Genomic DNA, 56,549 nt, shown 5'->3' on the forward strand with positions numbered 1-56,549 from the left:
AACTGGCCGCCAAGGTCGGCGTCAACGGCATGCGCAACGGTTGGCTGATGGCGGTCGCGCCGAACATGTCGACCGCGCAGATCGCGGGCTCCACCGCGTCGATCGACCCGATCTACTCGGCGTTCTACTACGAGGAGAAGAAGGATTACCGGCGTCCGGTTGCCGCCCCCGGCCTGTCGCTCGAGACCTGGCCGTTCTACGAGAAGGGCGCCTACAAGGTCGACCAGTTCGCGTCCGTGCGCCAGAACGCGCGTCGCCAGCGCCACGTCGACCAGGCGATCAGCTTCAACCTGTACGTGCCCAGCACCATCCGCGCCAGCACCCTGCTCGAGCTGCACATGACCGCCTGGCGCGAAGGCATCAAGACCACGTACTACGTGCGCTCCAACGACATCGACATCGCCGAATGCGAGTGGTGCAGTAGCTAAAGGGAACGCGATAGCGCATTCGCGCTGTCGCTCCCCACGGTTCGCCTCGCGAACCGCGGGCCCCGTTTCATTGGCTTCCACACCTCCGCGCCTTCGGCGCGCCTCCTGACTTAAACCGGGGTCAGAGTGCATTTATCCACTGACCCCGGTTCGAGAGTGCAACGAAAAAATGCACTCTGACCCCGGTTCTGCTGATCGCACGCGACACGAAACACGAGAAACGCAATCATGGCCACGACTTCTACGCCGCTCGATCGCATCAAGATCCTCGAGCCACGCCATCCCAACCGCTCGACCGGCATCATCAACGGGCGCACGTCCGGCATCCTCAACTGGAACGACATCCCGTACCCGTCGTTCTATCGCGCCTACAAGGAGCTCTCGACCAACTTCTGGATTCCAGACGAGGTCGACATGAAGAGCGACGCCAAACAGTACGGTGAGCTCTCGGCGCGCGAGAAGAACGCCTACGATTCGATCATCGGCCTGCTGGCCACGCTCGACTCGCCGCAGACGCGCTTCATCTACAACGTCGCCGAGTACATCACCGACCCGGCCGCGCACGCCAACGCCGCGATCATCGGCCAGCAGGAAGTGATCCACAACGAGAGCTACAGCTACGTCCTGGCCTCGATCACCGACCTGTCGAACCAGAACCGCGTCTTCGAAATCGCGCGCACGCATCCCACGATCCAGAAGCGCAACGCGCCGATCATGGAGTCGTACGACGACTTCATGCGCGAGAAGACCGCCGAGACGCTGCTGCGCTCGCTGATCCAGTCCTCGATCCTCGAAGGCATCAACTTCTATTCGGGCTTCGCGTACTTCTACAACCTGGTCCGCCAGAACCGGATGACCGGCACCGGCAAGATCATCAGCTTCATCAACCGAGACGAACTGGCCCATACCAAGTTCATCAGCGAGGTGATCCGCGCCATCGTCGGCGAGAACCCGGAGCTGCAGACCAACGAGCTCACCGACTACGTGCACAAGGCCTTCGCCCACGCGATCGACCTGGAAGTGCAGTGGACAGGCGAAGTGCTCGACGGCATCGACGGCATCGACGTCGACGAGATGATCCGCTACGTGAAGTACCGCGCCAACAAGATGTCCGGCATGCTCGGCATCGAGAAGCTCTACACCGAGACCACCGACAACGTCATGCCGTGGATCAAGGCCTACGCCGACAACTTCACCGAAACCAAGACCGACTTCTTCGAGATGCGCAACGCGTCGTACAAGAAGACGAATTCGGACAACGGCTTCGACGATCTTTGAGGCATCGCAAAACCGGGGTCAGAGTCGATGTTCGTCCGGCGGCCTCGCCGCCACCTGACGATCCGATGATCGGAAATCGACTCTGACCCCGGTTTCTGGAACATCGAGTCTGACCCGTGCGCATCCTCCTCGCCTACTGTTCGCTCAGCGGCAACACCCGCGACGTCGCACGGATGGTGCGGGCGCGCTGTGAGGCGCTGGGGCACGAGGTGACCTGGATTGAGACCGACATCCAGACCCTCGCGTCTGTCTGCCCCGATGGCGCCGCGCACGATCTGTATGTGCTCGGCGCCTGGACCGACAACGCCGGCCGTACGCCCAGCGAGATGAAGCGTTTCATCGCCGACCTGGTCGACGCGGTCGGCAAGCCCGAACGCGTCGCGGTGTTCGGCACCGGCGAGACGCAGTGGGGCGCGGAGTACTACTGCGGCGCGGTGCATCGCATCGCGACGTTCTTCGGCACCGACTACCCGACGCTGGAGATCGAACAGATGCCGCACGGCGAACGCGACGCGCTGAAGATCGAACGCTGGACCGATACCATAGTCGCCCGTACCGAGACCCCGTCCCATGCAGACCCTGCACGCCTCCACGCCTGACGACTACGCTGCCGCCCTGGCCGCGCATCCGCGCCTGCTCGTGGACTACTACAAGGACGACTGCCCGGGCTGCAAGATGCTCGACATGTCGCTGGCCAAGTTCGCCGCGACCGACGCTGCGAACGGCCTGGTCCTGCTGAAAGTGAAGCTGGAGATCGTCGGCGAGGACTTCTTCCGCGGCCTGGGCCTGCGGCAGACGCCGACGCTGGCGCTGTTTCGCGACGGCGAGGAAGCCGCGCGTCTGGCCGGGTTCCAGAGCCCGCCGCAGATCATCCAGGCTGTCGCACGCCATCTCGCGCCGATCGACGCCTGAGTCACCGGGCGTCGCGCCCTCTCCCCCGCACGAGTTCCGCATGCCCCCCATTCCCGATGCACCAGCCACCGAAGCCCGGATGCTGGAGATCGTCTTCCCCGATCACACCAACCACCTGGGCACGCTATTCGGCGGCCAGGCGTTGGCGTGGATGGACAAGGCCGCGTTCATCGCCGCCTCGCGCTATGCGCGGCTGACCGTGGTCACCGCGCGTTCGGAGCAGGTGGATTTCAAGCTGCCGATCCGCCAAGGGCAGCTGGTGGAGACGATCGCGCGCGTGGTCGAGGTCGGGCGCACCTCGATGCAGGTGGAGGTCGAGGTGATCGCCGAGGACCTGATCAGCGGCGAGCGCGAGCTGTGCACGCGCGGGCGCTTTGTGATGATCGCGCTCGACTCGCGCGGCCGGCCGGCGCAGGTCCGCGCCTTGCCCAAGGACGCCTGAGGCTGCGAAATGCGCGGCCCAGGCCTGCAGCACTGGCTGCAAGCCGAGGTAGCGCCGCCCGTCCCAGCCGCTGGCGAGCACGCGTCCCTCGCGGTCGACCAGCACCAGATTCGGCGGCGCGATCCCGCCCAGCGCGCGCACCGGGTCGAGCATGCGCAACCGCCGCGGTTCGATCGCCGGCCACGGCATCGCCCGCAGGCGCATCGTGCGACGCATCTGCGCTGCCGATTCGTCGAGGCTGGCGTAGACCACCTCGGTGTCGGCGCCGGCCGCGCGCAGCGCGTCGCGCACCTCGCGCAGCGTCGGCGAGAACGCGTGGCACGGCGCGCACCAGTCGGCGCCGAAGTACAGCGCGACGATTTCCGGCGGCCGGTCCCAGCGATACGCCGGCAGGTCCACGCCGTCGGGACGCACGAGCGCGGCGTCGATCGCCGCGCGCAGCGCGGGATCGGCACGGCTGGCATCGTCGCCCGATGCCGGCGCCGACAGCGGCGCGATGAGCGACAGCAACGCGGCGAGCGCCGACACCCGCACAGCGCGCCACTCAGAAGTTGAAGCGGGCGCTCGCATACGCCGACCGCGCGAAGCGGGGTCCGTAGACGTAGTCGCTGTCGCGGCCGGCACCGGTCTCCAGGTCTCGCTGCCGCTGGTCGAGCAAGTTGCGCAGCCCCAGCGCCAGGTCCCAGTGACGCGCGCCCCGTCCCAGGTGCCAGGTCGTACCGACGTCGACGACCCAGAAGTCGCGCGTGCGTACCAGCGCGGCGGCGTTGTGGTGCAAGGCCTGCATCCGTCCGGTGTACTTCACGCCGACGAAGGCGTCGATCAGCGGCGATGGCGACCACACCAGTTGCGCCTGCCCGCCCCAGCGCGGCGACTTGAGCGCCTCGCGCGTCGCCAACACGGTGCTGCCGCCCGCGTCGCGGTCGTCGAACACCACCTGCGCGTCGTCGTAGCGATTGCGGTACCACGCCACCCCCGCGCTCAGGCTCAGGTCGTCCGAGGCCTGCCAGCCCAGGTTGCTCTCGAAGCCGGCGACCCGCGAGCCGCTGGCGTTGCTGCGCAGCTGGTACAGGCCGTCGGCGTCCTCGCGGATCTCGCCGAGCACGAAGGTGTCGCGCAGCCGCGTTGCCGAGACCGTCGCGTCCCAGCTCAAACGCCCGTTGGCCGCGACCGGCCGCCAGTCGATGCCCAGCATCGCGGTCGTCGCGCGTTCCTCGTCGAGGCCTTCGGCATTGCGGATACGGACCGGCTCGGCGCCGAGCGTGTCGACGTGCAGGTCCTCACTGAACACTTCCGGCGCGCGAAAACCGGTCGAGACGCCGGCGCGTAGTTTCACCGCATCGCGCGCCTGCCAGGCCAACGCGATGCGCGGCGAGAGGATCGGGTCGTCGAGCGCCGAATGCCGGTCCAGGCGCGCGCCCAGCACCAGGTCCACGTCCTCGGCGATCGTCCACTCGTCCTGCACGAACGCGCCGAGGTTGGAAAACGTCTCGCGCTCGCCGCGGCGCAACGTGGTGCCGGTCGCATCGCGCTGGTCGTCGCGCACCGATTCGCGCCGGTACTGCAGCCCGAACGCGAGCGCGTGCGCGCCGTGGCGCAGCGTGTACTGACCATCGAGGTAGTGCAGTGGGTTGACGGTGTAGCCGTACTGGTCGAAGGCGGTCGCGGCCGGGCTGCCGGGCACGTCCGGATCGAGCGCACCGGCCTCGAAGCCGGGCGCCGCGGGATCGGTCTCCACATCCCCCAGGCCACCGTAGAAGCTGTGGCGCCGGATAAAGGCGAACGCGTAGCCGAGCGTGAGATCCGCGGTCTCGTCGACGATCCGTTCCCAGTGCACGCCGCCGCGGTGGTACTCGGTCTCGAGCGACTCGGCGATGTTGGCCTGCCACTCGGGCCTGTCGAAGCGATTGCCGCCGCGGCGGTCCTCGCGGGTGAGCAGGTAGTGCGCGCGCAGCGTGTCGGCCTCTCCCAGCGCGCGCCAGGCCTGCACGCCGGCGACGCGCTGGTCCTTGCCGGCGATCTCGCTGTAACCGTCGTCGTTGAAGTCGATCGGGTCGTGCTTGGCCCACTGGCCCACGACAGACAGTCCGCCTCGGCCGTCGGCCGCCACCCGGTCCACACGGCCATCCACGGTGCGCATCGGCTCGCCCTGCTGCAGCTCGATGCCGGCCTGCACGAAGCCGCCGCTGCGAGCAGGGCGGGGCGGGATCAGATTGATGACGCCGGCCACCGCCCCGGGTCCGTAGAGCGCCGATCCACCGCCCTTGACGACCTCGACACGATCGATGAACGCGGCCGGGATCTGCTCAAGCCCGTACACGCTGCCCAGCGTCGACAACAGCGGCGCGCCATCGAACAGCAGCTGGCTGTAGGCGCCGCCCATCCCCAGCAGCTGGACCTCGGAGGTATTGCAGTTCTGACAGTTGCTCTCCACGCGCAGACCGTTGATCAGCTCGGCGACGCGCGAGAAATCGGTCACCCCGCGCAACGCGATGTCCTCGCCGCGCAGCAGTTCGGTGCGCACCGGCACGTCGGAGAGCAAGCGCTCGCTGCGCGTGGCGGTGCTGACCACCGCCTCGACGCGCTGCAACTCGACCGGGCCGCGCTCCTGCGCGGCGATGGTGCCCGGGCCTGCGGCACTGAACGCGAGCAGCAGCGATGCGCAGGCCGGCGATCGCCGGAGGCAGGCGCGCGGCATCAGGGCCGGCGCGAGGCGAGAGGATCGGAACGGGGGAACAGGCGTCATAGTACCGCCTTTATAGCCATTGCTATATTAATTAGCAAACAATCTGTTACTGACTCTACGCTTAAATTTCCGCGTTTCGATGCCGGCGATTGGCGACAATAGCGGTATCGCATCGTTTTTCCGGACCCGCGACCGCATGGTCAGAACGCCGCCAGACCGCCGTACACCGGGCCGTCCCGGGCCCCTGCTCGATGCCGACGTCCAGGTCGAGAGCTTCCGCCAGGTCCGCAACGCGCACCGCTCCGAACTCACCGAGGACTACGTCGAGCTGATCTCCGATCTGCTCGCCGATGCTGGCGAGGCCCGCCAGGTCGACATCGCCGCGCGGCTGGGCGTGGCACAGCCCACGGTCGCGCGCACGCTCAAGCGGTTGGTCCGAGACGGCCTGGTGATCCAGCGGCCCTACCGCGGCGTGTTCCTGACCGACGCCGGCGAGGCGCTGGCGACGGCCAGCCGCGAGCGCCACCACATCGTCGAGGCCTTCCTGATCGCGCTCGGCGTGCCAGAGGACATCGCACGTCGCGATTCGGAGGGCATCGAGCATCACGTCAGCCCGGAAACGCTGGCGATCTTCGCCGAATTCACGCGAAATCACGGGAACTGACGCCTAAGAAATGGGATGTCGAATGTGGGTCAAACCGCATGGACAGGCTCGGGTCCGGCTTCAGTAATGTTATTTTATAACATTAGTATATTGAGGGCCCCAATGTCCGCTTCTCCCGTGTCTGCCGTTCACCGCTACTGGGCGACCGGCGGCAGGAACTGGCGATCATCGGTCTCGACCTTGACCTGGCCGTGGTGCGCGCACGACTCGACGCCTACCTGGTCGACGACATCGCGGCGGGCGCCTGGTCCGAGGCCTGGACCGACCTGGAGGATCCGTTTCCGGCATGGCGGCTGGGCTTGAGCGGCCGCGCCATCGCCGCGGCGCCCGCGGCCTGCTAGCCTGCACGCCGGTTCTTGCGCAGCGCAGCACGTGATCCGTTTCGAAGGCATCCACAAGTCCTACCCGGTGCACGGGCGCGAGGTCATCGCGCTGCATCCGCTCGACCTCACGATCCAGGCCGGCGAGGTGTTCGGCATCGTCGGGCATTCGGGCGCCGGCAAGTCGACACTCTTGCGGCTGATCAACGGCCTGGAGACACCCAGCGGCGGCTCGCTGACGGTCGACGGCCAGGCGCTTGGCACGCTCGACGGCGACGGCCTGCGGCACTTGCGCCGGCGCGTGGGCATGATCTTCCAGCACTTCAACCTGCTCTCTGCCCGGACCGTGCTGGACAACATCGCCTTCCCGCTGCGCCTGGCCGGCGTGCCGAAGGCGCAGGCGCGCGCCCGAGCGCAGGACCTGCTGGTGCGCGTCGGCCTGGAGGCGCACCGCGACAAGTACCCCGCGCAGCTGTCGGGCGGGCAGAAGCAGCGCGTCGGCGTGGCGCGCGCGCTGGCGACCGAGCCCAAGATCCTGCTGTGCGACGAGGCGACCAGCGCCCTCGACCCGCAGACCACCGCCTCGGTGCTGCAGCTGCTCGACGGCATCAACCGCGAGCTGGGCCTGACGATCGTGCTGATCACCCACGAGATGGATGTCGTGCGCCGGGTCTGCGACCGCGTCGCGGTGCTCGACGCCGGGCACCTGGTGGAGAGCGGTCCGGTCGCCGAGGTGTTCCTGCACCCCCAGCACCCGACCACGCGCCGCTTCGTCGCCGAATCCGAGGCGATCGACGAAGGCGCGCTGCAGGAGGACATCGCGCACGTGGACGGGCGCCTGCTCCGACTCACGTTCACCGGCGAGGAGACCTGGCAGCCGCTGCTGGGCCGTGTCGCGCGCGAGACCGGCATCGACTACACGATCCTGGCCGGGCGTATCGACCGCATCAAGCGCCTGCCCTACGGCCAGCTGACGCTGGCGGTGACCGGCGCCCAATCCGACGAGGCGCTGCGCCGGTTCGCGCAGGCCGGCGTGCACGTCGAGGAGCTACCGCGATGAGCACCCCGCTGCTGCCCAATGTCGATGCCGCCAAGTGGGGCGAGATCGGCCAGGCGACGGTCGACACCTTGCTGATGCTCGCCGGCTCGCTGCCGCTGACGCTGCTGATCGGCCTGCCGCTGGGCGTATTGCTGTTCCTCACCGGCCCGCGCCAGCTGCATGCGCGCCCGGCTCTCTATGGCGGCCTGGCGCTGGTGGTGAACCTGCTGCGCTCGGTGCCCTTCATCATCCTGATGATCGTGCTGATCCCGATCACGCTCAAAGCGATGGGCACGTCGCTGGGCGTGCGCGGCGCGATCCTGCCGCTGGTGGTCGGTGCGGCGCCGTTCTATGCGCGGCTGGTGGAGACCGCGCTGCGCGAGGTCGAGCGCGGGGTCATCGAGGCCAGCCTGGCGATGGGCGCCACGACCCGGCAGCTGGTGCTGCGGGTGTTGCTGCCCGAGGCGCTGCCGGGGCTGATCGCCGGCGCGACGGTGACCACGATCGCGCTGATCGGCTTCACCGCGATGGGCGGCGCGATCGGCTCGGGTGGCCTGGGCGATCTGGCCTACCGCGACGGCTACCTGCGCTCGCGCACCGATGTGGCGGTGGTGACCGTGGTCGCGCTGCTGGTCATGGTGCAGCTACTGCAGATGCTTGGCGACCGGCTGGTGGCGCGCTTCAGCCGCCGCTGATCGCGTCGCACACTGATTTCCACGCGTGGACTCGATCCGCACGCGTGCCGCCCGATACTGGGCGACCCACGTCGCGCCGGAATGTCCATGTCCCCTCTGTTGCCCCGCCTCGCTACTGCCGTCCTGCTGCTGGCCGGCCTCGCCGCGTGCGGCAGTGCCGACAACGGCGCCGCCGTGGGCCGCGAGCGGCTGACCGTCGCTGCGACCGCGGTGCCGCACGCCGAGATCCTCGAGGTCGTCAAGCCGCTGCTCGCCGAGCAGGGCGTGGACCTGCAGGTGCGCGTGTTCAACGACTACGTGCAGCCCAACGACCAGGTCGTGCAGGGCCAGATCGACGTCAACTACTTCCAGACCGAGCCCTATCTCGACGCCTACAACCGCGACCGCGGCACGGACCTGGTGACCCTGGCCGGCATCCACATCGAGCCCTTCGGCGCGTATTCGCGGCGCTACGACAGCCTCGATGCGGTGCCCGCGGGGGCCGAGGTGGTGATCCCCAACGACCCGAGCAACAACAGCCGCGCGCTGATCCTGCTGCACCACGCCGGCGTGATCACGCTCGACGACCCGACCAACGCGCTGGCCACGCTGCGCAACATCACCGCCAACCCCCGGCAGCTGAAGTTCCGCGAGCTCGACGCGGCGATGCTGCCGCGTGTGCTCGACCAGGTGGACCTGGCGCTGATCAACACCAACTACGCACTCGATGCCGGCCTCAACCCGGCGCGCGACGCGCTGGCGATCGAGGGCAAGGATTCGCCGTACGTGAACTTCCTGGTCGGGCTGCCGGACAAGCGCGAGGATCCGCGCGTGCGCAAGCTGATCGACGCACTGACCGGCGAGCAGGTCCGCGCGTTCATCGCGCAGCGCTACCAGGAGGCGGTGCTCCCGGCGTTCTGATCCTTGGGCGCAGCCCCTGGGAACGCCCTCATGACGTCGCCTGCGCCACCGATCGCAGGCGGTCGTGAAGGCCGGCAAGGTCGGCCACCGCGCCCAGTGCGCGCCGCGATGCCTGCTGAATAGGCGAAATCGCGTGCACCCTAGGGTGCGCACCAGCTGTCGCGGCGCCGCTGCGTGCCTATGGTCGGGGTATCCGACTGCGAGGTGCGCGTCATGAGCCTGTCCCCGGTATCCGGCAACAGCCACCCGATCGACCCCTGGCGCGACCACGCGCTCGATCCTGCCCTGCGCGCGCAGTGCAGCCCGCCGGCCGATTCACCGCGCAATCACGTCGACACCAGTGCCGGATTCCCGCGCGGAGACGGCAGCTTCGCTACCGAGGTCAAGGGCACCGCGCCGCAACCCGAGCGCGACCTGCAGTTCTCGCTGATGGCCAACGACAGCTACACGCTGAGCGGGCCAGGCGGCGTCACCGGCACTGCGGCCGAAGCCGAGCTGAAGGAGGCCGGCTGGACCCGCCTGGTGCCCAGCAAGGACGGCAGCCATCTCCTCGATGCCCAAGGCAACCAGATCCCGATCCCCGCCGACAAACTGCACGACGCGCAGACCGGCTTCGACGCGGCGATCTATCAGAACGCCGATGGCCAGTACGTCGTCGCCTATCGCGGCACCGACAACTGGGGCCTGGGCGAGGGCGGCGATTCGCGCGCCAATGGCGGCCAGGGTCTGGGCATGGAGACCGCGCAGTACTCGAAGGCCATGGAGCTGGCGAACCTTGCGATGGACACCTTCGACGACGGCAACGTCGCGATCACCGGCCATTCTCTGGGCGGCGGCCTGGCGTCGGCCGCGATGCTCGCCACCGGCGCGCCGGGCGTGACCTTCAACGCCTCGGGCCTGAGCAACAACACGCTCGCTTCGCTGGGCTTCAATCCCAACGGCGCGCGCAGCGAGCTGGCCGACAGCGGCCAGATCCGCCGCTACGTGGTCGACGGCGATCCGTTGACGGCGGCCCAGCAGGATCTCCCCTCGCTGCCGATCCTGGGCGTGTCGCCGCCCAACGCGGTCGGCCACGAATTGCGCATCGATCCGCCGGCCGGCATCGGTCGATTCGACCTGGCCGGCCTGCATGGCGGTGGCGCCGATCATCCGTCCTATGTCGAGGCATTGCGCGAGAACACCGCGCGCCCGCCGGTCGACCGGTCGGGGACCGATCTCGGCCTGGCACTGAGCACGGTCGAGAACATCGGCGAGCACAGCCTGAACCAGCTCGGCGCACTGGCCGATGGGGTCGGCGGCCTGTATCGCGACGGCAGTGCGACGGTGTCCGAAACGATCGACGGCATCAGCGAGACGGTCCGCACCGACTTCAGCGAAGGGCGCTATGTCGCCGGCGGCCTGTCGATCGCCGGCGATGTGGTCGACGGCGTGGTCGGGCTCGGTGGCGACGTGGTCGCCAACACGCTCGATACCGCGGGCGACGTGGTCGAGAACGTCACCAATCTCGGTGGCAGCGTGCTGCGCGATGTCGGCGACCGCGTCGGCTTCGACGCACCGTTCGACGCCGTGGCCACCGGCATCGAATGGACCGGACGCGCGGTCGACGATGTTGCCGACGCCGCCGGTGGCGGCGTGCAGTGGGGCCTGGACAAGGTCGGCGACGGGGCCAACTGGCTGCTGGACAAAGCCGGCGACGGCGCGCAATGGGCGACCGACCGGGCCGTGGACGGCGCGACGTGGCTGGGCGAGCGTGCCGTTGACGGCGCGACCTGGCTGGGCGAGCGCGCCGTCGATGGAGCGCTGGCCGTGCGCGATGCGGCGGTGTGGACCGGCGAGCGTGTGGCCGACGGCGCCCGCGCGGTGGGCGATGCCGCGGCCTGGACCGGCGATCGCCTCGCCGAGGGCGGACGCTGGGTGGCCGAGAAGGCCAACCCGTTCAACTGGTTCCGCTGATCGGCGTGCGCATGGCGGAGATGCGTTGACGATGACGCTGTCACGCACCGTTCGTGTCCGCGGCGCTAGGCTGTGCGCTTGTACCGCCAACGGGGCGCCGTCATGATCGAGCCGCTTTCGCCGTTGACCGCGACCCGAGCGCGCGCCTGCGTGTGCGCGCTGCTGCTGGTCGCCGCCCAGAGTGCCTGCGCCCGACAAGGACCGAATATGTCCCACGATCCGTCCACCGATCCCGGCACCGCCGCGCTGGCGCGCGCCGCCCACAGCGGCGATCTGGCCGATGCGAAGCGGCTGATTGCCGATGGTGCCAACCCCGATGCGACCGATGCAGACGGCACGCCGCTGCTGCAGGCCGCGATCCTGCGCGGCGACCGCCGCGGGTTCGAGACCCTGCTGGAGGCCGGCGCCGATCCTGCCGCCGCGGCCGCCAACGGCAACACCGCATTGCACGTCGCCGCGATGCAGGACGATCCGACGTTTCTCAAGACGCTGCTGGCGCGCGGGCTGTCGCCAGATACGCCCAATGCGCGCAGCGGCGAGACACCGCTGTTCAATGCGCTCGAAGCGCGCAATGACGACGCCATCGGCACGCTGCTCACGGCCGGCGCCAAGGTCGATGCCACCGACCGCTACGGCGCGACGCTGCTGCACAAGGCCGCGCGCATCAATGCGACCGGCTGGGTGGTCCGCTTTCTCGAGGCCGGTGCCGATCCGACCGCGCGCGACCGCGTCGGCGCGACCTTCCAGCCGTCGTTCTTCCGTCCACGCGACGCAGTGTTGACGCCGCAGGCGCGCAGCGACCGCGAGAAGGTCCGCGCCTGGCTGGTGCAGCGCCGCATTCCTGTCGAAGACAAGCACTGACGTCCACTGCCGAGCGCGTCGCGCAGGTGCCGCCAGTGCCGCATCGCGGCTTGGCGGCGCTCCTGTGACTAACGCCGCCAGACCACACAGCGGTTGTGCGCCGGCATCGCGATGTCGTCGACACGGCGCAGGCCGATCCCGGCAGCCAGCGCATCGACCGCTTCGAGATCGCGCAGTCCCGAGGCGGGATCGCGTGCCTTGAGCCAGGCATCGAACGCCGCGTTGCTGTCGCTGGTGAAGCGGCCATCGCTGTTGAACGGGCCGTAGACCACCAGCGTCGCGTTGGAGGCGAGCACGCGGTCGAGCCCGGCGAAGCAGGCCTCCACCGCCGGCCAGGCCATGATGTGCAACGTGTTGGCGGTGAACGCCGCATCGAAGCGGCCGTCGGCCGCCGCCGACACGGGCCACGGCCCGGTGGTCACATCGAGTTGGATCGGCGGTGGCGTATTCGGCAGGTCGGCGTCGTCCAGCCACTGCGCAATCCCCGGCAGTTGCTCGGCGCGGTCGGAGCACTGCCAGCGCAGGCCGGACAGTGCGGCCGCGACGTGCACCGCGTGCTGACCGGTCCCGCTGCCGATCTCGAGCACATGGGTCCGCATCGCGAACGCGTCGCGCAACACCGCGAGGATCGGATCGCGGTTGCGCTCGCAGGCGGACGAGAATGGCTTGTCGGTCGACGGCATGGGCGGCGTGATCGCAGGGCGCCCCATCGTAGGGCGCTCAGCCCGTCGTCGGCCAGCGTGGTCCGCGCCGCACACGCACCGGCCCTGGCGGCGGCGCGTCGGCATCGACGATGGCGCCGTGCTGGGTGACCAAGACCACGCCGTCACGGGCCAATGCGGCGGCCACTTCGCGGATGCCCGACATCAGCACGCGCCAGTCGCCGCCCGGCCGCAACGCACGCGCGACTTCCGACGGGCAGATCGACGCGTCGGCCGCACGTTCGCTCAACAGCGCAAGCATGCGCTCGCGCAGCACCGTGGCCTCTGCGTCGGGCATCGCGTCAGACCGGCTGCAGCAGCCGCAGACCGAACCAGTCCTGGGGATCGTTCCAGCCATGCGTCACGCGAAGACCGGCCGCACGCGCGAGCGCGGCGAACGAGACGTCGGTGTACTTCTGGCTGACCTCCACGTCCATCGCCTCGCCGGCCTCGAATGCGAACGCCTGGCCGCCGACGTGCACCGTCTGCGCACGCGCGCTGACCAGCGCGGTCTCGATGCGCAGGCGCTCGCGCACGTAGACCGCGCGATGGTGGAAAGCGGAGAGGTTGAAGTCGCTGCCGATCTCGCGGTTGAGCCGCGCCAACAGGTTCAGCGTGAACGCCGCAGTGACACCGGCCTGGTCGTTGTACGCCGCCTCGATCACCCTCGGGTCCTTGTCCAGGTCGATGCCGATCAGCGCACGGCCGTCTTCGCCCATCGTGCGGCGCATCGACGCCAGCAGCCGCACCGCCTCGTCGTCGCCGAAGTTGCCGAGCGTGGAGCCGGGGAAGAACACCAACGTGCGGCTGGCGGCGCGCGCGGCAGCCGGCAACGGCACCGGCACGGTGAAGTCGGCGCACACGGGCAGCATCTCGACGTCGGGATGGTGCTGGGACAGCCGCGTAACGCTGTCCATCAGTGCGGTCCGCGAGATCTCGATCGGGGTATAGGCGACCGGATCGTCCAACCCGTCGAGCAGCAGTTCGGTCTTGCGCCCGCTGCCGCTGCCGAACTCGACCACGTGCACGCCCGTGCCGATCGCCTGGGCGATCGTGTCCATACGCGCCTCGAGCAGCGCCAGTTCGGTGCGCGTGAGGTAGTACTCGGGCTGGCGGGTGATCGCCTCGAACAGGCGCGAGCCTTCGGCGTCGTAGAAATACTTGGACGACAACCGCTTGGGCGTACGCGACAGACCGGCGACGGCGTCGGCGGCGATGTCGTCGGGACGCGGACGCAGGTCGGTCAACGCGGCCTGCACGCGGGCGCGTGCGTTGGCGGCGTTCATGGAGAATCCTTGGCCAGGCGCAGACCGGCGAACTGCCAACGCGCGTCGGAGGGGAAAAAATTGCGATAGCTGCCACGCATGTGATCGGCCGGGGTGGCGCAACTTCCGCCGCGCAGCACCCACTGCGCATCCATGAACTTGCCGTTGTACTCACCCAGCGCGCCCGGCCATGGCCGGTAACCGGGATAGGCGGTGTAGGCGCTGTGGGTCCACTCCCAGACATCGCCGAACAGCTGCTGCAGCCCGGTATCGGCGGCATCCGGCGCGCAGGGATGCAGGCGGTCGGCGTCGACGAAATTGCCTTCGACCGGCACGCCGGCGGCCGCCTGCTCCCACTCGAACTCGGTCGGCAAGCGCGCACCGGCCCAACGCGCGAACGCATCGGCCTCGTAGTAGCTCAGGTGACACACCGGCGCACCGGGGTCGAGCGTGCGCCAACCGCCGAGCGTGAACTCGCGCGCCAGCGCCTGATCCCAGTACAGCGGCCGCTGCCAGCCCTCGGCCTGTACGCGCGCCCAGCCGGCGCTCAGCCACAGGCCGACGGTGCGATAGCCGCCGTCCTCGACGAACGCCAGGTACTCGGCGTTGCTGACCGGCCGGCTGGCCAGCGCATGCGCCGGCACCAGCACGCGGTGCCGCGGCGACTCATTGTCGTAGGCAAAGCCGGCCGTGCCCGGCCAGCCAGCGTGGCCGATCTCGACCACGCGCTCCTCGCGCGTCATCCAGCGCAGCGGTGCCGCCGTGCCGCACGCGGCCGGCAGGTCGCTGCGATAGGCCGGTGCGATCGGGTTGGACCAGAACGCGTGCTTGATATCGGTCAGCAACAGCTCCTGGTGTTGCTGCTCGTGCTGCAGGCCCAGTTCGAGGATGTCGAGCCGGGTGTTGTCGAGATCGCCCGAGGCCAGCCGCACACGCAGGCGTGTGTCGACCGTCTCGCGGTAGTCGCGCACCTGCGCGAGCGTCGGCCGCGACAGCAGCCCGCGGTGCGGACGCGCATGCATCGGCCCGACGCTCTGGTAGTAGCTGTTGAACAGGAAGTCCCAGGCCGGGTCGACCTCGCGATAGCCCACGTCGGCGGCCAGCACGAAGCGCTCGAAGAACCAGGTCGTATGCGCCAGATGCCACTTGGTCGGGCTGGCGTCGTCCATGCTCTGGACCATCGCATCCTCCGGCCCGATCGGCGCGGCGAGCACGGCGGTGCGGGCGCGCACCCGGTCGAATCGGACGCGCAAGCGCGCGGCGCGCTCGCCGGCCGGCATGCGGGTGGACAGCGCTTGCGAGAGCGGCGGCGACATCCGCACAGCTTAGGCACCGGCCGTGACGGCGCCGTTGAGCCGTGTGCGGACCGCCGCGTCTCGCATGCTGCGAACCCGCTGCGGCAAGATGGCGCGATGACCGCAGCGCCTGCCGACTTCCGCCTCTACCCGTCCAATGCACTGGAGGTGCTGGCTGGGCTGCTGGCCGCCGAGTTGCGACAGCCGGTGGCAGGCGGGTCGATCCTCACGCCCGAGGTCGTGTTGATCCCGCAGGTCGCCATGCGCCGCTGGCTGCAGGCCACCTTGGCCGCCGAGCACGGTGTGGCCGCGAACCTCGAGTTCCTGACGCCCGGCGAGTTCGTTGCCCGCGCGCTCACGGTCAATCTCGGCCCGGCGCAGGACGAACTCGACGCCGCCAGTCTGCGCTGGCGCCTGTACGCCGCGCTCGTCGATCCCGACGTGCTGGCGCAGCCGGCGCTCGCGCCGCTGGCCGCGTATCTGGCCGGCGACGACGCGCTGCGGCCGTGGGCGCTCGCTGGCGAACTGGCCGGCGTGTTCGAGAAGTACCAGGCCTGGCGCCGCGATTGGCTGCTGCGTTGGGAGGCCGGCGCCGACCCCGGCGACGCGCAGGCCGCGCTGTGGCGGCACGTGGCCACCGGCCATGCCACCCGTGCGCGCCGCATCCAGACCTATCTGGATCGCTTCGCGGGCGAGCACGCGGCGTTGCCGCAGGGCCTGCCGCCCCGGATGTTCGCGTTCGCCACGCTCAACGTGTCACCCGACGTGCTGCGCGTGCTGGCGACTCAGGCGCGCGTGGGCACGCTGCACTTCTATCTGCCCACGCCTGCACGCGGCTATTGGGGCGATCTGCAGGCGCTGGCCCCGCATCGGCGCGCACGCACCGACGAATCCTTCGACGCCGCGCTGCTGGCGGGCAACACCGACGACAACCACCTGCTGCGCGCCTGGGGCGCAGCCGGCCGGGACTTCATGGCGCTGCTGGGCAGCTACGAGGTCGTGCACCCGCGCGCCGAAATCGAGGTCTACGCCGATCCGCTCGAATCGGGCCAGCGCCCGCTCGACGCCGGCGGCCTGGGCGACACCTTGCTGCGACGGATGCAGAGCGACCTGTTCCGCCGCGCCCCGCCGCCGGTGCCCGCGCCGCGCGCCGCGCCCGAGCTGCGCGACCCCAGCCTGCAGGTCCATGCCTGCCATACCCGCCTGCGCGAACTCCAGGTGCTGCACGACCAGGTGCGCGGCCTGCTGGAAGACCCGCGCTTCGACCCACCGCTGCAGCCGCGCGAGATCGCGGTGCTCGCCCCGGACATCGACCCCTACGTCCCGTACCTGGAAGCCGTCTTCGGCGACTCGACACCGGGGTCAGCGTCGGATTCTCACAGGAAATCCGACGCTGACCCCGGTTTTGGGAGGATGCGGATTCCGTATGCGCTCGCCGACACCAGTCCGCTGGCGGGCGAGCCCTTGGCCGAGGTGTTCGTGCGCCTGCTCGGCCTGCCGGTGTCACGCTTCGGGCTCAACGAGGTGCTCGATCTGCTCGCGAGCCCGCCGTTGGCGCAGGCCGCGGGGCTGGACGCGGCGGCCTTCGAACGCCTGCACGGCTGGCTGCAGGCCGCCGGCGCGCGCTGGGGGCTCGACGGCGCGCATCGCGCCGCGCACGGCGCGCCCGACGACGCGGCCTACACCTGGGCGTTCGCGCTCGATCGCCTGCTGCTGGGCCACGCCAGCGGCAGCGACGACACGATCGCAGACGTCGCCCCGTGGTCGGCGCTCGAAGGTAGCGCGCTCGATGCGCTCGACACCCTGATCCGGCTGCTGCACGTACTCGGCAGCGCGCAGCGCGACCTGGGCGAGGCGCTCACCGCCGCGGCCTGGCGCGAACGCCTGCTTGCCCTGCTCGACGCGCTGCTGCCCGGGACGCCGGCCGCGCCGGCCACCCAGCGCGCGCTCGAACGGCTGCGACGGCTGATCGACGCCTTCGCCACCGACGCCGCGCGCGCGGGCGTCGAGACGCCGGTCCCGGCCGAGGTCGTGCGTGCACACTTTTCGCAGTTGCTGGCCGAGGCCGATACCCGCGCGCCACTGCTGACCGGCGGCATCAGCGTCGGCCGCATGGTGCCGATGCGCCTGCTGCCGTTCCGGGTGATCTGCCTGCTGGGCATGAACGATGGCGACTTCCCGCGCCGCGACGCCGCGGCCAGCCTCAACCGGCTCACGGCGGAGCTGGGTACGACGCGGCGTCGCCACGGCGACCGGTCCACGCGCGAGGACGACCGTTTCCTGTTCCTGCAGCTGTTCGCCTCAGCGCAGGACGTGTTCTACGTCAGCTATCTGGGCGCGGACGCACGCGACGGCAGCGTGCGCGAGCCTTCGCCGCTGGTTGCCGAGTTGCTCGCCACCGCCGCGACCTATCACACCGATCCGCAGGCCGCCTCGGCGGCGCTGACGGTGCGCCATGCGCTGCAGCCGTTCGCGCCAACGGCCTTCGGCGCCGATGGCGACCCGCGTCGCTTCAGCTATCGCGCGCAATGGCAGCCGGCGGCAGCACGCATCGGCGGCGCGCGGACGGCGCTGGCGCCGTGGTGCGCGACGCCGCTGCCGCCGCGCGCCGATGCCGCCGCGCGCTCGCCAGCAGATGCCCCGCAGTCGCTCGATGCACTGCGCCGATTCCTGGTGGCCCCGGCCGCGCAATTTCTGCGCGAGCGTCTGGATCTGCGCCTGGCCGACGAGGCCGAGGTCGGCGAGGACGTGGAGCCGCTGCTGGTCGCCGGGGGGGGCCTCGAGCGTGCGGCGCTGCACCAGCAGGTCTTCGAGGCTCTGCTCGCCGGGCGCGAGGCCGGGCTCTACGAACACCTGCGCGCGCGCGCGCTGCTGCCGTCCGGCCCGCTGGGCCGTCGCCAGCTCGATGCGCTGGTGACGTCGCTGCGGCCCTATGCGCAAGGCTTCGCCGATTGGCGCGGCGGCGCCACGCCGGGCACGCGGCAGGTCGACATCGCGCTCGACGGCCTGCGCCTCCAGGGGCGCCTCGACAATGTGTATCCGGCAGGCATCGCGCACGTGCGCCTGGGGGCGCTCAACGGCCCGGCCGCGATCCGGCAGGGCCTGGATTGGCTGCTCGCGAGCGCCGCCGGCCTCGACCTGCCGCTGGTGCGCTTCCACGACACCCAGGATCTGGGCATCGGGCCCTTCGTGCGCGCGCCGCTGCCGCCGGACGCGGCGCGCGATGCGCTGCAGGCGCTGCTCACGTTGCGGACCGACGGCCTGCAGGCGCCGTTGCCGTTCGGCCCTTACAGCGGCTGGGCGTACTTCAGCGCCGCCGATGCCGACAAAGCAGCGAAGGCCGCGACCGCGACATGGCGCGGCGGCGACCGGCAGTGGGGTGAGGGGCGCGGCGATGCCTACCGCCTCGCGCTGCGCGGCCGCGACCCGTTCGCCGATCCCGCCCTGTTCCGGCAGTTCGCGCAGATCGCCTTCACCGTGTTCTCGGCCGTCGAGCATGGCCGTGTGCATGCCGGCTTCGAGGACGGTCGCCGCTTCGAGGTCGAGACCGACGCGGAGATCGAGGCATGAGCGCGCCCGTCCCCCCTGCGGTCGATCCGTTCCTGACGTTGCCGCTGGGTGGCACGCAGCTGATCGAGGCCAGCGCCGGCACCGGCAAGACCTTCACGCTGGCCACGCTGGTCACCCGGCTGGTGGTCGAGTGCGGCCTGCGCATCGGCCAGATTCTCGCCGTGACCTTCACCGAGGCTGCAACGCAGGAACTGCGCAAGCGCATCCGCGAACGCCTGGTGCTGGCCGCGCGGCTGGTCGACGCCCCGCCAGACGACGACACCGCACCCGACGTCGCGCTCAGCCAGGCGGTGATCGCCGCGCATCTGGCGACCGGCGACGAGTCCGCCGCCGCTTTGCAGCGTCGGCTGCAGCAGGCCGCCGACGAGATCGACCTCGCCGCGATCTTCACCATCCACGGCTTCTGCGCCCGCGTGCTGCGCGAGCACGCGCTTGAGAGCGGACAGAGCTTCGCCGCGCCCGAACTGCTGGCCAGCGACCGCGCACTGCGCGAGGAACTGGCCGCCGATCTGTGGCGCAGCACGGCCGCCGATGCAGACGACGCCGCTTTACTGATGGGGCTGTGGAATGGCGGACCCGACGAGATGGCGCGCGACCTGGGCCCGTTGATCCGCGAGCCGGTGCTGCGACCAGCCGCCACCCCGCCGCAACCCGATCCGCGCCCGGCGCGCGATGCCGCAGCGCAAGTCCTGATCGCTGCGATCGATGCCCACATCGAGGATGCGCAGACCGCGATTGCAGCGGCGTTCGACGGCAAGGTCTTCGACGGCCGTCGCGCGCGACGGCCCAGTTTCGACAAGGCCTTCCAGACACTGCGCAACGGTCGCGCCCTTTCGCACTGGGTGCTGGACGACAAGAGCCATCTCGACAAACTGCTGCCGGCGCGGCTGTTGGACTTCTGCAAGGACGACACGCAGTCCAAGGTGCCGTGCTCGCCGTTGTTCGACGCCGTGCACGCGTGGGCGGACGCCGATCGTGCTGCACAGGACTGGCTCGAACAGGCGAGGACGCACCTGCTTCACCGCCTGCGCGACGAGGCCCGCAGGCGCCTTGCCCAGCGCAAACAGCAACTGCGCGTGCAGACCTACGACGATCTGATCGACGGCGTTGCCGATGCGCTGCACGGGCCGCATGCACACGCGCTGGTACAGCGTCTGCGTGCGCAGTACGCGGTCGCGCTGGTCGACGAATTCCAGGACACCGACACGCGTCAGTGGGACATCTTCCGCACCGTATTCGGCGATTCCGAGGCGACGCGCGCGGCCGGACTCGACGCGGCACTGTTCCTGATCGGCGACCCCAAACAGGCCATCTACGGCTTTCGCGGCGGCGATGTGCAGACCTATCTGCTCGCGGCACGTGACGCCGTTGGCGCGCCACCGTTGGATCGCAACTTTCGCTCGCGCCCGTCGCTGCTCGCCGCGATGGACGCGCTGTATGCGCAAGCCGGCGATGCCGCGTTCGTCGATCGGCATATCCGCTTCCATCGCGTGCGGCCAGGCACGACACGCACGGATGCCGATTTCCAGCGCGACGGCGCCAATGCACCCGCCCTGACGCTGTGGCAGGCACCGGCCCCAAAGGCCGACGCCGCGGGCAAACGCAAGCCCCACAGCGCCGGTCGCGCGCGCGAACTCGCCACCCAGGCCTGCGTCGCCGCGATCCACGCGGTGCTGAGTAAAGCGCGCGCCGGCACCGCCACGCTCGACGGCGCCCCGGTGCAGCCGGGCGACATTGCCGTGCTCGTGCGCAAGCACAGCGAGGCCACGCGGATCCAGCAGGCGCTGGCGGCGGTTGGCATTCCCGCGGTCGCCGCCGGCAAGCAGAGCCTGTTCGCCACGCCCGAGGCGCATGAGCTCCTCACACTGCTGCTCGCGCTGCTGCACACCGCCGACGACAGCCGCCTGCGCGCGGCACTGGCAACGGTGCTGCTGGGCGTGGACGCGGCCGGCATCGCTGCGCTCGACGACGATGCGGACACGCACCGCGGCTGGCAGTTGCGTGCGCTGGCCTGGCGCGAGCGCTGGCAGCGTGGTGGCCCGCTGGCGCTGGTCGCCGACCTGTGCGCCGGCAACGGCCCGCGCCTGCTCGGCCTGCTCGATGGCGAACGCCGGCTGACCAACTACCTGCAACTGGGCGAACTGCTGCAGCAGGCCGACGCGCGCGCATTGGGACTGCAAGGCCTGGTCGACTGGCTGGGCCAGCAGATCGCTCGCGCCGATGCGGACGACGAGACCCAGCTGCTGCGCCTGGAATCGGACGCGCGCCGGGTGCAGATCGTCACCCTGCACAAGAGCAAGGGCCTGGAGTATCCGCTGGTGTTCCTGCCATTCGTCGGCATCGGCAGCCGCGCACCCGATCCCGGCCGCGCCTGCGTGGTCGCCGACGCCACGGGTGGCCGTGCGCTGCACTGGAAGCTGCAGGCCGACACATCCGGCTGGGACGCCGCACGCAACGCGTGGATCGAAGCGCAACGCGCCGAGGACGCGCGCTTGCTCTATGTCGGCCTGACCCGCGCCGAGCACGCGTTGTGGATCGCGACCGGCGATTTCTACAATGCGCACCAGACCGCACTGGCACCGATGCTCGACGGTCTGCCCGACACGCCCGGCATCGTGCGCGACGCCACCGTGCCGCCCGCGCTGCCGTGGTTGCCGCCGGTCGAGGCCGGCGACCGCCCCGCCGCGCGGACCGCCGCGCGCGCGATCGCGCCCGACTGGTGGGTCTACAGCTTCACCCAGCTCGCCAATGCCGACAGCGGCGCGCAGGACGCCTCCACGCGCGCGACCGTCGCCGCGGCCGGCGGCCACGACGAGCCCGAGGGCGAGCCCGCGCCCGAGTCCCCACGCGCGGACGACCACGACCCGCGCTTTGCCGGCAACCGTTTCGGCGTGGTGCTGCACGAGGCGCTGGAGCTCGGCGACTTCGCCGCCTGGCGCGATTGGCGTGCGGGCGACCCGGCGCCGGCCGGGCAGCGCGCGGTCATCGAGGCGGCATTGCGCGGCGGCGGCTATGCGGCCGAAGACATCGACGACGGCGTCGCGGTGCTGACTGCGTTGATCGGCCCCACGCTCACCGTCGTGCTGCCCGAGGGCGTGCGGCTGTGCGACGTGCCCGTCGATGCGCGCCGTGCGGAAATCGAGTTCCAGTTCGCCCTGCAGCCCACTGCGGTCGAGGCGATGCTCGCGTTGCTGCATGCCCACGGGGTGTCGACCGGCCGCAGCGGCTTCGGCCTGCGGCGCACACTCGAAGGCCTGATGACCGGCCTGATCGACCTGACCTACACCGTGGACGGCCGCTGGTACGTGCTCGATTACAAGTCCAATCGCCTGCCCGGCTACGACGCGTCCGCGCTGCAGCGCGCGATGGCGCACAGCGAGTACGACCTGCAGGCGCTGATCTACACGCTCGCCCTGCATCGCTGGTTGCGCTTCCGCCTCGGCGACGGCTACGACTACGCCCGCGATTTCGGCGGCGTGCGCTACCTGTTCTGCCGGGGTCTGGACCCCGAGCGCGATGCGTCGGCCGGCGTGCACGCGCAGCGGTTTTCCCCGGCGCTGGTGGATGCGCTCGACGCGCTGTTCTCCGGCACGCCGCCCGTCGGCACCGCGCGCCACCCGGTCGCCCACTCGGGTGCGTCCAGATGACCGCCAGCACCGAGTCCACCGCATCCGCGCCCGCAAGAGCGCGCACGCCCGATCTGCTCGTCGCGTTGCAGCGCAGTGGCGCCTTGCGCACGCTGGATTTCGAGCTGGCGCAGCGCCTGCGGCGGCTCGCCCCCGAGACACCCGACGCGGTGCTCGCGGCCGCGGCGCTGGCCTCGCTGGCGGTCGCCAACGGCCATGCCGGCTTCGATCCCGCGCGCCCGCAGTTGCTGGTCGATGCCAACCTGGACTGGCCCGCGCCCGCTGCCTGGCACGCGCTGCTGCGCGACTCGCGGTGGGTGGGACGTCCCACCGATCCGCTCGCGCCGTCGACAACCGATGTTCCGCTGGTGCTCGAGCCGGCCGATACCGCGGGCGGCCTGCTGTACCTGCGTCGCTATCGCGAGTATGAGGCGGGCCTGGCGGCCGGGCTGCGGCGCATCGCAGCGCACCCGCTCGATGCCGTCGGCCCCGAGACCGTCGCCGACACGTTCGCCGCGCTGTTTCCTGACGCGCAGGCCGGCGAGGACCGCCAGGCGCGCGCTGCCGCGCTGGCGCTGCGCCGTGCCCTGCTGCTGGTCACCGGCGGGCCCGGCACCGGCAAGACCACCACCATCGCCCGGCTATTGGTGCTGCGCATCGCCCACGCCTTGCGCAGCGGACGGCCACCGCCGCGCATCGCGCTGGCGGCGCCCACCGGCCGCGCCGCCGAGCGCATGGCCGAGAGCCTGCGCCGGGCTGTGCAAGGATTCGTCGACGCGCTCGATCCGGAGCTGCGCGCCGCGCTTCCCGGTGCCTTGCCCGACACCGCCAGCACGCTCCACCGTTTGCTCGGCACGGTGCCCGACAGTCCCGCGTTCCGCCACCACGCCGGCCATCCGCTGCCGTTGGACGTGCTGGTGGTCGACGAAGCCTCGATGGTCGATCTGCCGCTGATGGCCAAGCTGGTCGACGCCGTCGCCGACGGCACCCAACTGATCCTGCTCGGCGATGCCGACCAGTTGCCGTCGGTGGAGGCCGGCGACGTGCTGGCCGCGATCCTCGCCACCGCGGGCCCCGGTCACGCGGTGCAGGCCGACGATGCGCGCGCATTGCAGCCGCTGCTCGGTCCTGCCACGCCCGTCGATCCCACAACCGGCGGCCTGCACGGCCATCGCGTGCAGTTGCAGCGCGGCTACCGCCAGGACGCCGATTTCGACCTGGCGCCGCTGGCCGATGCCGCGCGCGAAGGCGATGCCGAGTCCGTACTGTCGCGATTGCGCGGCGGCCGGTTGCGCGGCGTGCACTTCCACGAGGACGTGACCGACGCGCTCGACGCGCATCAGGACACGCTGCTCGCGCACTGGCGCAGTCTTGCCGAGGCCTCCGATCCTGGGGCAGCGCTCGCGCTGTCGCAGCGCTTGCGCCTGCTGACCGCAGTGCGCGAAGGCCCGCAAGGTGCACGCGGCCTCAATGCCCGTATCGAAGCATTGCTGTCGGGGCGCCGCATCGGGCCGGCCCCGGCCTGGTTCCACGGCCGCCTGCTGCTGATCACCGAGAACAGCTATCGCCATCGCCTGTTCAACGGCGACATCGGCATCTGCTGGCGCGACGGCGCCGACACGCCGATGGCTTGGTTCGCGGGCGACGCCCCCGGCGAGGTGCGCGCGTTTCATCCTGCCGCGTTACCCGCGCACGAGAGCGCGTTCGCGATGACCGTGCACAAAGCCCAGGGCAGCGAGTTCGATGAGGTCTGGCTGCAGTTGCCGCGCCACGACAGCCGCGTGCTCTCGCGCGAACTGATCTATACCGCGATCACCCGCGCACGCAGCCGCCTGCACGTCGCCGGCAGCGCACAGGTGCTGCGCGACGCACTTGCGCGGCATGCGGTGCGGATGTCCGGGCTGGCGTGGCGGTTGGGGGGCGCTGTCGCCTCGCCAGACCCGGCGCCAGCGCACGTCCCGGGTCACGATGCCGATGTCCCGCCGTCCCAGGGCGTGCTGTTCTAGCGCGCCAGCGCGCCTGCCATCGCATTCACCCAGTGCGCCGGCCCAAGGGTCTGCCCCAGCTTGTCGGCGTCCACGACGCCGGTGAACCTGCACAGGTCCAGACACGGGTGCGCACCATGAGCATCGACTCCATCGGCGGCGGCGCTGCCGCCGCCATCAGCGCTGCAGCCCCGACCCAGGCACGCGACGACCCGCGCTACTTACAGGTCGTCGACACGTTGGTGTCACCCGATGCCACGCCGACGCAGCGCGAGCACGCCTACGATCTCGTCGCCGGCCTCGAAAGCGCGGACGACACGCCGTTGACCGACACAGTGCTGACCGAGCGCGCCGCGCAGGCGATCGCCGACGACCGCACGATCCCGGTCGTCGTCTCCGCGGTCGCGCCGCTGGTGCCGCCGGGCACCACGCTCGGCCCATTCCCCTCGAGTGATGCGGCCGCCATCGAGATGATGACGTACTCCAATCCGCTGTCGATCGAGGCCAACCTGGAGAATGGCGGGCTGATCTTCCGCGATTCCGATGGCAACCACTTCTTCGTGACCACGCCGATGGGCGGCACGCTCGATGGATTCAATCCCGGCCAGGTGCCGCAGCCCGACGACCTGACGCTGGTGGCGTGCTACCACGGCCACGCCGACTATTCGAAGGCCGACGGCTCGCGGACCGACAAGGCGGGCGACGAGTTCAACAGCGACCACTTCTCGGCCCAGGACAAGAGCCTGGCCGACCGCGGCGTCTGGGGATCGGTGATCTACGTGTCGACGCCGAGCGGCGATTTCCGCAAGTATGATGCGGCCACGCGTCAGGACACGGTCATCAACTGACGGCGCGACGCGGGCCCTCGGGCGCCGCCACCCGACTGCCGGAGGTCGTCCCATGGTCTTCAACAGGATCCTGCTCATGAGCACGCTCGCGTTCGCTTCTCTTGCCCACGCCGGCGCCCCCGGCGGCGGCCCCACCGAGGTCGTTCTGGACGGCGCCCGCGCCGCCGCGCTGGCCGCGGCCATCCCGGTGTTCCGCGACAAGCAGCCGGAGGCCGACCTGACCAAGTTCCGGGTCCACGTCCATCCCGCGGACCAGGGCACATTCCAGGTGGTGTTCGAACCGCAGCAGGCCGACGAAGGCGCGCCCACGCTCGGCGGGCGGACCGTGCACGGCCGCGAACTGAACGTGTGGATCAACGCGGCCGACAACAGCCTCGACCGGATCGCGTTCGCGCGCTGAGCCCCCGCCAAGCGGAGAGTGGCGAGGCCTGACGGCACCGCAACCGACGGCGTATCGCGCGGTCTCGACCTGACGCGATCGCCTTAACCGGGCACCTCGCGTCCTTGACCTTCCCACGATGGGAAGGCTTAGGCTGACCGCAACTGTCAGCCTTTGCGGAAGTTCCCATGGCCTCTCCCGGTTCCCGGACATCCCCGGACGCGACGATCGATCTGCCGATCGCCGGCATGACCTGTGCGAGCTGTGTCGGTCGAGTGGAAAAGGCCTTGGCCAAGGTGCCCGGCGTTGCGCGTGTGTCGGTCAACCTGGCGACCGAGCGCGCGCAGGTCGTGCCGGCCGGGCCACTCGACCGCGCGGCGCTGGTACGGGCGGTCGAGGGGGTCGGCTATGCGGTGCCCGCCGCCACGCTGACGCTTGCGATCGAGGGCATGACCTGCGCCTCGTGCGTGGGCCGCGTCGAGAAGGCGCTGGCGGCGGTGCCCGGCGTCGAGTCGGCATCGGTGAACCTGGCGACCGAGCGCGCCACCGTGCGCGGCACGGCAGGCGTCGATGCATTGCTCGCGGCGGTCGACCGGGTCGGCTACACGGCCCGGCCGGTCGGACAGGAACGCGACGACGACGCCAACGCCGCGCGTCAGGATGACGAACGCACCGCCCTGCGGCGCGATTTCCTGCTGGCAGTCGCGCTCGCGCTGCCGGTGTTCGTGTTGGAGATGGGTTCGCACATGATTTCCGGCATGCACGCCTGGGTCATGACCCATCTCGGCATGCGGACGAGCTGGTATCTGCAGTTTGCACTGACGCTGCTGGTGCTGGCGGTACCGGGCCGGCGCTTCTATCGCCATGGCATTCCCGCGCTGCTGCGACTGGCGCCGGACATGAACTCGCTGGTCGCGGTCGGCACGGCGGCCGCCTTCGGCTACTCGGTGGTCGCCACGTTCGCCCCCGGCCTGCTGCCCGCCGGCACGGTCAACGTCTACTACGAGGCCGCGGCGGTGATCGTCGCGCTGGTCCTGCTCGGCCGCTTCCTGGAGGCGCGGGCCAAAGGCCGCACGTCGGAGGCAATCGGGCGCCTGGTCGGCCTGCAGGCGCGCGTCGCGCACGTGCAGCGCGCGGGCGCGGTGCACGACATCGCGGTCGAGGACGTGACGCTTGGCGACGTGCTCGAGGTGCGGCCCGGCGAACGGATTCCGGTCGACGGCGAGATTGTCGAAGGCCGCAGCTACGTCGACGAATCGATGATCACCGGCGAGCCGGTGCCGGTCGAAAAGACCATCGGCAGCGCGGTGGTCGGCGGCACCGTCAATCAGCAGGGCGGGTTGACGCTGCGCGCGACCGCGGTCGGCGCCGACACCACGCTCGCGCAGATCATTCGCCTCGTCGAACAGGCGCAGGGCGCCAAGCTGCCGATCCAGGCGGTCGTCGACCGGGTGACGCTGTGGTTCGTGCCGGCGGTGATGCTTGCGGCGCTGCTGACCTTTCTGACCTGGCTGTGGCTGGGTCCAACGCCTTCGCTGGGCTTCGCACTGGTCAACGCCGTGGCCGTGCTGATCATCGCCTGTCCCTGCGCGATGGGCCTGGCGACGCCGACCTCGATCATGGTCGGCACCGGCCGCGGCGCCGAACTCGGTGTGCTGTTCCGCAAGGGCGAAGCGCTGCAACTACTTAAGGACGCCCGCGTGGTGGCCGTCGACAAGACCGGCACGCTGACCGAAGGCCGTCCTGTATTGACCGATCTCGTCGTCGCCGACGGCTTCGACCGCGACCACGTGCTCGCCCAGGTCGCCGCGGTCGAAGCGCGCTCCGAGCATCCGATCGCGCGCGCGATCGTCGATGCGGCGACCGGGCGCGGCCTCGCGGTGGCCACCGCCGACCGATTCGAGTCGATCACCGGCATGGGCGTGCGTGCACAGGTGGACGGCGCCCGCGTCGAGGTCGGCGCCGACCGCTTCATGCGCACGCTCGGCCTGGACGTCGCCGTGTTCGCCGACACCGCGCAGCGCCTGGGCGACGAAGGCAAGTCGCCGCTGTACGCCGCCATCGACGGGCGGCTCGCGGCCATCGTCGCTGTCGGCGATCCGATCAAGGCCAGCACGCCTGCGGCGATCGCCGCGCTGCACGCGCTCGGCCTGCAGGTGGCGATGATCACCGGCGACAACGCGCGCACCGCGCAGGCCATCGCCCGGCAACTGGGCATCGACGCAGTCGTGGCCGAAGTGCTGCCCGCGGGCAAGGTCGAGGCCGTGCGCCGGCTGCGGGCGCAGCACGGCCGCATCGCCTTCGTCGGCGACGGCATCAACGACGCGCCCGCGCTGGCCGAGGCCGACGTGGGCCTGGCAATCGGCACTGGCACCGATGTGGCGATGGAGTCGGCCGACGTGGTGCTGATGTCGGGCAACCTGCAGGGCGTGCCCAACGCGATCGCGCTGTCACGAGCGACACTGGGCAATATCCGCCAGAACCTATTCTGGGCCTTCGGCTACAACACCGCGCTGATCCCGGTCGCTGCCGGCGTGCTTTATCCGGCCTACGGCGTGCTGCTGTCGCCGATCTTCGCCGCTGGCGCGATGGCGCTGTCGAGCGTATTCGTACTCGGCAATGCGCTGCGGCTGCGCCGCTTCCAACCACCACAGATCACGACCACCGCATCCGCAGGCGCGGCGCCATGAACATCGGCGATGCCGCCCGCGTGTCAGGGGTCTCGGCCAAGATGATCCGGTACTACGAGCAGACCGGCCTGATTCCCGCGCCCGCCCGCACCGCCGCCGGCTATCGCGCCTACGGCCAGGATGATGTCCATCGCCTGCAGTTCGTCCGCCGTGCGCGTGACCTCGGGTTTTCGGTCGCCGAGATCGCCGACCTGCTGGGCCTGTGGCACGACACCGCGCGCCACAGCGCCGACGTCAAACGCCTGGCGCAGGATCGTATCGCCGAACTCGAACGGCGCATGCGCGACCTGCAGCAGATGACCGACACACTTCGCACGCTCGTCGACCGCTGCGCCGGCGACGACCGGCCCGATTGCCCGATCCTCGAGGAACTGCAACAACCGGTTTCCGGACCGGCGGACGATGCCCCGCGCACCGGCGCCGTGGTCCGGCGCACGCGCGCACGGTGACGAGGACACCCGGCGCGAAGCGCACGCGGGCGCGATAGACGCCCGATCGCCGCAGCGCCCTCGCGCGTGCGCGTGCGCGGTAGACCGAGGTGCGGCCTGGCCATGCGGGCCGCGCCGCGGAAGACGCATCAGCGCTCGCGCGGCGGGAACCCGGCCTCGCGCAGCGCCGCGACGACCGCCTCACGCGAGGCCGAGGTCTGCACGACCACCGTGCGATTCGGCGGATCGGCCTCCACGCTCGCCTGCGCATCGACCGCCTGGATCGCCTTGGTCACCGAGCGCACACAGCCGCCGCAGGTCATGTCGTCGAGATGGAATTGCATGGTGGGCTCCTGTGGTCCGTGGCCCGGCAGTGTGCGGCTTGCCACAGTGGGAAGGTCAAGGCCGTGGCCCTGTCTTGCGACGTGCATCCGGCTGACCGGTCTCCGTGCTCCGCTGAAGACGCCGGCTTTCCGGGCGCCCCCCCTTGCCGCTATCGTGCGCAGCAGGAAGGGGGAATGCGCATGGGACGCGGACGACGCAGCACATTCGATGACCTGGCCGCGTTGCCATGGCCGGTCGCGCTCGCAATCGGCGTGCTCGGTCACGCCGCCATCCGGCATGGCGTGCCGGCCTATTTCGCGCGACTCGACGGTCCGTTCGCCCAGGCATTGGCGATGCAAGCCGATGCGTTCGCCCCAATCGCTTGGCTGTGGCTCGCGGCCTGCAGCCTCGCCTCGCTGGCCGCGTTCGTCCGCGCCCGCCGACGCCGTCGCCTGCTCGACAGCTGCACGCAGCTCGACAGCGTGGCCGCGCTGGGCTGGCGCGACTTCGAGCGCCTCGTTGGCGAGGCTTTCCGCCACCAGGGCTACGGCATCGAGGAGACCGGCCTGGGCGGCGCGGATGGCGGGATCGACCTGATCCTGCGCAAGGGTGGCCAGCGCACCCTCGTGCAATGCAAGCAATGGCGCAACCGCCAGGTACCAGTCGGCGTCGTCCGGGAGATGTTCGGCCTGCTCACGCACCACGGCGCGCACGCAATCCGCATCGCCGCGCTGGGTGGATTCACCCGGGACGCCGCACGGTTCGCGCAAGGCAAGCCGATCGAACTGATCGACGGGCCGACGCTGTGGAGGATGATCCGCAGCGTGCAGTCGGGCGACGGCGCGGCCGAAGGCATCCCCCGCACGCAGGCACCGCCAGCATCCGTGCCTACAGGCCCCGAGGCCGACGCAACGCCGGCCTGTCCGAGTTGCGGTGCCAAGATGGTGACACGGACCAACCGGCGGACCGGACGGTCGTTCTGGGGCTGCGCGGCGTATCCGGCGTGCCGGGGAACGCGCTGAGCGCGTACCCCGGCGCTGCGACTGCCGGCCTTCAGAATGTGTACTTGACCGTCGTATGCAGGCGACGCAGTTCGCCGCTCTCGCCATTGGACAGCGTGCGTTCGCCCCAGCTCAGTTCGGCGCCCACGTCCAGACGCGGGAACGGCGAATAGATCAGGTTGTAGCGCCAGGATTGGGTCTTCTTCGTCGCCAGCGGGCCGACGGCCGCGCTGTCGGTGTCGATGTGCGCAGCCGAATAGGCGAGCGTGCTGCGCAGGCGGTCGTTCCAGTCATGCCGCCAGCCGGCGAATCCGGCCACCAGATCCTGCGCTTCCAGAGCGCCGTCGGTATCGATGTAGGCATCGGGCGCCAAGCCGAAGCCGATATAGCGGCCCAGGCCCGGGCCACCGCTGACGGTGTACTGCAGTGTGTCGCGGTCGCCCAGTTTGAAACTGCCCGCCAGACTCAACGCCGCGCCGGTCGTGCGGTCGGTCTGCGTGCGCAGCTGGCGCGCAATGCCGGCGACGCTGAAATGACCCCAGTCGCCCTTGGTCTGCCAGCGTGCGGTGACATCGGGCACGTTGTTCTGACCGGACTGGACGTGCGCCGGGCTGCCGGCCTGGTACCAGGTCTGCGGGTTTTCCAGCGAGAACGACCAGTTCCCCGTGGTGTAGCGGATCTGGGCCTGCCGCGCGAACAGGGTGCCGTCGACGATGCCGACGAAATCCACGCTCTCGGGAAGCGACCCCAGGTCGACCGCATTGCTCCAGGTCTGGCCGGCCAGCCACTTGTTCCACTGCACATAGGCGTGGCGCAGCGTCGGCGGATAGCCATTGGAGAACTTCTCGTTGCCGACATTGCTGTTGCCGCCGCCGAAGAAGTCCATCTCGACATAGGCCTTGAACGTGTCGCCCGCATCGGTCACCCGGTCCACGCCGAACCACAGGCGCGAGAACTGCGCGTGGAAGTCGGTGTAGCTTTCGCCGGGGCCCTGGCCGACCGGCGTCGCGGTCGGGAAATAGAACATGCGTCCCGGCGTGCCGTCGGGGATGGGACCGTCGCTGGTCCAGGTGGACAGCGCATCGAGCTTGATGAAGCCACCGAAGCTGAAGCGGCTATCGCTGTTGACGATCGAGGTCGCCTGGATCGGCGGCTTGCCGGCCGGCGCCGACGCGGTCGGAGCAGCGGCCGATGCGCCGGCAGGCGACCCGGGCGTGGCGGCCCCGGCCGTCAGCGGTGTCGCGTCGGGAGTTCGTTCGACCCGTGCGCCGGTGAGCTGGGCCTGTTGCGCCTGCACGATCTCCTTCAGGGCGAGCAGTTCGGATTCGAGTTGCTGGATGCGCGCGTCCTGCTCCGACTCCTTCGGCGTCTGCGCGGACGTGGCGGGCGCGTACAGCGCGGCGGTGATCGCGCACGCGAGTGTGGCGCGGCGAAGTGCGGCGGCGGGTGATGCCATGCTTCCCTCCCAGGAACATGAAATGGCGCGTGGATGGACGACGCCGGTGGGTGACGCTTGGATCGGATCAGGACAGGAAATCGCGCAATGCTGCGTTGAAGGCGTCGGACGACTCGACGTTGACCAAGTGCCGGCCGGGCAACGAGACATGCTGGCCGCCGGTGGCATCGGCGATGGCCTGCAGATCGGACGGCGGACAGACCGGGTCGTCGTCGCCGGAGATGGTCAGCAGTGGTCGCGTGATACGGGGGAGGTCTCCACGCAGATCGGCGTCGGCGAGTGCGGCGCAGCAGCTGGCGTATCCGTCCACCGATGTCGCGACGAAGCGGCCCAGGATGTGGCGCACCTGCCCGGCGTGCGCGGCACGGAAGCCGTCACCGAACCAGCGCTCGGCGGTGGCGTCGGTCATCCACGACAGGCCCCGGGCCTGCACGTCGGCGATGCGGCTGGTCCAGCCGTCGGCCGTGCCGATCTTCGCGGCGCTGGCGCAGACCACGACGCGGTCGATGCGTTGCGGCGCATGCACGGCCAGCCACTGCGCGACAAGCCCGCCGATCGACAGACCGCAGTAATGCGTGCGCTTGATCGCCAGCGCATCCAGCAGCGCCAGCGCATCGGCGCCGAGATCGGCCAGCGTGCAGGGACCGGGCGGTGCACTCGAAGCGCCGTGGCCACGGCGGTCGTAGCGCAACACGCGGAAGCCGTCGGACAGCGCCGCGGCCTGCGCGTTCCACATCGACAGATCGGTGCCCAGCGAGTTGCACAGCATCAGCCACGGCGCGTCGGCCGGGCCTTCGACGCGGTAATGCAGGCGGTGGGACGGCAGCGCGAGGATGGCGTCGCTCATGCCGCAATCCCTTCTCGCAGCACCGCGACCGCCTTGATCTCGACGATGTCGCCGGGGCTGCCGCACAGCGTGTGCGCGCCGATGGCGGTCCATACCGGGCGGGACCTGACGAAGTAGCGGTCACGCACCTGCAGGAACAGCGGCAGGTCGCGCTGCATGCCCGGCGGCACGATCATGCGCCGGTCGTCGTACAACATCGCGGACTTAGACACGTTCCACCGCCAGGGCCAGGCCCATGCCCACGCCGATGCACAATGTCGCCAGGCCGCGACGGCCGCCGCCTGCCTGCAGCTGGTGGGCCAGCGTCAGCGCGAGGCGGGCGCCGCTCATGCCGAGCGGATGGCCGAGCGCGATCGCGCCGCCGTTGGGGTTCACGTGCGCGGCATCGTCGGCGAGACCGAGCGCGCGCAGCGTCGCCAGACCCTGGCTGGCGAAGGCCTCGTTGAGTTCGATCGCGTCGAACTCCTCGATCGACAGGTCGAGGCGGCGCAGCAGCTTGCGTGTCGCGGCGATCGGGCCGATGCCCATCACCCGCGGTTCGACGCCGGCCGAGGCCATGCCGAGGATGCGCGCCCGCGGCACCAGGCCGTGGCGAGAGATCGCCGCTTCGTCGGCGACGATCAGCGCCGCGGCGCCGTCGTTGATGCCCGACGCATTGCCGGCGGTGACCGTACCGTTCTCGAACAGCGGACGCAGCTTGGCCAGCGCCTCGGCGGTGGTGTCGGCGCGCGGATGTTCGTCAACGGCGAACTCGACGGTCTGGCCCTTGCGCCCCGACGGCACCGCGACCGGCACGATCTCCTCGGCGAAGAAGCCACGGGCCTGCGCGGCGGCCGCGCGCTGCTGGCTGCGCAGCGCGAACGCGTCCTGGTCGTCGCGCGGGATGCCGTGGTCCTGCGCGACGTTCTCGCCGGTGCGCGGCATGGTCTCCACGCCGTACAGCGCTTCGAGCGCCGGATTGACGAAGCGCCAGCCCATCGTGGTGTCCTCCAGCGCCTGCGTGCGCCCGAAAGCCGACGGGGATTTGCCCATCACGAACGGCGCGCGGCTCATCGATTCGACGCCGCCGGCGATCACCAGCGACTGCTCGCCGGCGTGGATCGCGCGCGCGGCGACGCCGACCGCTTCGAGTCCGGATGCGCACAGGCGGTTGATCGTCACCCCGGGCACCTCGACCGGCAGGCCGGCCAGCAGCAGGCTCATGCGCGCGACGTTGCGGTTGTCCTCGCCGGCCTGGTTGGCGCAGCCGAGCACGACCTCGTCGACCAGCGCGGGGTCGAGTTGCGGATTGCGGGCGAGCAGCGCCCGGAGCGGGATTGCGCCGAGGTCGTCGGCACGCACGTTCGCCAGACCGCCGCCGTAGCGGCCGATCGGCGTGCGCACCGCGTCGCAGATGAAGGCACGGGTCATGCGGACACTCCGGATGGGGCGGCGATGGCGAGCCCGGTGAGGCGACGCAGGTCGTCGATCGACAGGCCGTCGGCGAGTTCGATCGCACGCGCACCCGCCACGCCGACGTCGATGACGCCGTGGTCGGTGTACAGGCGCGAGACGCAACCGATGCCGGTCAGCGGGTATGTGCAGACGTCGACGAGCTTGCTCCGCCCGTCCCGGGTCAGCAGTTCCATCGTCACGAAGACCTGCTTGGCGCCGATGGCCAGATCCATCGCGCCGCCGACCGCGGGGATCGCGTCCGGTGCGCCGGTACTCCAATTGGCGAGATCGCCGGCGGTCGACACCTGAAACGCGCCGAGCACGCAGATGTCGAGGTGGCCGCCGCGCATCATCGCGAACGAGTCGGCGTGGTGGAAATAGCAGCCGCCGCGCAGCAGCGTCACCGGCTGCTTGCCGGCGTTGATCAGCTCGGGGTCCTCGTCGCCGGGCGCAGGCGCCGGCCCCATGCCGAGCAGGCCGTTCTCCGACTGCAGGAAGATCTCCTTGTCGGCCGGCAGGTAGTTAGCGACCGTGGTCGGCAGGCCGATACCGAGATTGACGTAGGCGCCCTCGGGAATGTCGCGGGCGACGCGGCGCGCGATCTGGTCGCGGGTCAACAGGATGACAGCCATCAGTGCGCGCCTCCGACCGCGACCACGCGCTGCACGAAGATGCCCGGCGTGACCACGTGCTCGGGATCGAGCGCACCGAGTTCGACCACCTCGGCGACCTGCACGATGGTCGTGGCCGCGGCCATCGCCATGATCGGGCCGAAGTTGCGGGCGGCCTTGCGGTAGACGAGGTTGCCCCAGCGGTCGCCCTGCCAGGCCTTGACCAGCGCGAAGTCGGCCCGGATCGGATACTCGAGCACGTACTGCCGGCCGTCGATCTCGCGCGTCTCCTTGCCCTCCGCCAGTTCGGTGCCGAAGCCGGTCGGCGTGAAGATCGCGCCGAGCCCGGCGCCCGCAGCCTGGATGCGTGCGGCGAGATTGCCCTGGGGCACAAGTTCCAGCTCGATCTCGCCGGCGTGGAACGCCGCGTCGAAATGGTGCGAATCGCTCTGGCGCGGGAACGAGCACACGACCTTGCGCACGCGCTTCTTCGCGATCAGCGCGGCCAGACCCGTATCGCCGTTGCCGGCGTTGTTGTTGACGATCGTCAGCGCACGCGCGCCCTGGTCGATCAGCGCGTCGATCAGTTCGTCGGGCATGCCGGCGGTGCCGAAGCCACCGATCATCACGGTGGCACCGTCGTGGATGTCGGCCACCGCGTCGCGGCAGCTGGCGAGGGATTTGTCGATCACGGGCGGCTCCGCGACAGCGGCACGCCGACGGCGTTGGAAGAGGACATGGGGCTCCGGATGTCTCGGAAACGGCGGGGGAAGGAACTCATTTCGATGCCTGCGCGGCGGGCGCGGCGATGCGGGCACGGCGCCGTTGCAGCAGCGCGTGCACGGCCAGGCCGAACACCAGGCCCCAGAACGGCGCGCCCAGGCCCAGCAGTGACATGCCGGACGCGGACACGATGAAGGTGACCAATGCGGCGTCGCGATCGTCCGGCCACGACAGCGCGGTCGTCATCGCGTTGGCGATCGCGGGGAACAGCGCCAGGCCCGCCAGCGTGGCCACCAATTCGGCAGGCAACATCGCGAACAGCCCGATCACGGTGGCGGCGAAGAACCCGAACAGCGCATAGACGAGGCCGGCCACGACACCGGCGACGTAACGCCTGCGCGGATCTTCGCTCGCCTCGGTGCCCATGCAGAGCGCCGCCGTGACCGCAGCCGGGGTCAGGCCGTGGCAGCCGAGCGGCGCCAGCAGGGCCGAGGCCAGGCCCGACCACGCGATCAGCGGGCGGGCCGGGGGCTCGGCGTAGCCGCTGTTGCGGATCAGCGCCAGGCCGGGCACGAACTGGCCGGTCAAGGCCACGACCACCAGCGGCAGCGCGATGTCGACGATGGCGTGCCATTCGAAGCGCGGCGTGGTCCACGTCGGCATCGTCGGTTGCAGCGCCGGGACCGGCCCTGCGATCTGTCCGGCCGCCAGTGCGACGCCGACGCCGACGACCAGCACCGCGAGCACGGCGTAGCGCGGGAACCAGCGCCGGCCGACGAAGAACGCGAGACACATCGCCAGCACCAGCAGCGGCTGCCCGGCCATGCCGACGAACAGCTCGGCCGCGAAACCGAACAGGAGGCCGGCCAGCATCGCGGCGGTGATCGCCGCGGGCAGCCGGGAGACGATGCGGTCGAACATGCCCGACAGCCCGATCCCGAGGATCGCCAGCGCCGCCACGAGGTAGGCGCCGACGGCGACCGCGAAGTCGACCGCCGGCAACGCGACCAGCAGCAGCACCGAGCCGGGGATCGACCAGGCGACGATGACCGGCACGCGGTAGCGCAGGCTCAGGCCCACGCACAGCACGCCGCTGCCGATCGAGATCGCCCATACCCACGACGCCACCAGGTCGGCCGGCAGGAATGCGCCGGCCTGGAACACGATCACCGCCGGACCCGCGTAGGCGATCACGGTGGAGACGACGCCGGCCAGGATGGCCGGCATCGACACGTCCCGTGCGAACTGGCGGACGACGCCCATCGGCCGTGGCTCAGGACCGGGCCGGGGCCACGGCGGCCGGCTGGGCCCTGGTGGCGCCGTGCATCGACAGCGCGTACACCAGTGTCGCGATCGTCGCGACCAGGGCGGGAATCGCGAAGATCAGGAAGTTCTGCTGCAGCGGCAGTTCCCGGGCCAGCAGCACGCCGCCGAGCGTCGGTCCGACGATCGCGCCGATGCGGCCCACGCCCGACGCCCACCCCAGGCCGGTCGACCGCACCGACAGGTCGTAGAGCTGCGCGACGCTGGCATACAGCAGGATCTGCGTGCCGATGACCGTGGCGCCGGCGATGAACACAAGCGTGAACAGTGCAGCGACCGGCAGGTTGAACCCGATCAGCGCGATCGACGCGGTGGCCGCGACGAAGAACGCCACTACCACGCGCGGCAGGCCGAAGCGGTCGCCGAACCAGCCCCCCACGATAGCGCCGACCATGCCGCCGGAGTTCAGCGAGAACAGCGTCAGCAGGGCCGCACGTTCGGCGTAGCCGGCTTCCTGCATGACCTTCGGCAACCAGGAGCTGAGCAGGAACACCAGCAGCAGGCAGCAGAAGAACGCGGTCCACAGCATCAGCGTGTGCAGCGAGCGGCCGTGGCGGAACAGCTCCGGCAGCGAGGCCCTGCCGCCCTTGGAATCGCTGTAGACCAGGATCTGTTGCGGCGTCGGCGCAGCGCCGGTGAGCTTGCCCAGGATCGCCCTGGCGCGTTCCTGTTCGCCGCGCTTGATCAGAAATCCCAACGATTCGGGCAGCTTCCACCAGATCAGCGGCAGGAACAGCAGCGGCAGCGCGGCGATCCAGAACATGGGCTTCCAACCCATCGTCGGAATCATCCACACGCCCAGGCCCGCCGAGACCATGCCGCCGACCGAGTAGCCGCTGAACATCAGCGCCACCATCGTGCCGCGCAGGCGCCTGGGCGAGTACTCGCTGACCAGCGCGACCGCATTGGGCATCAGTCCGCCGCAGCCCATGCCGGCCAGGAAGCGGGCGATCTTGAACTGGGTCGGATCGTTGGCGAAGCCGGTGAAGAAGGTCGCGGTGGTGAACAGCACGAAGCTGATCAGCACGCCGGTCCGACGTCCGAACCTGTCGGCCAGCGAGCCGAAGATCAGCGCGCCGAACAGCATGCCGAACAGCGCCCAGGCCTGCAGGGCGCCGGCCTGGGGTTTGGTCAGTCCCCACTCGTCGATCAGCGTCGGCAGCACCGAGCCGGCGATGAACACGTCGTAGCCGTCGGCCACCAGTAGCAGGCCGCAGATCGCCACCACGCCCCATTGGAATCCGCCGAAACGGCTTTGATCGATTGCTGCATTCACATCGACGTTGTGCATGATCCCCTCCCAGAGACGTGGTGACAGGCGGTGTGTCGCGGCGGCCCCGCACGATGCCGGGCGCGTCGCTTGCTGCTGGCGTCCTGCCGTGTCGCTGTGGTCCTCAGACCACCGACGCCCGCCGCAGCTGCGCGTGCGCGGCGGCGACGTCGGCGTCGAGGTCGTGCTGCCAGATCCAGTCGAAGCGCGTTTCCAGCGTTGCGCCCAGCAGGGCGTCGTCGCGGCCCGCCGCGGGATCGCGCAGCTCGTAGAGTTCGCCGGCTTCCCACGAGGTCTGCTGCACCCGGCAGGCGCGCGGTCGACGGATGGCGTCGTAGGCCGCGAGCAGGCCGGGCAGATTCCCACGCGCGATCGCCGGATCGGCGAGCAGCCTGGCGAGGAAGTACGCATCCTCCAGCCCCTGCCCGGCACCGGCGCCCTGGTGCGGCAGCATCGCGTGCGCGGCATCGCCGATCAGCGCCAGGCGACCGTGGACATAGCCGGGCAGCTGCGCGAGTTCGTGCAATGCCCAGTGCGTCGGCGCGTCGATGCACGCCAGCAGCGTGCGCGCGGCGACGCCCCAGTGCGCGAAGGCTTCGAGCATCTCGCGGCGGCTGGCCTCGCGCACCCACGAGTGGCCGGCCGGCCATTGCGGATCGGAGTCGCTGCGGTCGGACACGAACGCGACCACGTTGATCAGCCGGCCCTGCTTGACCGGGAACGTGAGGATGTGGGCGTCCAGGCCCAGGATCATCTGCGGCACGTCCACAAGGTGCGTGTCCACGCCGACCGCCTCGAACGCACGGCGCAGGCGATCGCTTTCGATCATGCCGCGGTAGGCGCAGGTACCGGTGAAGCGCGGCGCGACCGGCACATGGCCGAGGCCGCGCAGCACGTCGTCGCGCAGGCTGGACTTGATGCCGTCGGACGCGATCACGATGTCGGCCTCGTGATCGGTGCCGTCGGCGAAGCGCACGCGTGCGCTGTCCTCGGTCTGCTCGACGTGCGTCGCGCGCCTGTTGAACTGCGTCATGCTCAGCGGAAGCCGCGTCGCCAGCGCGTCGAGGAAATCGGCGCGATGCACCGACGACTGTCCCACGCCCGGCGCGCGGCTGGTGCCCAGCAGGCGTGTGTCGTCGCCATGCCGCCACTCGAACCAGACGTCGTCCCAGGGCGCAGGCGTGCGATCGGCCAACGCCGCGTAGGCGTCGCCCATGCCCAGGCCGGCGATCGCGCGCACCGCGTTCGCGCCGAACGACACCCCGGCCCCGATCTCGCCGAACGCCCGCGCCGACTCGAACAGCGTCACGTCCAGATGGGCATGGTCCTTGAGGCCCAGCGCCAGCCCGACACCGGCGATGCCGCCGCCGACGATGCCCACGCGCACGCGCGCACTCATGCGGACATCCGCCGTGCAGCGGGAACGTGGCGTGGCTCGTGGACACGGATCTCGGACATGCGATGACTCCTGGATGGAGATGGGACGTGGCGTGGTGGGACGCTGGCGGCGCTGCGCTCAGCCCAGGTCGCCGCCGGCGACCGGCAGCACCGAGCCGGTGATGTAGGAGGCCTCGTCCGAGGCCAGGAACAGGATCGGCGCGATCTGTTCGTCGAGCGTGCCGTAGCGCTTCATGAAGGCGGACGCGGTGACCTGCTCGACGGCCTGAGCCATCCACGCCTGTTCCTGCGCCGAGTCGCCTTCCACGTTGCGCGGCACGCGGCGCGCCGGCGCGCTGGTGCCGCCCGGCGCGGTCGCGACGACGCGGATGTCGCGGGTCGCGAACTCCATCGCCAGCGACATCGTCAATGCGTTGATGCCGCCCTTCGCAGCCGAATAGGGCACGCGGTGAATGCCGCGCGTCGCGTTCGAGGACACGTTGACGATGGTCCCGCCGCCGCGCGCGAGCAGATGCGGCAACACCGCATGGCAGCCGTACAGCGTCGGCATCAGCGAGCGGCGGATCTCGGCGTCGATCTGTGCAGGCTCGAACGCATCGAAGGGCCGCATGCGGATCGCGCCTCCGATGTTGTTGACCAGAATGTCGATGCCGCCGAAGGCCTTTACCGCGTGGTCCATCGCGGCGACCGCGCCTGCATGCGTCTCGAGGTCGGCGACGACATGCGCACTCGGGCCGGCCGCCTCGGCGGCGACATCGCCGACGAAGTCCGCCCGATCGACGAACACGACCGACGCGCCTTCCGCCGACGCACGCAGCGCGACGCCTCGGCCGATGCCCTGGGCGGCGCCGGTGACCACCATGACCTTGCCGGCGAAGCGCGCGCTCATGCGGCGCGGTCCCGTGCTGGCGGGCTGGGGACGAACTTCTCGTAATGGAAGCTCGCCGGCTGCACGCCGACGGCGTCGAAGTACCCGCGCACCGCATCGACCATCGCCGGCGGGCCGCACAGGTAGATGTCGACGTCGCCGGCGTTCAATGCCTCGGGCGTCATGTGCTGGGTGACCCAGCCCTTGCGCGGATGGCAGGACGCCGCGTCGGCGACGACGGTGCAGTAGCTGAAGTTCGGCAGGCGCGCGGCGTAGCCCTCGACCTGGTCGACCAGCACGAGGTCGAGATCGCGGGTGACGCCGTAGATCAGGTGGATCGGCTGCGTCGAGCCGGCCCGGGCCAACGTCTCGAGCATCGACAGGAACGGCGCCAGGCCGGTGCCACCAGCGAGCATCAGGACCGGGCGCCGCACCTGGCGCAGGTAGAAGCTGCCGAGCGGGCCGGCCAGCTCGACCCGGGTGCCGGGCAAGGCCCTGTCGAGCCACCCGCTCATCAGGCCGCCGGGCACGCGCTTGATCAGGAACGACAGCGTCGCGTCCCCGGGCGCCGAGCTGAAGGAGTACGCGCGCTGCTCGCCGCTGCCCGGCACGCCGATGTTGACGTACTGGCCGGGCAGGAACGCCGGCGCCTCGCCGTCGACCGTGAGTTTGAGCACGATCGCCGCGTCGTTGTGCGGCTCAATCCTCGCCACCGTGGCCGCGAAGCCCTGTTGCCCGGTCTTGCACATCGAGGATGCGACCGGAACGGCGATCACGCAGTCGCTGGTCGGGACCATCTGGCAGGTCAGCACCAGACCGTCGTCCTTCTCGTCCTCACTCAGCGCGTCGTCGATGTAGTCGTCGCCCAGTTCGTAGCTGCCGCTGTCGGCGCGGCACTTGCAGGTGCCACAGACGCCGTCGGAGCAATCCATCGGCAGGTTGATGCGGTTGCGGAACGCCGCGTCGAGGACCTTCTCGTCGGCCCTGCAGTCGATGAAACGGGTGACTCCGTCCTCGAAGTTCAATGCGATTCGGTACTTCATGCAGCTTCCCTCGGCATCGTCTGGGCGCCGGCGTCGGTCAGACGTGGTAGATGTCGATGACCTGGCGGATGTAGTCGTTCTTGAGCACGATCTTCTTGTCGCTGATCAGCCAGTCGTCACCGGCCCGGCGCAAGGTCACGAACATCGTTCCGAAGAACAGGTCGTCGCGCTTGTAGCGGTGGTTGTGCGTGGCGAAGTTGTAGCGGACGTCGAGTGCGTCGCCGCGGTCGGCGAGCACTTCGACATCGAGCACGCTGTGCACGGTCCGCGGCTCGGGCGTGGACGCCCCCGAGCGCTCGGTCTTGATGCGGAACACGCGGTCCTCCAGGCCCGACCGGTCGCCGTAGTAGATCAGCGAGATCTCCGACAGCGGGTCCTCGGTCAGCTGGTCGTCGTCGTCCCAGGCAGGCATCCAGTAGCGCACGTCCTCGGCGTACAGGGTCAGCCAGTCGTCCCATTGCCGGTCGTCGAGCAGCCGCGCCTCGCGATAGAGGAAGGCGCAGATGCGGCCGTAGTCGGGGTGCTGGCTCATGCCGCCACCGCCGCGCGTTCCCGGGCCAGCGCCTCGCGCATGGTCTGCACCCAGAACGCGTGCTGGCGCACGAACAGCCCCTCGTCCTCGCTGCGCTCGCCCGACAGCAGCGGCGCGATCCCCATGCGCCGGGCATTCTCGTCCGGGCCGTCGATCCACAGCGGCGCCCCGCGGCTCATGTCGTTCCACGGCGCGGCGCTGGCCGCGTAGCCGTTCTGGCAGGCGCGGAATTCCTCGAGGTCGTCGGCCGTGCCCATGCCCGAGACATTGAAGAAATCCTCGTACTGGCGCAGGCGCAGCGTGCGGTCGGCGGCGCTCTCGCCCTTGGGCGCGAAGCAGAAGATGCTGATCTCGGTTTGGTCGACGCTGATCGGCCGGGTGACTCGGATCTGCGTGGAGAACTGGTCCATCAGGAACACGTTCGGATACAGGCACAGGTTACGCGTCTGGTTGACGATGAAGCCGGCGCGTTCCTCGCCGACACGCGCGGCGATCTCCTCGCGCTGGCCGTACACCGGGCGCACTTCCGGGTTCCGGGTGTTCGTCCACAGCAGGATATGGCCGTTGTCGAAGCCGTACACGCCGGCCACGCTCTTGCTCCAGCTGTTGGCGTCGACCGCCTTGGTGCCTTCCTCCTTGCGCCGGCCCATCGTGGCCAGGTAGTTCCAGTGCACGGAGCTGACGTGGTAGCCGTCGCAGCCGTTCTCCATCTGCAGCTTCCAGTTGCCTTCGTAGATGTAGGACGAATTGCCGCGCAGCACCTCCAGGCCGTTCGGCGCCTGGTCGACGATCTGGTCGATGATCACCTTCGTCTCGCCGAGGAAGTCCTCCAGCGGCGCGACATCGGGGTCCAGGCTGCCGAACAGGAAGCCGCGGTAGTTCTGGAACCGCGCGACGCGCTTGAGGTCGTGCGAGCCGTCGGTGTTGAACTGCTCGGGATACTGCGTGGTCTTCTCGTCCTTGACCTTCAGCAGCTTGCCCGCGTTGGAGAACGTCCAGCCGTGGAAGGGGCAGGTGAAGCTGCCCTTGTTGCCGTGCTTGCGCCGGCACAGCATCGCGCCCTTGTGCGCGCAGGCGTTGATGACCGCGTGCAGTTCGCCGGTCTTGTCGCGGGTGACCACGACGGGCTGCCGGCCAATGTAGGTCGTGTAGTAGTCGTTGTTCTCCGGCAGCTGGCTCTCGTGCGCGAGATAGACCCAGTTGCGTTCGAAGATGTGCTTCATCTCCAGTTCGAACAGGTCGGCATTGGTGAAGATGTCGCGGCGGCAGCGGAACACGCCCGCTTCCTTGTCGTCCTGCACCGCGTTGGCGAGCAGCAGGTCGAGTTCCGTGACTTTGTCAACGATGGCGGACATGGCGGGTCTCCCAGAGTAGGCGCCGGCGCTTTGAAGGGAACATCGGTCGGGCAGCCCGGAGGCGGGGCGGCGCCGCCGGATGGAGGCGATCAGGCTGCGGCGCGCGGGCGCTCGACGCGCTGGTTGTCCTCGCCCTCGACCAGCGCGGTGAGGTGGAAGTCGAATCGGATCTCGGCATGCGCGCCGGTGATGCCGTCCGCTTCGGCGCCGTTCGCATCCGCGTGCTCGATGATGTCGGGCACCAGGCCGTCGCGCGTGGCATAGGCGAAGTCGTCGTCGACCAGCGGGTCGCCGGCGATGTTGATCTGTGTGGTCAGCTTGCGGTGCGCGTCGTCGCCGACGAAGAAGTGGATGTGCGCCGGGCGCTGGCCATGGCGGCCGAGCGCGGCCAGCAGCTGCTCGGTCGGGCTGCCCGGCGGCACGCCGTAGCCCTTGGGCACGATGGAGCGGAAGCGGTAGCGGCCCAGGTCGTCGGCAATGATCGTGCGGCGCATGTTGAACGGCGCCTGCTCGCCGGTGGGATCAAAGTGCGAGTAGAAGCCACGCGTGTCGCAGTGCCAGACCTCGACCGTCGCGCGCGGCACCGGCTTGCCGTCGGCGCCGTAGACCGTGCCGTGCATGATCAGCGGATGGCCGTCGGTGTCGCGGCCGTCGTCGAGGCGGGCGAAGCCGTGCTCGACCGGCGCGCCGGCGACGTACAGCGGACCTTCGATGGTGCGCGGTGTTTCGCCGTGGATGCCCAGCTCGGCGTCCTTGGCGTCCAGGCGCAGGTCGAGGAAGTGGTCGAGCCCCAGTCCCGGCGAGATCAGGCCGGCCTGGCCGGCGGCGCCGATCGCATTGAACCAGGCGATGCCCGCCCAGTACTCGTCCGGCGTGATGTCGAGCTCGTCGATCGCCTTGAACAGGTCCGACATCAGGCGGTGGACGATCTGCTTGACGCGCGGATCGCCGCCCGGCTGCTCGAGGCCGCTGAGAGTGCGCAGGAACTGCTGCACGTCGGGGCGGTCGTGGACGCGGATGCTCATGGTTGTCTCCTCTTGGTGGCGTTGGCTGCCAGGACGCGTCCCTCCCGGGGAGCGCACGGTGTTCGAAGCGATCGGTCTAGCGGTCGTCCTCGTGGATCGAGGATGGATGGCGGCACAGCGGGGTCACCGCGATGCGCATGTACGGAAACAGCGGCAGGGCCGAGAGCGTGTCGTGCAGCTCGGTGTTGTCGGCGACGTCGAAGATGCTGTAGTTCGCGTACTCGCCCACCACGCGCCAGATGTGCCGCCACTTGCCCTGGCGCTGCAGCGCCTGGAAATAGGCCTTCTCGCGCGCCTTGATGTCGGCCGCGATCTCGGCCGGCATGTCGGCCGGCAACTGCACATCCATCCGTACTTGAAACAGCATCGTGGAACTCCGTCGGGATTCAGCGCGCCACGCTGATCGTCTTGCGCAATCCGTCGCGGGCGAAGAAGGCGACACGCGCCTCGTCCAGGGCGATGCCCAGGCCGGGGCCGTTCGGCACTTCGAGGGAGAAGTCGCTGTAGTCCAGCGGCTGGGCGAGGATCTGTTCGGTCAACAGCAGCGGCCCGAACAGCTCGGTGCCCCACTGCAGGTCGGGGAAGGTCGCGAAGACCTGCGCGCTCGCGATCGTGCCCACCGCGCCCTCGAGCATCGTGCCGCCGTACAGGCCGATGCCGGCCGCGTCGGCGATCGCGCCCACGCGCTGCGCGGCGAACAGTCCGCCGCTCTGCGCGAGCTTCACCGCGAACACGTCGGCGGCGTGATTGCGCGCGAGTTCGAACGCGGACGCGGGACCGCGCAGCGATTCGTCGGCCATCAGCGCGATCGGGAAACGCCGCACCAGCCGGCCCAGCGCCGCGGGCGAGGCGACGGGCTGTTCGACGAGCTCGCAGCCGGCATCGGCCAGCGCGGCCATGCCGCGCGCGGCCTGGATGTCGTCCCAGGCCATGTTGACGTCGACGCGCACCGCGCCGCGCGCGCCGAGCGCACGCTTGATCGCGGCGACGTGCGCGATGTCGTCGGCGAGCGGGCGCGCGCCGATCTTGAGCTTGAACACGTTGTGGCGGCGCAGGTCGAGCATGCGCTCGGCCTCGGCGATGTCGCGCGCGGTGTCGCCGGAGGCCAGTGTCCACGCCACCGGCAGGCGGTCGCGGTGGCGGCCGCCGAGCAGTTCGGACACCGGCAGTCCGGTGCGCTTGCCGTGCGCGTCGAGCAGCGCGGTCTCGACCGCGTTCTTGGCGAAGCGGTTGTCCTTGATCGCCTTGCCGATGCGCGCCATCAGCGCCTGCACGCGCGTCGCATCCTGGCCGGCCATCACCGGCGCGAAGTAGGTGTCGATCGCCAGCTTCATGCCTTCGGGGCTTTCGCCGCCGTAGGCCAGCCCGCCGATCGTCGTGCCTTCGCCGATGCCGACCACGCCGTCGCTGCACTGCACCCGCACCAGCATCAGCGTCTGCCCGTCCATCGTCGCGACCGACAGCTTGTGCGGGCGGATCGTCGGCAGATCGACGATGACCGTCTCGACCCGGACGACGGTGGCGGCGGTGGAGAGGGTGGACGTGGGTACGGCGACTGCATTCATGGCCGACGTTATGCGACGGCCATCGGCAGCGGGTCCAACACCGATTCGGTACTTTTGGATACCTTAAAGGTATTATCTTGCGCTAGTGATTGATCGATAACGCTTGTTGCAACGCACAATACCCTTCAAGTATCGATAACCCGTCTCCGCAATTCGACCAAAGTATGGACCTGCGCCAGCTCCGCTACTTCTGCGCCGTCGCCCGCGAGCGCAACTTCACGCGTGCCGCCGAGGCGCTGCACATCGCCCAGCCGCCGCTGAGTCGGCAGATCCAGCTGCTGGAGGAGGAACTGGGCGTACAGCTGATCTCGCGCAGTACGCGCCCGCTGCGGCTGACCGATGCCGGGCGCCTGTTCCACGAGCAAGCACTGCAGATCCTCGGTCGCGTGGAGCAGATGCAGGTCGCCACGCGCCGCGTCGGCCTCAACCAGCGCAGCGTGCTGGTCGTCGGCTTCGTCGCCTCCACGCTCTACGCCGGCCTGCCGCCGCTGGTGCGCAAGCTGCGCCAGCATTCGCCCGACCTGGACATCCAGTTGCTGGAGCTCACGTCGGTGCAGCAGATCGAGGCCCTCAAGGCCGGGCGCATCGACATCGGCTTCGGCCGCGTGCGCCACAACGATCCGTTCGTGGTCGGCCACCTGCTGCGCGAGGAACGGCTGGCCCTGGCCATTCCGGTCGATGCGCCGCTGGGCGGCGCCACCGACGCGCTGCCGGTGTCGGCGATCGAGGGACAGCAGTTGATCGTCTATCCCAAGGACGTGCGCTTCGGATTCGCCGACCAGGTGCAGGACCTGCTGCGCGAACACGACGTGCGCCCCAGCGAGATCATCGAAGCGCGCGAGCTGCAGACCGCGCTGGGCCTGGTCGCGGCGCAGAGCGGCGTGTGCATCGTGCCCAGCGCGGCCCGGCAGTTGCGCTCGGACGTGCACTACCGCCTGATCGACGGCGCGCGCATGACCTCGCCGGTGATCCTCAACTACCGCATGAACGACAGCTCCCGCTACATCGACGTGGTCAAGCAGTTGATCCAGGAGATGTACGCCGAGAATCCGCCGTGGCTCGACCTGCAGCACAACCTGCCGACGCGGCCGCAGTTCGAGCATTGAGGCCCACGTGCGGCCTGGTCACGGATTGGATCAGCGCCCGTTCGCGGTCGTCGCCGGTCCCAGGCACACCCCCGCCGCATTCGCCAGCACGTCGACGCGCCGGTGGCGCAGCGCGTCGATGCCCAGGATCACCGCGGGGCGCTCGGCCAGGCCCAGCACCGAGAACACCGGCAGCGCGCTGATCCGCACCTCTGTGGCCGCGAGCTGCCAGTCGCCGATCGCCAGTGCCGGCAGCGTGTGGAGCCAGGTCTCGACCACCTGCTCGGCGATACCGCGGGTGCCCGCGTCGCGGCGGCGCAGCCGGGCGTCGTCCTCGGTCACGCCCAGTGCGCGTGCGGCCGGCAGGTTCAGCACGGTCTGCGCGGCGCCGGTGTCGACGACGGCGGTCGCCTGGGCCTCGTGTGGGCCGTCGCGCAGTTGCGCCGGCACGAAGGCGAAGCGCTGTAGGCCGGCCGCGCGCTGCGGCAGCGCGTTGTCCAGGCAGGCCGCGCGCGGCAGGCTACCGGCCGGGGCGAGCACCAGCTCGCCTGCCGGCAGGTCGAAGCGCAGGTCGAAGCGCGCCATCAGATCGTTGCCCAAGATGCCTTCGACCGGCGGCGCGTCGCCCTCGGCGATCTGCGACAGATCCATCGCCAGCAGTTGCGCCTTCCATGCGAAATCGCCGGCTGACAGCGCCTGCAGCGCGGTCACCCGGGTGGCCGCCGCGCTGCCGCCGGCGCCCTGGATCGTCATCTCGCGGGACGTGGCGGCGAGCAGTTCGAAACGCTCGGCAAGCGCAAGGTCCACAACGCTGGCGCCGGCCGCGGTGTCGACGACGAAGCTCAGTGGACGCTCGACGCCTTCGATACGCACCTCCACGCGCGGGTGCTTGCCGACCAGATCCATGGCGATGCGATGAGCACCGTCTTCGGAGGTCGGAGGCGACGCGACGGCGGCGCAAGGTGCGCCCAGGGTCAGCGACAGCAGGCAGGCAGAGAGCAGGACGCGGAGCGACATGACGGCACCTCGATGAAGGAGCGGCCATTGCAGCGGGCGCAGGTATCACGACGATGTCGGCAACGGCGCGGGGCGGACAGCACCGATACGAACGCGATACAGAGGCAGGCGACAATGGCCGCATGACTGCCGAGACCGCCCGCATCGTCGTCGTCGACGACGACGCCAGCATCCGCGACGCGCTGTGCGACTACCTCGCGCGCCACGGCTACGCCGTGCGCGATGCGGACGGCGCCGCCGCGATGGACCAGTTGCTCGCGCAGGCGCCGGCCGACCTGGTGGTGCTGGACTGGATGATGCCCGGCGAGGATGGCCTGTCGGTGTGCCGGCGCCTGGCCGATGCCGATGTCGCAGTGCTGATGCTCAGCGCGCTCGACAGCCCACCCGACCGCGTGATCGGGCTGGAAGTCGGCGCCGACGACTATCTCGCCAAACCGTTCGATCCGCGCGAACTGCTGGCCCGCGTGCGCGCGCTGCTGCGGCGCGGCGCACACCTGCGCCAGCAGGCGACGCGCCCGGCAGAAGGCTACGGCTTCGACGGCTGGACACTGCGGCTCGACGCACGCGCATTGCACACCCCCGAAGGCACCGAGGTGGCGTTGACCGCGGGCGAGTTCGCGCTGCTGCGCGCGCTGGTGGAACGCGCCGGCCGCGTGCTCGACCGCGAACGCCTGATGGCGCTGACCCACGGCGATGCGGCCGAGCCCTTCGATCGCGCCGTGGACCTGGCCATCAGCCGACTGCGCCGCAAGCTGGCGCAGGCACGGCCCGGCGCCGATGCGCTGATCCAGACGCTGCGCGGCGAGGGCTATCGCTTCGCGGCCACGGTGCACCGCCTGTGAGCCGGCCGCGCGGCATCCTTATCCTGGTCGGCGGGCTGGCGCTGGCGACGCTGGTGCTGGCCCAGGCGGTGAGTTTCGCGGTGGTCGGCTGGTGGCCGGCACCGCCGATGCCGACGATGGTGCCCGCCGACGCGATCGCGGCCTTGTCGGGTACGCAGCCGCCGGCCCACGGACTCCAGGTGCGCACGCAGCCGGCCGCGCCGACCGGCACGCCGGTGCCGTGGCTGGCCGAACTGGCCGCCGAACGTCTGCAGCGTCCCGCAGCGCAGGTGCGCGCCACCTGGCGGCGCAAACCCGACGTCGCGCTGCAGGTCGTCGATGACGGCCAACTGGCGATGGCCGGGCAGGCCGACAGCGCGCGCCAGGCGCGCGTGCGCGCCGCATTGCTCGCGAGCGGGCTGCAGGTGCCGGCATTCGAGCTGGCGGTCGCGCAGCCGGACGGGACGTGGCGGGTCGTGAGCGCAGTCGACGCCGGGCGCGGACAGTGGCGCCGTCAGGTGCTGCTGGCGCTGGCGCTGGGCGCGGTGCTGATCGCGCCGTTGGCGTGGTGGATGGCGCGCCGGCTGACGCTGCCGCTTCGGCGGCTGGCCGAGGCCAGCGCGCGGATGGACCTGGCCGCGCGCGCGCCGCCAGTGCCGGTCGAAGGCGCCGCCGAGGTCCGCGTGCTCGGCCAGGCGATCGCCGATGCGCATGCCCGCCTGCGTGCGCAGGCCGATGATGTCACCGCGATGCTCGCCGCCGTCGCGCACGACCTGCGCACGCCGCTGACCGGCCTGCGGCTGCGCGCCGAGACCGCGCCGTCACCGAACCGCGAACGCATGGTCGCCGACATCTCACGGATGCAGACGATGATCGCGCAGGTACTGGCCTATGCGCAGGGCGAGGTCGCGCCGCTGCAGCGCGCGCCGGTCGACATGGCCGCGCTCGCCGGCGAGTTGGCCGCCGCCGCGCAGGCGCTGGGCCAGTCGGTGCAGGTGCAGGCGCACGCACCGGCCCTCGTGCAAGGTGATGCGCTGGCGCTGCGCCGCGCGCTGTCGAACCTGATCGACAACGCCGTGCGCTACGCTGGCGCGGCCGACATCGAGATCCACGCGCGCGACGGCCAGCTGTCCATCGACGTGGCCGACCGTGGCCCCGGCATTCCGGCCGACGCGCGCGCGCGGCTGGTGCAGCCGTTCCAGCGTCTAGAGCACTCGCGCAGTCGCGACACCGGCGGTGCCGGCCTCGGCCTCGCCGTCGCGCGCTCGACCGCGCAGCGCCACGGGGGCGCGCTGGAACTGCACGATCGCGACGGCGGTGGCCTGAGAGCGCGGTTGGTCTTGCCGATCGCGGCGCCCTGAGCCACGCGGTCGCGCAGCGTGACCACGTGGCGTCCGTCGGGCGATTGCAGATCGGCATCGCCCATCCACATCGGCTGGCTCTGGCCATCGGCTGCGAACGCCAACCGCGGCACGGTGTTCACAGCTTCGACCTTGCGCACGGCTCGCGCGCACACCACTGCATCGCGCGCCGCAGCGACTTCACCACATCAAGTCGTCGGGCACTTTGAACTGCGCGTAGTAAGCATCGTCCTCGGCGTCGGACTCGGATGGCGGCGCGTCCGCGGCCTGCCCGTGATCGACCGCGATCAGCCCGGGATCGCGTTCGCGCACCTTGTCGGCCGCCGCACGCGGCAACAGCGCGTAGCCCTCGCCCAGCCGCGCGACGACCAAAGCGCCTGCGGCCAGTTGCCTGCGCTGGGCCTCGTCGACCAACAGGCTGCGGATCGCGCCGTCGGCGGTGAACCGATACTCCAGTTGCCCGGCACGCGGCACCTGCTTGTCGTGGATGATCTGGCGCGCCTGCGCGACCATCTCGGCAGCGCGCGCCCGGGCCTTCTGCTCGGCGGCCAGCGCGCGGTCGCGTTCGACCTTCTCGGCTCGCGCGCGCTCGGCCTCACGCTGGCTGTCCGTCGGTGTCGGCGCGCCCTTGCCGTGCCGCGCCTTGTGCTGCTCGCGCGCGACCTCGGCCACCTTGCTCTTCTTGACCAGGCCTGCCTTGAGCAATTGCTCCTGGAGCGGGTTCGCCTTCGCCATGTCCGAAACGTCGTGTGGAATGTCGGGCCCATGATACGGGGGACCACGCCAGTCAGCGCTCCGGGTCGATCACCGCCTCCATCGCCGCGATCTCGGTACCACGTGCCTGGCAGCGCCTGGCTTCGTCCCTCCAGCCGCGCACGGCCACCCGTACCTCTTCGACGATCGTGCGCGCCCGCGTCTTGCTCAGACGGTAGTAGGCGCAGGTATCCAGCAACAGCCGGGCGTCCGGGGACGGATCGTCCAGGCCGATCGAAAGGACGTGCGCGTCCTTGTCCGGGTTGGGATTCACATCGAAGGCCGGGGCCAGGCGCCAGCCATCGGGCGCCCGCAGAAATCCGTGGTTGCGCAGATGGTCGTCGCGATTACCGACCAGGACATTGAATACTGCGCGACGATAGAGCTGCGACAGATCATCGGCGATCGCCGGGGCAACGCCGTGGTTTTCGATCGCGTGGGCGATTTCGACGTAGCTGATGTCCTCGCTGTCGTCCGCATCCAACAGCGTCAGCGCCGAGGCGTACGCATGGCGATCGGCGCCGCTTCGATCGAACCGGCGCACCGTGTATGTGGTGCCCAGGCCGGACAGGGACAGCGGGCGCGCTTGAGGCATGTCGATGCCAGCCGCGCGCGCGAGACGATAGGTCACGTACTCCCACAGGCCCACATCATGCCGATCGTCGCTGGAGGGGAATTTCGCCAGCCACAGTGTCTGATCGACGTCGCGCACACTCGCCTTGGGACGCGCGCCACCCAACGACGCACCCGGCGCCACCAATTGTTTGATCCACCTGGCATCAAGCGCGCTGTCGTCGATGTCGTCGCGTTCCACGCGCACGGCAAGCGCCTCCAACGCGCGCAACTCGGTCATCGGCGGCGCGTTGAGTTCACGGTCGTCCAGATATCGGCCGTTGGCCGCGCGCAGCCGCAATGCGCCCATCCGGGAAGCATCGTGGGTGCCGATCAAATAGTCCCACGGGCGCAGTGCACGCACCCGTCGATTCTGTTCGCGAGCATCGATGACTTCGCGCCGATCCATGAGGCGTTGCCCCAACGATCGGGCGAGCAATCAGTGAACGCGGCGGTCAGCGTGCTGGCGCCGGTGCGCGCGACATGGGGGCCGCGATGGAGCGGCAACTGCGGATCCAACGCAAAGCTGCGGATCGGCGCTGTGCCGTCCACCCAGTCGTCGGCGTACTGGAACTGGATCGTGTCGCCGGTCCGGCTGGGCAACCGGGCCAGATGGCCGACCAACGCCTCGCCGCCGAGGCCGGCGGCATCCAGCCAGACCTCGACCTGGTCGATCGCCTGAACGTCGGCAGGAACCGGACTCACGACGTGCTCGCGCGACGTGCAGCGGGCCGACGCAGGCGACTGTCCTGCAGTTCGCGGCCGAGTTCGTCATTGCGCGCCAACAGATCGATGTCCTGCTCCAGCCCCAGCGCCGTGAGCACGCGCAACATCGTGGCCAGGCTCGTCGCCGGATCGCCGCGTTCCAGCTTGCCCACCGTCGGCACGCTCACCCCGACCCGCGCCGCGAGCTCACCCTGTGTCATCTGCCGGCGCATGCGCGCCGCGCGCAGCCGCGCGCCCAACGCCTGGATCTGACGTTGGGCACGGGGCATTGTGGGTGGCGTCCGTTTCGACATAGTCAATTAAATTACATCTAGTTGGCCCGAAATGTAAATTAATTTCCTCACATTGCCGACGTCTCAGTAGCGGACATTCAACTTCACCCAGACAGTCCGCCCAGGCTCGTTGATCCGCACCGGGTCAGCGGGGTAGCCGAAGTCGGCGCTGCCGGTCAGGTTGAGGTGTTCGCTGTAGGTCCGGTCGAAGACATTGTCGATGCCGGCCGTCAGCTGCAGGCGGTCGTTGGTGCGATAGCCGCCGTTGAGGGCGAGCGTGGCGAAGCCCGCGCTGGCGTCGAGGTCGCGCCCGACCACGTTGCCTTGGCCAACAGCGATCCGGTCCTGGCTGGCGACCGCGCGCACCAGGGCACCGAAACTCCAGCGCGTGTCGTCGTAGCCTGCCGACAGTCGCGCCTCGAATGGCGGCATCTGCGGCAACGCCTGTCCGGTGCTGCGGTTCTCGCCCCAGGCGTAGGCGAACGTGCCGCCGAACTTCCAGTGCGTCCACGGCCGCACCTCCACGCCCGCCTCGGCGCCGCGGATGTCGGCATCGACATTTGCCGCCGACGAAGTCATGCCCATCATGCCGCCGGCCGAGTAGGCGAACAGGATGTAGTCGTCGATGCGCCCGGCGTAGGCCGACACCCACGCATCCAGCGTCCGGGTGCGGTAGCGCACGCCAAGGTCGAGCTGCGTGGTCTTCTCCGGCGCGATGCCGGCGAACGCGTTGGGCGAACCGGCCGGCCCACGTCCGGGCGAAAACAGCTCCCAGTAGTCGGGCATGCGCTCGGTGTGGCCCAGGCCGACGTACCAACTGACCGGCGTGTTCTTGCGTGCCTGCTCGTAGCGCAGGAACCCAGCGCGCAGCGTTTCCTCGCGCGTCTGCCCGGCGGTCGGGTTGGGCATGCCCATCATGCCGACGGTGGCCCGTTCATCGGTGGCCGTGGCGCGGTCGACGCGCACACCGCCGGTCAGGTGCCGGCCCGGCGGCAAGTGGCGGGTGCCCTCGGCGAACAGGCCGCTGGTCTCGAAGCGGGCATCGGTGTTCCACGGCAGCGCCGCGTACGTGCCCCGGCCCATGCCGCTGCGGGCGCGATGGCGGCTGCGCTGCGTATCGACGCCGGCCTTGAGGTCCCAGCCGGTCCACGTCCAGCCCAGCGCGACGCGGCCGCCGGTCGTGCGCCGGTCGACGTTGGACGCCATCGGCATCGGCATCGAGCTCAAGGGGTTCGGGGCGCGCAGGGTGTAGTTGTCCATCACGTGGTCGGCGTGGTTGTAGAACACGCTGCTCTCGATCGCGTCGAGCGCGCCGCCGATGGCCCGCTTCTCGAACCGCAGGCTGTAGCTCTCGCGCCGGAACTGCGCGCCATCCATGCCACGACCGGCGTAGCGTGCCTGCCCGTCGCCGATACCGGCGTTGAGCTCGAGCACGGTGTCGGGATCGGGCGTCCAACCCAGCGCGACATCGCCGTTCCACTTCTTCCACGACGAGGGCACCACGACGCCGTCGCCGTCCTGGTAATCGTCGGCTTCCGATCGGTTGCCGCTTACGCGCACATAGCCCCGCGGCGCGCCGGCCACGACATCGAGCACCTGGTCATTGCGGCCGTTCGCGCCGCCCAGCAGGCTGCCGTTGATACGCACGCCGGGCGCGTCGAACACCGGCGTCTCGCGTTCGAAGCGCACCGTGCCGGCCGAAGCGCCGGGGCCCCACAACACCGTCTGCGGGCCCTTGATCACGACCAGGCTGTCGAAGGTCTCGGGCGAGACGTAGGACATCGGGTTGTCCATGCGCGACGGGCAGGCGCCGGGCATGCTGCCGTCGTTGGTGAGCAGATTGAGGCGCGAGCCAAACATGCCGCGCAGCACCGGATCACCATTGGTGCCGCCGTTGCGCAACGCGGTGAATCCGGGAATGGTCTTGAGGTAGTCGGCGCCGTCGCTGGCCGGCACGGGCTGGCGCGGCAGGCGCGGGTCGAGGTCGTAGGTCAGCGGCGAAACCGGTGCGGCCGTTACCAGCACGGCGTCGAGGTTGACCGGTTCGGGCAGGTCGTCGGCCTGGGCGGCGAGCGGCAGCGCCAGCGCGCAGGCGATGGCCAGGGTGGTGCGGAAGGCGCGGTGCGCCTGGGGATGCGTGGACAACATGGAGGAGCTCCGGATCGAACGTCGCCGGCCGGGCCGGTGACGCATGCGACTTCGTCGGACGCGGGCCTGAGGCCGGTCGACGTGTGGATGCGGAATGCGGGCGCGAGCAGGCCCCGCGCCTGCGTCACGCCACGGGCGTGCGCATGGACGTTGCGCGCTGGAGCCGGGATTCCGCGATCAGGCGGCGATGGGGTGCGCTGGTGGGCCCTGCCCGCCGAGGCCGCGGAGATTGGCCGCAGCGATGCGCCGGGCAGACCGGAATCGGACGGCCGGCGCTGCGACCCATGCGGTCGGGGGGACCACGACCGGCACAGTGGACAGCAGCGTGAGGTGCGAGGCGAGTGGGCAATAGCCGCAATGGCCCTCCGCGCCCGCGTGCTCCTGTGCGCCCTCGTGCGGGTGGTCATCCGGGGCAGCATGCCCTGCTGCGTGCCCGGATGCGGCCGCAACCATCGAATCATGCGCGGTATCGACGTGCGCGCCGGCCTGGAGCCGGCTGATCGCCGGCGCCAGCGCGAGCAGCAGCATCGCCAGCAGCGCGAGCCAGTGCCACGCCGTGGGCGCGGTGCGAGAACGCCTATGCCGCGTGCGCAACGCCGTCGCCCGTGCCCCCACCGCATCGCATCGACGCGAGACCGGCATGGCGGATCGCAGTGGACGAGGGCGATGCGTGTGCATGGCGGCAGTGTCCGCATAACCGGCCTTGGACACCTTGACCACGATCAAGTGCGCGCCGCACGGCACGCGGGCCGTCGCCTTTTCCCGGCCGACTCAGGGCCGTGCGGCGGGCACCTCGAGCCTGACCGCCAACGGCCGCAGGAAGCGCTGGGTCAGCGGTCCGACCCCGAACGCGAACACCAGCGTGCCCAGGCCCGCGGTGCCGCCGAGCAGCACGCCGACCGCCAGCGCCGACAGCTCGATCCCGGTACGCACGCTGCGGATCGACCAGCCGGTGCGGCGGGCCAGGCCGGTCATCAGCCCGTCGCGCGGGCCCGGCCCCAGTTGCGCGCCCACATACAGCGCGGTGGCGAAGGCGCAGGCGACCACGCCGCCGAGCATGTAGGCCCAGCGCAGCGTCAGGCCTTCGGGCACGGGCAGCCACCCCAGATGCAGGTCGGCGAACGGCCCCAGCAGAAACGTATTCGCCAACGTGCCGAGCCCCGGCATCTGCCGCAGCGGGATCCATGCCAGCAGCACCACCAGCGCGGTGACGACCATCACCAGGCCGAACGACCCGGCCACATGCCGCGTGGCGCCGAGGTGGAACACGTCCCAGGGCGAGGCGCCCACTGCGGCACGGATCATCAGCGCGATCGCCAGCCCGTAGATCCACAGGCCGATCAGCAAGCGGACCAGGCGTTCGGTCAGGCGCCCGGCGCGCAGCTGCGCAAGCGGGCCGAGGTTGACGAGGGTCGGGGCGGAAGCGGTGGACATGGGGCCACGATGTCGATAATTGGCCCTTTGCGATAGAGCCATTCGTGGGATAGTGGCCCGGATGCAACGCAGCCTCGCCCCCGAACGCCTCGCCACCCTGGTCGGCCACCTCGATGTCGCGCCGGCCTACCGCGCGCTGTGCCAGGCGCTGCAGGAACTGATCGGCGATGGCCGCATCCCGATCGACACCCGGCTGCCCAGCGAACGGGCGGTCGCCGGTGCGCTCGGGGTGTCGCGCAACACGGTCACGCGCGCCTATGCCGAACTGGCATCGGCGGGCTTTGCGAGCGCGCGTCAGGGCGCGGGGACCTTCGCCGCGGTTCCGGTCGCCCGGCGCCGCGCACACGACCACACGCTGGGCGCGTCGAAGTTCGCCGACGATGCGATCGACCTCACCCGTGCTGCCGGCTCGGCGACGCCGGGCACCGCGGCCGCGTATGCGCGCGCACTTGCGGCACTTCCGGCGTACCTATCGGGCGATGGTTACCTGCCGTCCGGCCTGCCGGCCTTGCAGGCACGGATCGCGGCCACCTACACGCGGCGCGGGCTGGCGACGACGCCGGGTCAGATCGTGGTCACC

53 protein-coding genes and 2 pseudogenes (2 of these 55 cut by a window edge) are annotated in these 56,549 nt (G+C 70.2%); 24 read left to right on the forward strand and 31 right to left on the reverse strand.

Features of this window, described 5'->3' with window-relative positions:
- From MNO14_RS15760 to MNO14_RS15780, 5 genes are all read left to right on the forward strand, one after another.
- Positions 1-428 carry the 3' end of a ribonucleoside-diphosphate reductase subunit alpha gene (locus MNO14_RS15760; RefSeq protein ID WP_241944622.1) on the forward strand. 2,056 nt of this gene lie to the left of the window's left edge, so only the last 428 of its 2,484 coding nucleotides appear in the window; its start codon lies beyond the left edge, outside the window; its stop codon occupies positions 426-428.
- Positions 429-656: 228 nt separating this feature from the next.
- Positions 657-1,706 carry a ribonucleotide-diphosphate reductase subunit beta gene (locus MNO14_RS15765; protein ID WP_241944623.1) on the forward strand — a complete coding sequence of 350 codons (1,050 nt, stop codon included), beginning with the start codon at positions 657-659 and terminating at the stop codon, positions 1,704-1,706.
- A 116-nt stretch (positions 1,707-1,822) separates the two neighbouring features.
- Entirely contained in the window at positions 1,823-2,305 is a 483-nt protein-coding gene (locus MNO14_RS15770) for a flavodoxin (protein WP_241944624.1), read from the forward strand.
- Positions 2,277-2,618 carry a thioredoxin family protein gene (locus MNO14_RS15775; RefSeq protein ID WP_241944625.1) on the forward strand — a complete coding sequence of 114 codons (342 nt, stop codon included), beginning with the start codon at positions 2,277-2,279 and terminating at the stop codon, positions 2,616-2,618. Before MNO14_RS15770 ends, MNO14_RS15775 begins: the two co-directional genes overlap by 29 nt.
- A 40-nt stretch (positions 2,619-2,658) precedes the next feature.
- The gene (locus MNO14_RS15780) at positions 2,659-3,060 is read left to right on the forward strand and encodes an acyl-CoA thioesterase (RefSeq protein ID WP_241944626.1); all 402 of its coding nucleotides are present in this window, start codon (positions 2,659-2,661) and stop codon (positions 3,058-3,060) included.
- Between the two features lie 18 nt (positions 3,061-3,078).
- Here MNO14_RS15780 and MNO14_RS15785 read toward each other — a convergent pair.
- Both MNO14_RS15785 and MNO14_RS15790 read right to left on the reverse strand, forming a co-directional pair.
- Positions 3,079-3,594 (reverse strand): annotated as a pseudogene (locus tag MNO14_RS15785) (thioredoxin-like domain-containing protein); the annotation flags it as partial.
- A gap of 10 nt (positions 3,595-3,604) precedes the next feature.
- Entirely contained in the window at positions 3,605-5,758 is a 2,154-nt protein-coding gene (locus tag MNO14_RS15790; RefSeq protein WP_241944627.1) for a TonB-dependent receptor, read from the reverse strand.
- Positions 5,759-5,942: 184 nt separating this feature from the next.
- Here MNO14_RS15790 and mntR point away from each other — a divergent pair, with 184 nt between their 5' ends.
- The 7 genes and pseudogenes from mntR to MNO14_RS15825 all read left to right on the forward strand — a co-directional run bounded on the left by mntR (position 5,943) and on the right by MNO14_RS15825 (position 12,178).
- Complete coding sequence (gene mntR / locus MNO14_RS15795) at positions 5,943-6,410, forward strand: manganese-binding transcriptional regulator MntR (RefSeq protein ID WP_241944628.1); 468 nt, start codon at positions 5,943-5,945, stop codon at positions 6,408-6,410.
- Positions 6,411-6,541: 131 nt separating this feature from the next.
- Positions 6,542-6,751: pseudogene (locus MNO14_RS15800) on the forward strand (hypothetical protein); the annotation flags it as partial.
- Positions 6,752-6,782: 31 nt separating this feature from the next.
- On the forward strand, positions 6,783-7,790 hold the full coding sequence (locus tag MNO14_RS15805) for a methionine ABC transporter ATP-binding protein (protein WP_241944630.1): 1,008 nt from the start codon (positions 6,783-6,785) through the stop codon (positions 7,788-7,790).
- A complete protein-coding gene (locus MNO14_RS15810; protein WP_241944631.1) occupies positions 7,787-8,464 on the forward strand; it encodes a methionine ABC transporter permease in 678 nt (225 codons plus the stop codon). Before MNO14_RS15805 ends, MNO14_RS15810 begins: the two co-directional genes overlap by 4 nt.
- An 81-nt stretch (positions 8,465-8,545) precedes the next feature.
- Complete coding sequence (locus MNO14_RS15815; RefSeq protein WP_241944632.1) at positions 8,546-9,364, forward strand: MetQ/NlpA family ABC transporter substrate-binding protein; 819 nt, start codon at positions 8,546-8,548, stop codon at positions 9,362-9,364.
- Positions 9,365-9,577: 213 nt separating this feature from the next.
- Positions 9,578-11,317: an Mbeg1-like protein gene (locus MNO14_RS15820; RefSeq protein ID WP_241944633.1), complete on the forward strand. Its 1,740-nt coding sequence runs from the start codon at positions 9,578-9,580 to the stop codon at positions 11,315-11,317.
- 102 nt (positions 11,318-11,419) lie between these two features.
- Entirely contained in the window at positions 11,420-12,178 is a 759-nt protein-coding gene (locus MNO14_RS15825) for an ankyrin repeat domain-containing protein (RefSeq protein ID WP_241944634.1), read from the forward strand.
- Between the two features lie 68 nt (positions 12,179-12,246).
- Here the strand turns inward: MNO14_RS15825 and MNO14_RS15830 are convergent, their stop codons facing one another.
- From MNO14_RS15830 to egtB, 4 genes are read right to left on the reverse strand one after another with little or no spacing between them, the layout of a single operon-like run.
- On the reverse strand, positions 12,247-12,861 hold the full coding sequence (locus tag MNO14_RS15830) for a DUF938 domain-containing protein (protein ID WP_241944635.1): 615 nt from the start codon (positions 12,859-12,861) through the stop codon (positions 12,247-12,249).
- A 37-nt stretch (positions 12,862-12,898) separates the two neighbouring features.
- A complete protein-coding gene (locus tag MNO14_RS15835) occupies positions 12,899-13,177 on the reverse strand; it encodes a DUF3253 domain-containing protein (protein WP_241944636.1) in 279 nt (92 codons plus the stop codon).
- A gap of 4 nt (positions 13,178-13,181) precedes the next feature.
- Positions 13,182-14,165 carry an L-histidine N(alpha)-methyltransferase gene (egtD, locus tag MNO14_RS15840; RefSeq protein WP_241944637.1) on the reverse strand — a complete coding sequence of 328 codons (984 nt, stop codon included), beginning with the start codon at positions 14,163-14,165 and terminating at the stop codon, positions 13,182-13,184.
- Positions 14,162-15,424, reverse strand: coding sequence for an ergothioneine biosynthesis protein EgtB (gene egtB / locus MNO14_RS15845; RefSeq protein WP_241946366.1), 1,263 nt, complete (start codon positions 15,422-15,424; stop codon positions 14,162-14,164). Before egtB ends, egtD begins: the two co-directional genes overlap by 4 nt.
- Before the next feature lie 132 nt (positions 15,425-15,556).
- Here egtB and recC point away from each other — a divergent pair, with 132 nt between their 5' ends.
- The 7 genes from recC to cueR all read left to right on the forward strand — a co-directional run bounded on the left by recC (position 15,557) and on the right by cueR (position 28,986).
- Complete coding sequence (recC, locus tag MNO14_RS15850; RefSeq protein ID WP_241944638.1) at positions 15,557-19,009, forward strand: exodeoxyribonuclease V subunit gamma; 3,453 nt, start codon at positions 15,557-15,559, stop codon at positions 19,007-19,009.
- On the forward strand, positions 19,006-22,656 hold the full coding sequence (locus MNO14_RS15855) for an exodeoxyribonuclease V subunit beta (RefSeq protein WP_241944639.1): 3,651 nt from the start codon (positions 19,006-19,008) through the stop codon (positions 22,654-22,656). The genes recC and MNO14_RS15855 overlap by 4 nt, the downstream gene beginning before the upstream one ends.
- Complete coding sequence (gene recD / locus MNO14_RS15860; protein WP_241944640.1) at positions 22,653-24,641, forward strand: exodeoxyribonuclease V subunit alpha; 1,989 nt, start codon at positions 22,653-22,655, stop codon at positions 24,639-24,641. Before MNO14_RS15855 ends, recD begins: the two co-directional genes overlap by 4 nt.
- Positions 24,642-24,757: 116 nt before the next feature.
- A complete protein-coding gene (locus MNO14_RS15865) occupies positions 24,758-25,468 on the forward strand; it encodes a DUF4329 domain-containing protein (RefSeq protein ID WP_241944641.1) in 711 nt (236 codons plus the stop codon).
- A gap of 76 nt (positions 25,469-25,544) precedes the next feature.
- Positions 25,545-25,868: a hypothetical protein gene (locus tag MNO14_RS15870; RefSeq protein ID WP_241944642.1), complete on the forward strand. Its 324-nt coding sequence runs from the start codon at positions 25,545-25,547 to the stop codon at positions 25,866-25,868.
- A 167-nt stretch (positions 25,869-26,035) separates the two neighbouring features.
- Positions 26,036-28,537, forward strand: a complete 2,502-nt coding sequence (locus MNO14_RS15875) for a heavy metal translocating P-type ATPase (protein ID WP_241944643.1) — start codon at positions 26,036-26,038, stop codon at positions 28,535-28,537.
- Positions 28,534-28,986, forward strand: a complete 453-nt coding sequence (cueR, locus tag MNO14_RS15880) for a Cu(I)-responsive transcriptional regulator (RefSeq protein WP_241944644.1) — start codon at positions 28,534-28,536, stop codon at positions 28,984-28,986. The genes MNO14_RS15875 and cueR overlap by 4 nt, the downstream gene beginning before the upstream one ends.
- 128 nt (positions 28,987-29,114) lie before the next feature.
- Here the strand turns inward: cueR and MNO14_RS15885 are convergent, their stop codons facing one another.
- Positions 29,115-29,309 carry a heavy-metal-associated domain-containing protein gene (locus MNO14_RS15885; protein ID WP_241944645.1) on the reverse strand — a complete coding sequence of 65 codons (195 nt, stop codon included), beginning with the start codon at positions 29,307-29,309 and terminating at the stop codon, positions 29,115-29,117.
- A gap of 180 nt (positions 29,310-29,489) precedes the next feature.
- Here MNO14_RS15885 and MNO14_RS15890 point away from each other — a divergent pair, with 180 nt between their 5' ends.
- Entirely contained in the window at positions 29,490-30,311 is an 822-nt protein-coding gene (locus tag MNO14_RS15890) for a restriction endonuclease (RefSeq protein WP_241944646.1), read from the forward strand.
- A 31-nt stretch (positions 30,312-30,342) separates the two neighbouring features.
- Here the strand turns inward: MNO14_RS15890 and MNO14_RS15895 are convergent, their stop codons facing one another.
- The 16 genes from MNO14_RS15895 to MNO14_RS15970 all read right to left on the reverse strand — a co-directional run bounded on the left by MNO14_RS15895 (position 30,343) and on the right by MNO14_RS15970 (position 45,740).
- A complete protein-coding gene (locus MNO14_RS15895) occupies positions 30,343-31,746 on the reverse strand; it encodes a DcaP family trimeric outer membrane transporter (protein WP_241944647.1) in 1,404 nt (467 codons plus the stop codon).
- A gap of 67 nt (positions 31,747-31,813) precedes the next feature.
- A complete protein-coding gene (gene pcaD, locus MNO14_RS15900; protein WP_241944648.1) occupies positions 31,814-32,593 on the reverse strand; it encodes a 3-oxoadipate enol-lactonase in 780 nt (259 codons plus the stop codon).
- Complete coding sequence (locus tag MNO14_RS15905) at positions 32,590-32,769, reverse strand: hypothetical protein (protein WP_241944649.1); 180 nt, start codon at positions 32,767-32,769, stop codon at positions 32,590-32,592. Before MNO14_RS15905 ends, pcaD begins: the two co-directional genes overlap by 4 nt.
- Positions 32,770-32,797: 28 nt before the next feature.
- A complete protein-coding gene (gene pcaF / locus MNO14_RS15910; protein ID WP_241944650.1) occupies positions 32,798-34,003 on the reverse strand; it encodes a 3-oxoadipyl-CoA thiolase in 1,206 nt (401 codons plus the stop codon).
- A complete protein-coding gene (locus MNO14_RS15915; protein WP_241944651.1) occupies positions 34,000-34,659 on the reverse strand; it encodes a 3-oxoacid CoA-transferase subunit B in 660 nt (219 codons plus the stop codon). Before MNO14_RS15915 ends, pcaF begins: the two co-directional genes overlap by 4 nt.
- Positions 34,659-35,330: a 3-oxoacid CoA-transferase subunit A gene (locus MNO14_RS15920; protein WP_241944652.1), complete on the reverse strand. Its 672-nt coding sequence runs from the start codon at positions 35,328-35,330 to the stop codon at positions 34,659-34,661. Before MNO14_RS15920 ends, MNO14_RS15915 begins: the two co-directional genes overlap by 1 nt.
- 85 nt (positions 35,331-35,415) lie before the next feature.
- Entirely contained in the window at positions 35,416-36,588 is a 1,173-nt protein-coding gene (locus tag MNO14_RS15925; protein ID WP_241944653.1) for a benzoate/H(+) symporter BenE family transporter, read from the reverse strand.
- A 46-nt stretch (positions 36,589-36,634) separates the two neighbouring features.
- Positions 36,635-37,975, reverse strand: a complete 1,341-nt coding sequence (locus MNO14_RS15930) for an aromatic acid/H+ symport family MFS transporter (RefSeq protein WP_241944654.1) — start codon at positions 37,973-37,975, stop codon at positions 36,635-36,637.
- A gap of 103 nt (positions 37,976-38,078) precedes the next feature.
- Positions 38,079-39,353 (reverse strand): salicylate 1-monooxygenase, encoded by a 1,275-nt coding sequence (gene salA / locus MNO14_RS15935; protein WP_241944655.1) that lies wholly within the window; start codon positions 39,351-39,353, stop codon positions 38,079-38,081.
- Positions 39,354-39,470: 117 nt separating this feature from the next.
- Positions 39,471-40,241: a benzoate diol dehydrogenase BenD gene (benD, locus tag MNO14_RS15940; RefSeq protein ID WP_241944656.1), complete on the reverse strand. Its 771-nt coding sequence runs from the start codon at positions 40,239-40,241 to the stop codon at positions 39,471-39,473.
- Positions 40,238-41,263: a benzoate 1,2-dioxygenase electron transfer component BenC gene (benC, locus tag MNO14_RS15945; protein WP_241944657.1), complete on the reverse strand. Its 1,026-nt coding sequence runs from the start codon at positions 41,261-41,263 to the stop codon at positions 40,238-40,240. The genes benD and benC overlap by 4 nt, the downstream gene beginning before the upstream one ends.
- 37 nt (positions 41,264-41,300) lie before the next feature.
- On the reverse strand, positions 41,301-41,795 hold the full coding sequence (gene benB, locus MNO14_RS15950) for a benzoate 1,2-dioxygenase small subunit (RefSeq protein WP_241944658.1): 495 nt from the start codon (positions 41,793-41,795) through the stop codon (positions 41,301-41,303).
- Complete coding sequence (locus MNO14_RS15955) at positions 41,792-43,150, reverse strand: Rieske 2Fe-2S domain-containing protein (RefSeq protein WP_241944659.1); 1,359 nt, start codon at positions 43,148-43,150, stop codon at positions 41,792-41,794. The genes benB and MNO14_RS15955 overlap by 4 nt, the downstream gene beginning before the upstream one ends.
- A gap of 89 nt (positions 43,151-43,239) precedes the next feature.
- Complete coding sequence (gene catA, locus MNO14_RS15960) at positions 43,240-44,175, reverse strand: catechol 1,2-dioxygenase (RefSeq protein WP_241944660.1); 936 nt, start codon at positions 44,173-44,175, stop codon at positions 43,240-43,242.
- A 76-nt stretch (positions 44,176-44,251) separates the two neighbouring features.
- Positions 44,252-44,542, reverse strand: coding sequence for a muconolactone Delta-isomerase (catC, locus tag MNO14_RS15965; RefSeq protein WP_241944661.1), 291 nt, complete (start codon positions 44,540-44,542; stop codon positions 44,252-44,254).
- A gap of 19 nt (positions 44,543-44,561) precedes the next feature.
- Positions 44,562-45,740 (reverse strand): muconate/chloromuconate family cycloisomerase, encoded by a 1,179-nt coding sequence (locus MNO14_RS15970; protein WP_241944662.1) that lies wholly within the window; start codon positions 45,738-45,740, stop codon positions 44,562-44,564.
- Positions 45,741-45,904: 164 nt separating this feature from the next.
- Here MNO14_RS15970 and MNO14_RS15975 point away from each other — a divergent pair, with 164 nt between their 5' ends.
- Positions 45,905-46,846, forward strand: coding sequence for a LysR family transcriptional regulator (locus tag MNO14_RS15975; RefSeq protein ID WP_241944663.1), 942 nt, complete (start codon positions 45,905-45,907; stop codon positions 46,844-46,846).
- A 30-nt stretch (positions 46,847-46,876) separates the two neighbouring features.
- On the opposite strand, the gene MNO14_RS15980 is transcribed toward MNO14_RS15975, so the two are convergent.
- Complete coding sequence (locus MNO14_RS15980; protein WP_241944664.1) at positions 46,877-47,842, reverse strand: aspartyl protease family protein; 966 nt, start codon at positions 47,840-47,842, stop codon at positions 46,877-46,879.
- A gap of 122 nt (positions 47,843-47,964) precedes the next feature.
- On the opposite strand from MNO14_RS15980, the gene MNO14_RS15985 reads away from it, so the two are divergent.
- Together MNO14_RS15985 and MNO14_RS15990 are read left to right on the forward strand one after the other, a co-directional pair.
- Positions 47,965-48,684 carry a response regulator gene (locus MNO14_RS15985; protein WP_241944665.1) on the forward strand — a complete coding sequence of 240 codons (720 nt, stop codon included), beginning with the start codon at positions 47,965-47,967 and terminating at the stop codon, positions 48,682-48,684.
- Complete coding sequence (locus MNO14_RS15990) at positions 48,681-50,024, forward strand: HAMP domain-containing sensor histidine kinase (RefSeq protein WP_241944666.1); 1,344 nt, start codon at positions 48,681-48,683, stop codon at positions 50,022-50,024. The genes MNO14_RS15985 and MNO14_RS15990 overlap by 4 nt, the downstream gene beginning before the upstream one ends.
- 180 nt (positions 50,025-50,204) lie before the next feature.
- On the opposite strand, the gene MNO14_RS15995 is transcribed toward MNO14_RS15990, so the two are convergent.
- The 7 genes from MNO14_RS15995 to MNO14_RS16025 all read right to left on the reverse strand — a co-directional run bounded on the left by MNO14_RS15995 (position 50,205) and on the right by MNO14_RS16025 (position 55,969).
- Complete coding sequence (locus tag MNO14_RS15995) at positions 50,205-50,759, reverse strand: DUF2058 domain-containing protein (protein WP_241944667.1); 555 nt, start codon at positions 50,757-50,759, stop codon at positions 50,205-50,207.
- A gap of 52 nt (positions 50,760-50,811) precedes the next feature.
- Positions 50,812-51,753 (reverse strand): HipA domain-containing protein, encoded by a 942-nt coding sequence (locus MNO14_RS16000; RefSeq protein WP_241944668.1) that lies wholly within the window; start codon positions 51,751-51,753, stop codon positions 50,812-50,814.
- Positions 51,723-52,094 (reverse strand): HipA N-terminal domain-containing protein, encoded by a 372-nt coding sequence (locus MNO14_RS16005; RefSeq protein ID WP_241944669.1) that lies wholly within the window; start codon positions 52,092-52,094, stop codon positions 51,723-51,725. Before MNO14_RS16005 ends, MNO14_RS16000 begins: the two co-directional genes overlap by 31 nt.
- Complete coding sequence (locus MNO14_RS16010; protein ID WP_241944670.1) at positions 52,091-52,384, reverse strand: helix-turn-helix transcriptional regulator; 294 nt, start codon at positions 52,382-52,384, stop codon at positions 52,091-52,093. The genes MNO14_RS16005 and MNO14_RS16010 overlap by 4 nt, the downstream gene beginning before the upstream one ends.
- Before the next feature lie 87 nt (positions 52,385-52,471).
- Positions 52,472-54,535 carry a TonB-dependent copper receptor gene (locus tag MNO14_RS16015; protein ID WP_241944671.1) on the reverse strand — a complete coding sequence of 688 codons (2,064 nt, stop codon included), beginning with the start codon at positions 54,533-54,535 and terminating at the stop codon, positions 52,472-52,474.
- A gap of 177 nt (positions 54,536-54,712) precedes the next feature.
- A complete protein-coding gene (locus tag MNO14_RS16020) occupies positions 54,713-55,255 on the reverse strand; it encodes a DUF2946 family protein (RefSeq protein ID WP_241946367.1) in 543 nt (180 codons plus the stop codon).
- A 51-nt stretch (positions 55,256-55,306) separates the two neighbouring features.
- Entirely contained in the window at positions 55,307-55,969 is a 663-nt protein-coding gene (locus MNO14_RS16025) for a hypothetical protein (RefSeq protein WP_241944672.1), read from the reverse strand.
- Positions 55,970-56,030: 61 nt separating this feature from the next.
- Here MNO14_RS16025 and MNO14_RS16030 point away from each other — a divergent pair, with 61 nt between their 5' ends.
- Positions 56,031-56,549, forward strand: partial view of a PLP-dependent aminotransferase family protein gene (locus tag MNO14_RS16030; RefSeq protein WP_241944673.1) — the 5' end (the start) only. It continues 930 nt past the right edge of the window; the window shows 519 of its 1,449 coding nt (coding positions 1-519); its start codon is at positions 56,031-56,033; its stop codon lies off the right edge, out of view.

This window comes from Luteimonas sp. S4-F44, from assembly GCF_022637415.1.
Taxonomy (GTDB): domain Bacteria; phylum Pseudomonadota; class Gammaproteobacteria; order Xanthomonadales; family Xanthomonadaceae; genus Luteimonas.

Bases quoted from the DNA above. Each gene is read 5' to 3' on its own strand.
- MNO14_RS15765 (WP_241944623.1), top strand. From the start codon at position 657: ATGGCCACGACTTCTACGCCGCTCGATCGCATCAAGATCCTCGAGCCA.
- MNO14_RS15775 (WP_241944625.1), top strand. From the start codon at position 2,277: ATGCAGACCCTGCACGCCTCCACGCCTGACGACTACGCTGCCGCCCTG.
- MNO14_RS15780 (WP_241944626.1), top strand. From the start codon at position 2,659: ATGCCCCCCATTCCCGATGCACCAGCCACCGAAGCCCGGATGCTGGAG.
- MNO14_RS15790 (WP_241944627.1), bottom strand. From the start codon at position 5,758: ATGCCGCGCGCCTGCCTCCGGCGATCGCCGGCCTGCGCATCGCTGCTG.
- mntR (WP_241944628.1), top strand. From the start codon at position 5,943: ATGGTCAGAACGCCGCCAGACCGCCGTACACCGGGCCGTCCCGGGCCC.
- MNO14_RS15810 (WP_241944631.1), top strand. From the start codon at position 7,787: ATGAGCACCCCGCTGCTGCCCAATGTCGATGCCGCCAAGTGGGGCGAG.
- MNO14_RS15815 (WP_241944632.1), top strand. From the start codon at position 8,546: ATGTCCATGTCCCCTCTGTTGCCCCGCCTCGCTACTGCCGTCCTGCTG.
- MNO14_RS15820 (WP_241944633.1), top strand. From the start codon at position 9,578: ATGAGCCTGTCCCCGGTATCCGGCAACAGCCACCCGATCGACCCCTGG.
- MNO14_RS15825 (WP_241944634.1), top strand. From the start codon at position 11,420: ATGATCGAGCCGCTTTCGCCGTTGACCGCGACCCGAGCGCGCGCCTGC.
- MNO14_RS15830 (WP_241944635.1), bottom strand. From the start codon at position 12,861: ATGCCGTCGACCGACAAGCCATTCTCGTCCGCCTGCGAGCGCAACCGC.
- MNO14_RS15835 (WP_241944636.1), bottom strand. From the start codon at position 13,177: ATGCCCGACGCAGAGGCCACGGTGCTGCGCGAGCGCATGCTTGCGCTG.
- egtD (WP_241944637.1), bottom strand. From the start codon at position 14,165: ATGAACGCCGCCAACGCACGCGCCCGCGTGCAGGCCGCGTTGACCGAC.
- egtB (WP_241946366.1), bottom strand. From the start codon at position 15,424: ATGCCGGCCGGCGAGCGCGCCGCGCGCTTGCGCGTCCGATTCGACCGG.
- recC (WP_241944638.1), top strand. From the start codon at position 15,557: ATGACCGCAGCGCCTGCCGACTTCCGCCTCTACCCGTCCAATGCACTG.
- MNO14_RS15855 (WP_241944639.1), top strand. From the start codon at position 19,006: ATGAGCGCGCCCGTCCCCCCTGCGGTCGATCCGTTCCTGACGTTGCCG.
- recD (WP_241944640.1), top strand. From the start codon at position 22,653: ATGACCGCCAGCACCGAGTCCACCGCATCCGCGCCCGCAAGAGCGCGC.
- MNO14_RS15865 (WP_241944641.1), top strand. From the start codon at position 24,758: ATGAGCATCGACTCCATCGGCGGCGGCGCTGCCGCCGCCATCAGCGCT.
- MNO14_RS15870 (WP_241944642.1), top strand. From the start codon at position 25,545: ATGAGCACGCTCGCGTTCGCTTCTCTTGCCCACGCCGGCGCCCCCGGC.
- MNO14_RS15875 (WP_241944643.1), top strand. From the start codon at position 26,036: ATGGCCTCTCCCGGTTCCCGGACATCCCCGGACGCGACGATCGATCTG.
- cueR (WP_241944644.1), top strand. From the start codon at position 28,534: ATGAACATCGGCGATGCCGCCCGCGTGTCAGGGGTCTCGGCCAAGATG.
- MNO14_RS15885 (WP_241944645.1), bottom strand. From the start codon at position 29,309: ATGCAATTCCATCTCGACGACATGACCTGCGGCGGCTGTGTGCGCTCG.
- MNO14_RS15890 (WP_241944646.1), top strand. From the start codon at position 29,490: ATGGGACGCGGACGACGCAGCACATTCGATGACCTGGCCGCGTTGCCA.
- MNO14_RS15895 (WP_241944647.1), bottom strand. From the start codon at position 31,746: ATGGCATCACCCGCCGCCGCACTTCGCCGCGCCACACTCGCGTGCGCG.
- pcaD (WP_241944648.1), bottom strand. From the start codon at position 32,593: ATGAGCGACGCCATCCTCGCGCTGCCGTCCCACCGCCTGCATTACCGC.
- MNO14_RS15905 (WP_241944649.1), bottom strand. From the start codon at position 32,769: ATGATCGTGCCGCCGGGCATGCAGCGCGACCTGCCGCTGTTCCTGCAG.
- pcaF (WP_241944650.1), bottom strand. From the start codon at position 34,003: ATGACCCGTGCCTTCATCTGCGACGCGGTGCGCACGCCGATCGGCCGC.
- MNO14_RS15915 (WP_241944651.1), bottom strand. From the start codon at position 34,659: ATGGCTGTCATCCTGTTGACCCGCGACCAGATCGCGCGCCGCGTCGCC.
- MNO14_RS15925 (WP_241944653.1), bottom strand. From the start codon at position 36,588: ATGCCGGCCATCCTGGCCGGCGTCGTCTCCACCGTGATCGCCTACGCG.
- MNO14_RS15930 (WP_241944654.1), bottom strand. From the start codon at position 37,975: ATGCACAACGTCGATGTGAATGCAGCAATCGATCAAAGCCGTTTCGGC.
- salA (WP_241944655.1), bottom strand. From the start codon at position 39,353: ATGAGTGCGCGCGTGCGCGTGGGCATCGTCGGCGGCGGCATCGCCGGT.
- benD (WP_241944656.1), bottom strand. From the start codon at position 40,241: ATGAGCGCGCGCTTCGCCGGCAAGGTCATGGTGGTCACCGGCGCCGCC.
- benC (WP_241944657.1), bottom strand. From the start codon at position 41,263: ATGAAGTACCGAATCGCATTGAACTTCGAGGACGGAGTCACCCGTTTC.
- benB (WP_241944658.1), bottom strand. From the start codon at position 41,795: ATGAGCCAGCACCCCGACTACGGCCGCATCTGCGCCTTCCTCTATCGC.
- MNO14_RS15955 (WP_241944659.1), bottom strand. From the start codon at position 43,150: ATGTCCGCCATCGTTGACAAAGTCACGGAACTCGACCTGCTGCTCGCC.
- catA (WP_241944660.1), bottom strand. From the start codon at position 44,175: ATGAGCATCCGCGTCCACGACCGCCCCGACGTGCAGCAGTTCCTGCGC.
- catC (WP_241944661.1), bottom strand. From the start codon at position 44,542: ATGCTGTTTCAAGTACGGATGGATGTGCAGTTGCCGGCCGACATGCCG.
- MNO14_RS15970 (WP_241944662.1), bottom strand. From the start codon at position 45,740: ATGAATGCAGTCGCCGTACCCACGTCCACCCTCTCCACCGCCGCCACC.
- MNO14_RS15975 (WP_241944663.1), top strand. From the start codon at position 45,905: ATGGACCTGCGCCAGCTCCGCTACTTCTGCGCCGTCGCCCGCGAGCGC.
- MNO14_RS15980 (WP_241944664.1), bottom strand. From the start codon at position 47,842: ATGTCGCTCCGCGTCCTGCTCTCTGCCTGCCTGCTGTCGCTGACCCTG.
- MNO14_RS15985 (WP_241944665.1), top strand. From the start codon at position 47,965: ATGACTGCCGAGACCGCCCGCATCGTCGTCGTCGACGACGACGCCAGC.
- MNO14_RS15995 (WP_241944667.1), bottom strand. From the start codon at position 50,759: ATGGCGAAGGCGAACCCGCTCCAGGAGCAATTGCTCAAGGCAGGCCTG.
- MNO14_RS16010 (WP_241944670.1), bottom strand. From the start codon at position 52,384: ATGCCCCGTGCCCAACGTCAGATCCAGGCGTTGGGCGCGCGGCTGCGC.
- MNO14_RS16015 (WP_241944671.1), bottom strand. From the start codon at position 54,535: ATGTTGTCCACGCATCCCCAGGCGCACCGCGCCTTCCGCACCACCCTG.
- MNO14_RS16025 (WP_241944672.1), bottom strand. From the start codon at position 55,969: ATGTCCACCGCTTCCGCCCCGACCCTCGTCAACCTCGGCCCGCTTGCG.